The 55,265-nt window shown below is 67.5% G+C and carries 60 protein-coding genes and 4 pseudogenes (1 of these 64 cut by a window edge); 33 read left to right on the top strand and 31 right to left on the bottom strand.

The genetic code is table 11. The annotated features are described in order from the left end of the window. Positions 1-1,057, bottom strand: the 5' portion of a protein-coding gene (locus AB0I35_RS13745; RefSeq protein ID WP_357396193.1) for a form I ribulose bisphosphate carboxylase large subunit. The gene continues 386 nt to the left of window position 1, outside the view; 1,057 of the gene's 1,443 nt are visible here — the first part of the coding sequence; the start codon lies at positions 1,055-1,057; its stop codon lies beyond the left edge, outside the window. A gap of 146 nt (positions 1,058-1,203) precedes the next feature. Between AB0I35_RS13745 and AB0I35_RS13750 the strand changes: the two genes are divergently transcribed. After that, complete coding sequence (locus AB0I35_RS13750; protein WP_357396195.1) at positions 1,204-2,061, top strand: LysR family transcriptional regulator; 858 nt, start codon at positions 1,204-1,206, stop codon at positions 2,059-2,061. A 247-nt stretch (positions 2,062-2,308) separates the two neighbouring features. Next, the gene (locus tag AB0I35_RS13755) at positions 2,309-3,499 is read left to right on the top strand and encodes a hypothetical protein (protein ID WP_357396196.1); all 1,191 of its coding nucleotides are present in this window, start codon (positions 2,309-2,311) and stop codon (positions 3,497-3,499) included. A gap of 36 nt (positions 3,500-3,535) precedes the next feature. Here AB0I35_RS13755 and AB0I35_RS13760 read toward each other — a convergent pair whose 3' ends face one another. Further along, positions 3,536-4,504, bottom strand: coding sequence for a MerR family transcriptional regulator (locus AB0I35_RS13760; protein WP_357396197.1), 969 nt, complete (start codon positions 4,502-4,504; stop codon positions 3,536-3,538). A 76-nt stretch (positions 4,505-4,580) separates the two neighbouring features. Between AB0I35_RS13760 and acpM the strand changes: the two genes are divergently transcribed. Continuing rightward, positions 4,581-4,880, top strand: coding sequence for a meromycolate extension acyl carrier protein AcpM (gene acpM, locus AB0I35_RS13765; RefSeq protein WP_357396199.1), 300 nt, complete (start codon positions 4,581-4,583; stop codon positions 4,878-4,880). Positions 4,881-4,887: 7 nt separating this feature from the next. Here acpM and AB0I35_RS13770 read toward each other — a convergent pair whose 3' ends face one another. Next, positions 4,888-5,907 (bottom strand): hypothetical protein, encoded by a 1,020-nt coding sequence (locus AB0I35_RS13770; protein WP_357396200.1) that lies wholly within the window; start codon positions 5,905-5,907, stop codon positions 4,888-4,890. 204 nt (positions 5,908-6,111) lie between these two features. Between AB0I35_RS13770 and AB0I35_RS13775 the strand changes: the two genes are divergently transcribed. From AB0I35_RS13775 to nuoN, 15 genes and pseudogenes are all read left to right on the top strand, one after another. Then, a complete protein-coding gene (locus AB0I35_RS13775) occupies positions 6,112-6,513 on the top strand; it encodes a hypothetical protein (RefSeq protein ID WP_357396201.1) in 402 nt (133 codons plus the stop codon). A gap of 357 nt (positions 6,514-6,870) precedes the next feature. Further along, on the top strand, positions 6,871-7,251 hold the full coding sequence (locus tag AB0I35_RS13780; RefSeq protein WP_067638450.1) for an NADH-quinone oxidoreductase subunit A: 381 nt from the start codon (positions 6,871-6,873) through the stop codon (positions 7,249-7,251). 10 nt (positions 7,252-7,261) lie between these two features. Then, on the top strand, positions 7,262-7,816 hold the full coding sequence (locus AB0I35_RS13785; protein ID WP_067489943.1) for an NADH-quinone oxidoreductase subunit B: 555 nt from the start codon (positions 7,262-7,264) through the stop codon (positions 7,814-7,816). Continuing rightward, entirely contained in the window at positions 7,813-8,568 is a 756-nt protein-coding gene (locus AB0I35_RS13790) for an NADH-quinone oxidoreductase subunit C (protein WP_357396202.1), read from the top strand. The genes AB0I35_RS13785 and AB0I35_RS13790 overlap by 4 nt, the downstream gene beginning before the upstream one ends. Then, complete coding sequence (nuoD, locus tag AB0I35_RS13795) at positions 8,568-9,881, top strand: NADH dehydrogenase (quinone) subunit D (protein WP_067489941.1); 1,314 nt, start codon at positions 8,568-8,570, stop codon at positions 9,879-9,881. The genes AB0I35_RS13790 and nuoD overlap by 1 nt, the downstream gene beginning before the upstream one ends. Then, positions 9,878-10,627 (top strand): NADH-quinone oxidoreductase subunit NuoE, encoded by a 750-nt coding sequence (nuoE, locus tag AB0I35_RS13800; protein WP_357396204.1) that lies wholly within the window; start codon positions 9,878-9,880, stop codon positions 10,625-10,627. Before nuoD ends, nuoE begins: the two co-directional genes overlap by 4 nt. Further along, positions 10,624-11,946 carry an NADH-quinone oxidoreductase subunit NuoF gene (gene nuoF / locus AB0I35_RS13805; RefSeq protein ID WP_357396205.1) on the top strand — a complete coding sequence of 441 codons (1,323 nt, stop codon included), beginning with the start codon at positions 10,624-10,626 and terminating at the stop codon, positions 11,944-11,946. Before nuoE ends, nuoF begins: the two co-directional genes overlap by 4 nt. Further along, on the top strand, positions 11,943-14,402 hold the full coding sequence (locus AB0I35_RS13810) for an NADH-quinone oxidoreductase subunit G (protein ID WP_357396207.1): 2,460 nt from the start codon (positions 11,943-11,945) through the stop codon (positions 14,400-14,402). Before nuoF ends, AB0I35_RS13810 begins: the two co-directional genes overlap by 4 nt. Beyond that, positions 14,395-15,639, top strand: a pseudogene (nuoH, locus tag AB0I35_RS13815) (NADH-quinone oxidoreductase subunit NuoH); the annotation flags it as partial. The gene AB0I35_RS13810 and the pseudogene nuoH, both read left to right, overlap by 8 nt. Before the next feature lie 12 nt (positions 15,640-15,651). Then, positions 15,652-16,182, top strand: coding sequence for an NADH-quinone oxidoreductase subunit NuoI (gene nuoI, locus AB0I35_RS13820; protein WP_279537589.1), 531 nt, complete (start codon positions 15,652-15,654; stop codon positions 16,180-16,182). Continuing rightward, complete coding sequence (locus AB0I35_RS13825; RefSeq protein ID WP_357396209.1) at positions 16,179-16,994, top strand: NADH-quinone oxidoreductase subunit J; 816 nt, start codon at positions 16,179-16,181, stop codon at positions 16,992-16,994. Before nuoI ends, AB0I35_RS13825 begins: the two co-directional genes overlap by 4 nt. After that, a complete protein-coding gene (gene nuoK, locus AB0I35_RS13830; RefSeq protein WP_067489925.1) occupies positions 16,991-17,290 on the top strand; it encodes an NADH-quinone oxidoreductase subunit NuoK in 300 nt (99 codons plus the stop codon). Before AB0I35_RS13825 ends, nuoK begins: the two co-directional genes overlap by 4 nt. A gap of 1 nt (position 17,291) precedes the next feature. Beyond that, the gene (nuoL, locus tag AB0I35_RS13835) at positions 17,292-19,178 is read left to right on the top strand and encodes an NADH-quinone oxidoreductase subunit L (protein WP_357396210.1); all 1,887 of its coding nucleotides are present in this window, start codon (positions 17,292-17,294) and stop codon (positions 19,176-19,178) included. Further along, on the top strand, positions 19,175-20,779 hold the full coding sequence (locus AB0I35_RS13840) for an NADH-quinone oxidoreductase subunit M (protein WP_357396212.1): 1,605 nt from the start codon (positions 19,175-19,177) through the stop codon (positions 20,777-20,779). Before nuoL ends, AB0I35_RS13840 begins: the two co-directional genes overlap by 4 nt. Further along, on the top strand, positions 20,776-22,398 hold the full coding sequence (gene nuoN, locus AB0I35_RS13845) for an NADH-quinone oxidoreductase subunit NuoN (RefSeq protein WP_357396213.1): 1,623 nt from the start codon (positions 20,776-20,778) through the stop codon (positions 22,396-22,398). Before AB0I35_RS13840 ends, nuoN begins: the two co-directional genes overlap by 4 nt. A 3-nt stretch (positions 22,399-22,401) precedes the next feature. Here nuoN and AB0I35_RS13850 read toward each other — a convergent pair whose 3' ends face one another. The 7 genes and pseudogenes from AB0I35_RS13850 to AB0I35_RS13880 all read right to left on the bottom strand — a co-directional run bounded on the left by AB0I35_RS13850 (position 22,402) and on the right by AB0I35_RS13880 (position 28,837). Then, on the bottom strand, positions 22,402-22,737 hold the full coding sequence (locus tag AB0I35_RS13850; protein ID WP_357396215.1) for a YnfA family protein: 336 nt from the start codon (positions 22,735-22,737) through the stop codon (positions 22,402-22,404). Between the two features lie 82 nt (positions 22,738-22,819). After that, a complete protein-coding gene (locus AB0I35_RS13855; protein WP_357396216.1) occupies positions 22,820-23,164 on the bottom strand; it encodes a hypothetical protein in 345 nt (114 codons plus the stop codon). A 65-nt stretch (positions 23,165-23,229) separates the two neighbouring features. Then, positions 23,230-24,348, bottom strand: a complete 1,119-nt coding sequence (locus tag AB0I35_RS13860; protein ID WP_357396217.1) for a serine hydrolase domain-containing protein — start codon at positions 24,346-24,348, stop codon at positions 23,230-23,232. Positions 24,349-24,948: 600 nt separating this feature from the next. Continuing rightward, positions 24,949-25,776: an alpha/beta hydrolase gene (locus AB0I35_RS13865; protein ID WP_357396219.1), complete on the bottom strand. Its 828-nt coding sequence runs from the start codon at positions 25,774-25,776 to the stop codon at positions 24,949-24,951. Positions 25,777-25,897: 121 nt separating this feature from the next. Continuing rightward, on the bottom strand, positions 25,898-27,322 hold the full coding sequence (locus AB0I35_RS13870; protein ID WP_357396220.1) for a three-helix bundle dimerization domain-containing protein: 1,425 nt from the start codon (positions 27,320-27,322) through the stop codon (positions 25,898-25,900). A gap of 212 nt (positions 27,323-27,534) precedes the next feature. Then, positions 27,535-28,128: a DUF308 domain-containing protein gene (locus AB0I35_RS13875; RefSeq protein WP_357396221.1), complete on the bottom strand. Its 594-nt coding sequence runs from the start codon at positions 28,126-28,128 to the stop codon at positions 27,535-27,537. A 60-nt stretch (positions 28,129-28,188) separates the two neighbouring features. Beyond that, positions 28,189-28,837 (bottom strand): annotated as a pseudogene (locus AB0I35_RS13880) (lysophospholipid acyltransferase family protein). On the opposite strand from AB0I35_RS13880, the gene AB0I35_RS13885 reads away from it, so the two are divergent. Further along, positions 28,836-29,345: a TetR/AcrR family transcriptional regulator gene (locus AB0I35_RS13885; RefSeq protein ID WP_357396223.1), complete on the top strand. Its 510-nt coding sequence runs from the start codon at positions 28,836-28,838 to the stop codon at positions 29,343-29,345. The pseudogene AB0I35_RS13880 and the gene AB0I35_RS13885 sit on opposite strands and share 2 nt — an antisense overlap. 140 nt (positions 29,346-29,485) lie before the next feature. On the opposite strand, the gene AB0I35_RS13890 is transcribed toward AB0I35_RS13885, so the two are convergent. Together AB0I35_RS13890 and AB0I35_RS13895 are read right to left on the bottom strand one after the other, a co-directional pair. After that, positions 29,486-30,133 carry an enoyl-CoA hydratase-related protein gene (locus AB0I35_RS13890; protein WP_357396224.1) on the bottom strand — a complete coding sequence of 216 codons (648 nt, stop codon included), beginning with the start codon at positions 30,131-30,133 and terminating at the stop codon, positions 29,486-29,488. 11 nt (positions 30,134-30,144) lie between these two features. Next, positions 30,145-30,777, bottom strand: a complete 633-nt coding sequence (locus AB0I35_RS13895; RefSeq protein WP_357396226.1) for a TetR/AcrR family transcriptional regulator — start codon at positions 30,775-30,777, stop codon at positions 30,145-30,147. A gap of 191 nt (positions 30,778-30,968) precedes the next feature. On the opposite strand from AB0I35_RS13895, the gene AB0I35_RS13900 reads away from it, so the two are divergent. Further along, a complete protein-coding gene (locus AB0I35_RS13900; protein WP_357396227.1) occupies positions 30,969-31,562 on the top strand; it encodes a TetR/AcrR family transcriptional regulator in 594 nt (197 codons plus the stop codon). After that, a complete protein-coding gene (locus tag AB0I35_RS13905; protein WP_357396228.1) occupies positions 31,559-32,020 on the top strand; it encodes a DUF6640 family protein in 462 nt (153 codons plus the stop codon). Before AB0I35_RS13900 ends, AB0I35_RS13905 begins: the two co-directional genes overlap by 4 nt. Positions 32,021-32,024: 4 nt before the next feature. Here AB0I35_RS13905 and AB0I35_RS13910 read toward each other — a convergent pair whose 3' ends face one another. From AB0I35_RS13910 to AB0I35_RS13945, 8 genes and pseudogenes are all read right to left on the bottom strand, one after another. Beyond that, positions 32,025-32,654, bottom strand: coding sequence for a sterol carrier protein domain-containing protein (locus AB0I35_RS13910; RefSeq protein WP_357396229.1), 630 nt, complete (start codon positions 32,652-32,654; stop codon positions 32,025-32,027). A gap of 233 nt (positions 32,655-32,887) precedes the next feature. Further along, positions 32,888-33,229, bottom strand: a pseudogene (locus AB0I35_RS13915) (GNAT family N-acetyltransferase); the annotation flags it as partial. A 30-nt stretch (positions 33,230-33,259) separates the two neighbouring features. After that, positions 33,260-33,904, bottom strand: coding sequence for a 1,4-alpha-glucan branching protein (locus AB0I35_RS13920; protein ID WP_357396230.1), 645 nt, complete (start codon positions 33,902-33,904; stop codon positions 33,260-33,262). 8 nt (positions 33,905-33,912) lie between these two features. After that, complete coding sequence (locus tag AB0I35_RS13925) at positions 33,913-35,355, bottom strand: S8 family serine peptidase (RefSeq protein WP_357396231.1); 1,443 nt, start codon at positions 35,353-35,355, stop codon at positions 33,913-33,915. Between the two features lie 70 nt (positions 35,356-35,425). Continuing rightward, positions 35,426-35,701 (bottom strand): hypothetical protein, encoded by a 276-nt coding sequence (locus AB0I35_RS13930; RefSeq protein WP_357396233.1) that lies wholly within the window; start codon positions 35,699-35,701, stop codon positions 35,426-35,428. Then, positions 35,698-37,239, bottom strand: coding sequence for a radical SAM protein (locus AB0I35_RS13935; protein WP_357396527.1), 1,542 nt, complete (start codon positions 37,237-37,239; stop codon positions 35,698-35,700). The genes AB0I35_RS13930 and AB0I35_RS13935 overlap by 4 nt, the downstream gene beginning before the upstream one ends. A 5-nt stretch (positions 37,240-37,244) precedes the next feature. Next, the gene (locus tag AB0I35_RS13940) at positions 37,245-37,625 is read right to left on the bottom strand and encodes a hypothetical protein (protein ID WP_357396234.1); all 381 of its coding nucleotides are present in this window, start codon (positions 37,623-37,625) and stop codon (positions 37,245-37,247) included. After that, a complete protein-coding gene (locus tag AB0I35_RS13945) occupies positions 37,622-38,377 on the bottom strand; it encodes a prolipoprotein diacylglyceryl transferase family protein (RefSeq protein WP_357396236.1) in 756 nt (251 codons plus the stop codon). Before AB0I35_RS13945 ends, AB0I35_RS13940 begins: the two co-directional genes overlap by 4 nt. Positions 38,378-38,610: 233 nt before the next feature. Here AB0I35_RS13945 and AB0I35_RS13950 point away from each other — a divergent pair. After that, positions 38,611-39,279 (top strand): annotated as a pseudogene (locus AB0I35_RS13950) (DUF1906 domain-containing protein); the annotation flags it as partial. Positions 39,280-39,282: 3 nt separating this feature from the next. Continuing rightward, complete coding sequence (locus AB0I35_RS13955) at positions 39,283-40,335, top strand: N-acetylmuramoyl-L-alanine amidase (RefSeq protein WP_357396528.1); 1,053 nt, start codon at positions 39,283-39,285, stop codon at positions 40,333-40,335. Positions 40,336-40,358: 23 nt separating this feature from the next. On the opposite strand, the gene AB0I35_RS13960 is transcribed toward AB0I35_RS13955, so the two are convergent. Both AB0I35_RS13960 and AB0I35_RS13965 read right to left on the bottom strand, forming a co-directional pair. Continuing rightward, positions 40,359-40,544: a hypothetical protein gene (locus AB0I35_RS13960; RefSeq protein WP_357396237.1), complete on the bottom strand. Its 186-nt coding sequence runs from the start codon at positions 40,542-40,544 to the stop codon at positions 40,359-40,361. A gap of 11 nt (positions 40,545-40,555) precedes the next feature. Continuing rightward, on the bottom strand, positions 40,556-41,518 hold the full coding sequence (locus AB0I35_RS13965; RefSeq protein WP_357396239.1) for a hypothetical protein: 963 nt from the start codon (positions 41,516-41,518) through the stop codon (positions 40,556-40,558). A 516-nt stretch (positions 41,519-42,034) separates the two neighbouring features. On the opposite strand from AB0I35_RS13965, the gene AB0I35_RS13970 reads away from it, so the two are divergent. The 3 genes from AB0I35_RS13970 to AB0I35_RS13980 all read left to right on the top strand — a co-directional run bounded on the left by AB0I35_RS13970 (position 42,035) and on the right by AB0I35_RS13980 (position 44,550). Continuing rightward, complete coding sequence (locus tag AB0I35_RS13970; RefSeq protein WP_357396240.1) at positions 42,035-42,925, top strand: manganese catalase family protein; 891 nt, start codon at positions 42,035-42,037, stop codon at positions 42,923-42,925. Between the two features lie 15 nt (positions 42,926-42,940). After that, positions 42,941-43,525 (top strand): hemerythrin domain-containing protein, encoded by a 585-nt coding sequence (locus AB0I35_RS13975; RefSeq protein WP_357396241.1) that lies wholly within the window; start codon positions 42,941-42,943, stop codon positions 43,523-43,525. Between the two features lie 155 nt (positions 43,526-43,680). Then, entirely contained in the window at positions 43,681-44,550 is an 870-nt protein-coding gene (locus AB0I35_RS13980) for an alpha/beta hydrolase (RefSeq protein ID WP_357396242.1), read from the top strand. Positions 44,551-44,563: 13 nt separating this feature from the next. Here the strand turns inward: AB0I35_RS13980 and AB0I35_RS13985 are convergent, their stop codons facing one another. Then, on the bottom strand, positions 44,564-45,127 hold the full coding sequence (locus tag AB0I35_RS13985; RefSeq protein WP_357396243.1) for a hemerythrin domain-containing protein: 564 nt from the start codon (positions 45,125-45,127) through the stop codon (positions 44,564-44,566). A gap of 174 nt (positions 45,128-45,301) precedes the next feature. On the opposite strand from AB0I35_RS13985, the gene AB0I35_RS13990 reads away from it, so the two are divergent. Next, positions 45,302-45,967, top strand: a complete 666-nt coding sequence (locus AB0I35_RS13990; protein ID WP_357396244.1) for a hypothetical protein — start codon at positions 45,302-45,304, stop codon at positions 45,965-45,967. A 144-nt stretch (positions 45,968-46,111) separates the two neighbouring features. On the opposite strand, the gene AB0I35_RS13995 is transcribed toward AB0I35_RS13990, so the two are convergent. Then, a complete protein-coding gene (locus AB0I35_RS13995) occupies positions 46,112-46,726 on the bottom strand; it encodes a transglutaminase family protein (protein ID WP_357396245.1) in 615 nt (204 codons plus the stop codon). Between the two features lie 83 nt (positions 46,727-46,809). Continuing rightward, positions 46,810-47,601 carry an aldo/keto reductase gene (locus tag AB0I35_RS14000; protein WP_357396246.1) on the bottom strand — a complete coding sequence of 264 codons (792 nt, stop codon included), beginning with the start codon at positions 47,599-47,601 and terminating at the stop codon, positions 46,810-46,812. Positions 47,602-47,748: 147 nt separating this feature from the next. Between AB0I35_RS14000 and AB0I35_RS14005 the strand changes: the two genes are divergently transcribed. Beyond that, positions 47,749-47,913 carry a hypothetical protein gene (locus tag AB0I35_RS14005; protein WP_357396247.1) on the top strand — a complete coding sequence of 55 codons (165 nt, stop codon included), beginning with the start codon at positions 47,749-47,751 and terminating at the stop codon, positions 47,911-47,913. An 82-nt stretch (positions 47,914-47,995) separates the two neighbouring features. Here AB0I35_RS14005 and AB0I35_RS14010 read toward each other — a convergent pair whose 3' ends face one another. Continuing rightward, positions 47,996-48,727, bottom strand: coding sequence for a hypothetical protein (locus AB0I35_RS14010; protein WP_357396248.1), 732 nt, complete (start codon positions 48,725-48,727; stop codon positions 47,996-47,998). Positions 48,728-48,868: 141 nt separating this feature from the next. Here AB0I35_RS14010 and AB0I35_RS14015 point away from each other — a divergent pair, with 141 nt between their 5' ends. The 5 genes from AB0I35_RS14015 to AB0I35_RS14035 all read left to right on the top strand — a co-directional run bounded on the left by AB0I35_RS14015 (position 48,869) and on the right by AB0I35_RS14035 (position 51,695). Further along, positions 48,869-49,447 (top strand): dihydrofolate reductase family protein, encoded by a 579-nt coding sequence (locus AB0I35_RS14015; protein ID WP_357396249.1) that lies wholly within the window; start codon positions 48,869-48,871, stop codon positions 49,445-49,447. Between the two features lie 113 nt (positions 49,448-49,560). After that, entirely contained in the window at positions 49,561-49,821 is a 261-nt protein-coding gene (locus AB0I35_RS14020; protein WP_357396250.1) for a hypothetical protein, read from the top strand. Then, positions 49,818-50,492 carry a HemK2/MTQ2 family protein methyltransferase gene (locus AB0I35_RS14025; RefSeq protein ID WP_357396251.1) on the top strand — a complete coding sequence of 225 codons (675 nt, stop codon included), beginning with the start codon at positions 49,818-49,820 and terminating at the stop codon, positions 50,490-50,492. The genes AB0I35_RS14020 and AB0I35_RS14025 overlap by 4 nt, the downstream gene beginning before the upstream one ends. Beyond that, positions 50,449-50,688, top strand: coding sequence for a CDGSH iron-sulfur domain-containing protein (locus tag AB0I35_RS14030; protein ID WP_357396252.1), 240 nt, complete (start codon positions 50,449-50,451; stop codon positions 50,686-50,688). The genes AB0I35_RS14025 and AB0I35_RS14030 overlap by 44 nt, the downstream gene beginning before the upstream one ends. Then, positions 50,688-51,695 (top strand): iron-containing redox enzyme family protein, encoded by a 1,008-nt coding sequence (locus AB0I35_RS14035; protein WP_357396253.1) that lies wholly within the window; start codon positions 50,688-50,690, stop codon positions 51,693-51,695. The genes AB0I35_RS14030 and AB0I35_RS14035 overlap by 1 nt, the downstream gene beginning before the upstream one ends. Here the strand turns inward: AB0I35_RS14035 and AB0I35_RS14040 are convergent. From AB0I35_RS14040 to AB0I35_RS14060, 5 genes are all read right to left on the bottom strand, one after another. Continuing rightward, the gene (locus AB0I35_RS14040; RefSeq protein ID WP_357396254.1) at positions 51,661-52,098 is read right to left on the bottom strand and encodes an ATP-binding protein; all 438 of its coding nucleotides are present in this window, start codon (positions 52,096-52,098) and stop codon (positions 51,661-51,663) included. The genes AB0I35_RS14035 and AB0I35_RS14040 overlap by 35 nt on opposite strands. Before the next feature lie 74 nt (positions 52,099-52,172). Next, the gene (locus AB0I35_RS14045; RefSeq protein WP_357396255.1) at positions 52,173-52,589 is read right to left on the bottom strand and encodes an STAS domain-containing protein; all 417 of its coding nucleotides are present in this window, start codon (positions 52,587-52,589) and stop codon (positions 52,173-52,175) included. A 136-nt stretch (positions 52,590-52,725) separates the two neighbouring features. Continuing rightward, positions 52,726-53,562 (bottom strand): RNA polymerase sigma factor SigF, encoded by an 837-nt coding sequence (locus AB0I35_RS14050; RefSeq protein WP_357396256.1) that lies wholly within the window; start codon positions 53,560-53,562, stop codon positions 52,726-52,728. Positions 53,563-53,654: 92 nt separating this feature from the next. Further along, on the bottom strand, positions 53,655-54,092 hold the full coding sequence (locus AB0I35_RS14055) for an anti-sigma factor (protein ID WP_357396257.1): 438 nt from the start codon (positions 54,090-54,092) through the stop codon (positions 53,655-53,657). Between the two features lie 54 nt (positions 54,093-54,146). After that, entirely contained in the window at positions 54,147-54,845 is a 699-nt protein-coding gene (locus AB0I35_RS14060) for a PAS and ANTAR domain-containing protein (RefSeq protein ID WP_357396258.1), read from the bottom strand. Positions 54,846-55,265: the final 420 nt, after the last annotated feature.

The raw sequence follows: 55,265 nt of genomic DNA on the forward strand, positions 1-55,265 counted from the left end.
CCGGAATGTGGTTCTCGCGCAGGGTGTCGTAGAAACCGCGGGTCGTCGCTGGATCGCCTTCCAATTTGCCGACCACGGTTCCCGCGTGCAGATGATCCACCCCGATCAGCCGACACCATTTGGCCAGCACCCGGAAACTCACCCCGTGCGTCTTCTGCCGGGTGAACGTCGAATGCCCGGCCCGGTGCAGATGCAGCAGCACGCCGTTGCGCCGCGCCCACTTCGACATCGACTGCATCGCCGTATAACCCACGGTCAGGTCCATCATGATCACGACCGACCCGATTTCCTTGGCGAACTCGGCCCGCTCGTACATGTCCTCCATGGTCGCGGCGGTGACATTGAGGTAATGGCCTTTGATCTCGCCGGTTTCGACCATCGCCCGGTTCACCCCCTCCATCGCGAACAGGTACCGGTCGCGCCAGCGCATGAAAGGCTGCGAATTGATGTTCTCGTCGTCCTTGGTGAAATCGAGGCCACCCTTACACGCCTCGTAGATCACGCGCCCGTAATTGCGGGCCGACAAACCCAGCTTCGGCTTCACTGTGGCGCCGAGCAGTGGTCTGCCGTATTTGTTGAGGTATTCGCGTTCCATCACCGTGCCGTGCGGTGGACCTTGGAAGGTTTTCACATACGCCACCGGAATGCGCATGTCCTCGAGGCGCAATGCCAGCAATGGTTTGAATCCGAACACGTTGCCGATCACCGAGGAGGTGAGGTTGGTGATCGACCCTTCTTCGAAAAGGTCCAGATCGTAGGCGATATAGGCGAAATACTCGCCTTCGCGCCCCGGCACCGGGTCGACCCGGTAGCACTTGGCCTGATACTTCGAATGCGCGGTGAGCCGGTCGGTCCACACGACAGTCCAAGTGGCAGTGGAGGATTCACCCGCGACTGCGGCTGCTGCCTCGATCGGGTCGACACCGGGCTGCGGGGTCACCCGGAACACGGCGAGCACGTCGGTGTCGGCGGGCACGTAGTCGGGTGAGTAATAGCCCATCGAGGCGTAGGACTGTACACCCGGATCCCAACGATCCCGTTCGGTTTCTTCCGCCATGGTTCCTCCTGTGGAATCCGCTGTCCCGTAGCGAATTCCAGGATGGGGGGCACCGGCCGGGGAAACAATCAGAATGTTTCCGACAACGCTCAACCGAAACGTTGAGTTTGCTACCGTCGGGTATGGGCAGGGTCAGTTCGGGTCGGATGGAAACTTTCCTCGCTGTCGCCCGCCTGGGATCCATCCGCCGTGCCGCGGCACAACTCCACGTCACCGAAGCCGCCGTCTCGGCCGCCGTCACGCATGTCGAAAAGCAGCTCGGCGCCAAACTGATCGTTCGTTCAGGAAGGGGTATCGCGCTCAGCGAAGCGGGCCGGGTGTACGCCGAATACTGCCGGGGGATCCTCGGTTTGATGAAGGAGGCGCACGCCGCGGTCCGGCAGGCCGACGCCGGGCGATTACGCATCGGCGTCGTCGCCACCGCAGGCGAATCCGTGGTGCTGCGCCCGCTCGCCTCGTTTCGCCGCCGCTACCCCGATGTGGAACTGAGCCTGTCGATCCAGCCGCGCGACGTGCTGTTCCTCGAATTGCAGCACCACGAGACCGATCTCGTCATCGCCGGCCGCCCACCCCACGACGCGGGCCTGGTCATCCAGGCGCGCCGCCCCAGCACCCTGGTCGTCGTCGGCACCGACAACCCCGACCCCCGTCACACCACCTGGCTGCTGCGCGGCACCGGTTCGGGCACCCGCGAAGCCACCCTCGCCCTGCTCGACCGCCTCCAGATCGACCCGCCCACCCTCACCCTCGGCTCCCACGGCGCCGTCATCGCCGCCGCCCGCGAAGGCCTCGGCATCACACTGATCCACTCCGACGCCGTCAGCGAACACCTCCGCTCCGGCGCCCTCCACACCATCGACGTGCCCGGCACCCCCCTCGACCGCCCCTGGCACGCCGTCACCACCCCCACCCCCACCCTCACCACCCGCCTGTTCCTGGCTCACCTCATCGACCCCGCCGAAGCAGGTCCCGCCGACGCCTTCCACGCCGCCATCGGCCCCTGATCTGTGCCCGAACCGGACCACGGCGGAATAGTCGCCGGCGCGGCCGCGGGCGGCACCACGGCGCCTGTCGGCCGGTCGTAGAGTCACGGCGCCGGGACTGCTCGCGGGTGTAGAAGACACACGCCACCACAGTGAGCAGTCCCGCTCGGGCCGTCCGGCATCGGGCAATGCGTAGCGAGATATGGACTGCCGCAGGGCCCGTCGGTACGGTCGTCCCCAGGGGTGGGTTCGAACGAAGGGGTGGGACATGACAACACAAGTGAAGCTCGCGGGCGATGTGCTCGAACTACCGGGCGGGGTACGGGTGACGTTCGTCCGGACACTTCGGCTGCCCGAAACCGGCACCTACCCGCTGCCGCCGGGTCTCGGCCTGTTTCCACTGCGCCGGGTCGCCGACTACCCCGACACGGTGCCCGAGCAATGGCGCGAACGCGGCGGCGTGATGCTGCCGGTCTACCAGCGTGAGGCGATGTGGTTGCGGTTCAGCGCGCCCACCCCGGCGGCCTTGCAGGTCGCCATCGGCAAAGTATGCGCGGTGTCGGGTAAACCGTGGAGCGATCTGCTCACCGACGACCCGCAGAACTATGTCGCGTTGCCACGGCAACCGTGGCTCGACGGCATCAACTCCGGCGCGGGCACCGTCCGCCAATTCGTCGCGGTCCCGATGGGGCTCGGCGCGACCGTCGAAGGTCAGGTCACCGGCACCGAACAGTGGGGCGGGGTGCAACTGGCGGTGCACGAGCTCACCGACGCCGCGCGCGAGGACTGGGAACGACAGCAAGCGGAGATGCGGCGGCGCGCACAGGCAGCTCGCGATGGTGCCGCCCAACCGCCTTGGCAGACAGCGGGTTACGGCGGAAGCGGCGAAGCGTATTACGGCGCACCCGCTGCTGTCGGCTCACCCCCTGGCGTACCCGCGCCGACCGGTCCTGCCGTGCCCCCGTCCGCCCCTTACAGCGGGCCTGCTCCGTCCGCGGCCCCGCCACCGCTGGGCGCACCCACCGGTCCGCGTCCACGCGGCGCCGCGCCCAGCGGCCGCCCGGCCGGTCCCGCGCGACCGGCGGGCCGCGCCATGGGGATGGGCGCAGGCGGCGCCATGCGTCAGCAGATCTACGCCGACAGCCGCCCGATCACCGACTATCACCGCGAGCCCGGCGCCCGCGTCTTCATCCATCTGGCCTCCGCCGCCGAATGGCAGCAGATCACCGGTGAACCGGCCCCGCCCACCCCCGTCACCACCCAGTCCTACGCCGAGCACGGTCTGCCCTGGTTCGACTACTACGCCGCCGACGCCGACGATCTCCCATCGTCCGCGGAACTCGCCCAGGTGGAACCCACCGGCAAGTGGCTCGCCGACGAATACCCGAACCCACCGATCGCCCACGACCTGCCGGTCATCCCGCTGGGAGACAAACCTGTCCAGGACGGCAACTGGTAGCCCTGATCGTGCGGCCGTTCCTGTCGGCAGCTCCGATCAGCTGTTTTGTTGCGCGGCATCGATGGCCTTTCGGTGCCGACCACCGGAGCCCTCGTGCGATGACGCAACCAGCGCACGGTACATCCAGTGATGGGCTCGCCCCACGGTGACGCGTTCCCCGACTAGCTGTTCGGTCAGAGTCCAGTAACGAAGGATGCGGTCGTCGGTGTCGGTGGCGCCGTCGAGCAACTGCGCCCGGAAACTCGGTGAATCGTGTTCTCCTCGCGCACGGGCATGCGCGTCGACGAACTCGTCGAGTTCGGTGCCACCGCGAGGCGGTACCCCCTCGGCGACGAGGGGAACGACATCGGCCATCACGTCACCGACACGGGCGTACAACCGGCGCGGATCACCGACCAGCTCCGCGCGTCCTCGCCAGTATTGCTGCCGCACCACACTGTTGAACGCGGTGTCGGTGACGAGGCCGGTCAGCTCGGCATAGGCGACCACGTCCTCGACAGTGGGGTCGGCAGGTGGTTCAGGGATGTTCCAATACAGCCATCCCTCGATGTCACCGGGCGGTATGGGAGCGAGCGCGCGACGCCAGAACCGGACTAGACATTCATGGGCGGTCCGCCCGTCCTCGGCCGCCGCCAGCACAGCCAGCCGCTCGGCCCGCTGGTGCGGGGAAGCGGTCTCGACCGCCCGCAACGACGCCCGCCGCCAGGCCATGGCACGCAATTCGACATCCAGACGCGCGCTTTCGGCCGCCACCACCTCCGCGACCGACCGCTCACCCCGCAACACTTCGGCGATCGACCCCAATCCCACTCCGAGCGCGCGCAGTCGCCGTACCAGCAGCACCCGTTCGGTTGCTGTCGCGGCATCGAACAGTCGATGCCCGCCCACGCTGCGGTATGCCTCGAGAATCCCCTCGTCGCAATAGAACCGGATCGTGCGCACCGCGAGCCCGGTGCTGCGCGCCAGCGCCCCGATACTCATCAGCGCCTGTGTGTCGTCGCTCACAACCAGTTGAACCTCCACCCCGGTGGAGCTCCTACCGTACTGCAGGGACGTGATCATTTCGAACGAAAGGCAATTCGTGGCAACCACCCAGCAGGAGATCATCGCGGGCATCGCCGACATCATCGAGGAGGTGACCGGAATCGAAGCAGCGGAGGTGACTCCGGAGAAATCCTTCATCGAAGACCTCGAGATCGACTCCCTGTCCCTCGTGGAGATCGCCGTCCAGCTCGAGGACAAGTACGCCGTCAAGATCCCCGACGAAGACCTCTCCAGCCTGCGCACAGTCGGCGACGCCGTCACCTATGTCCAGAGAATGGAAGCCGAACAACCGCTCCTCGCCGCCGAGATGGCAGCGAAACTGCGCACTGACGGATGATCGGGACTCAGCGGACGAACTCGACCTCGGGGAAACCCGGGTCGGGCGCGTCGAGGATCGGGGTCGGCCGATTGCGGAGAAACCGGTCGAACATCGCGCTGACGTAGGTGGCGACCACAGTGTGAGCGCGCTGCGGGTCGATGGCGCCGAGCAGGGATGACAGGGCGGGCGTGTTCGCCACGTGGGCGGGAAGACCTTTCAGATCGGAAAAGGTCCAGTGCCCGGCGCCGGTCAACAGAAGTTCGCGGGTCCAGCCGGTGCGGCCTGCCGACATCAGATCTACGGAGTTGCGCCGGACTCCGGAATCGCTCCAGTCGCCGAACAGGAACAGCAGCGGACGGTCTGGCGCAACGGTGAGGTCGGGGTCGAGATCGGCAGGTTCGGCATAGCCGTCGAGGTCGACACCGGCACGGATCCGTTCGTCGGCGTACAACGTCATCGTGCCGCCGAGCGAGTGCCCGTACATCCCGACTCTGTCCAAATCCATCGCCGCCGCCACACCGTCCGGCAACTGCTCACCTCGGTCACGCTGCATCGCGGTCAGCTCGTCGAGGACGAATTCGATGTCACCGGCACGAGCTTCGGACGAAATCCTCATCACGTCGGCCGCGGGGCTGGTCGCGTTGCGGGGATCGTAGAGTTCGACATGCCCGTCGGGGAAAAACGTACCGGGGAAGGCACCATGGGTGTCGCCGACCGACACCACCACATAACCTTGGTCGGCCAATTCCTCGGCCAGCATTGAACTCGCTCCGGCCGGCAAGCTCATCGCGGGCGAATACAGCAGCACCGGCAGCGATGCCGTAGCAGCATCCGTCGGCGCACCCAGGCGGGCACGCGCGGGCGCCAACCCTGGCAGGATCCGGTCTGCTGGTGGGTAGGAATCGGCCCGCGCGGCCGGATAGTGCACGGTCACTACCAGCTCCCGTCTAGCAGACGGTTCCCAGGGGTCGTGGCGCTCGGCATCGACCAGGTGCAGCGTGGTCACGCCGATGCCGTGGATGGGAGACGGAACCGGTTCGGCCACAGTCCTTCCGGCTCCTGCAACGACGGCAACCACCGAGACGGCGAAACCCACTACACACACTCGATTGCCCACAAGCAGACGCTACGGGACGCCACTGCGGTTCCCGAGACGCCGAACATCGGGGCACACCCGGGGTCCTGGGGGGAAATGGGTTGTTCCGGCGTTCCGGCCACCAGTGATGGTGGGGCGACGTACGATCCGGTTGTGGCCGAATCAGATCGTTCCACCCCGCTGCGTGTGCTGGTCTACAGCAATGACGCCGATACCCGTCAACAGGTGATTCTCGCGCTGGGGCCACGCCCCCGGCCGGATCTACCCGAGCTCGACTACCTCGAGGTCGCGACCGCGCCGGTCGTCATCGAGCAGATGGATGCGGGTGGGATCGATCTCGCGATTCTCGACGGGGAGTCCGTGCCGGCGGGTGGCCTCGGGATCGCCAAGCAGCTCAAGGACGAGATCGAGCAGTGCCCCCCGGTTGTCGTGCTCACCGGGCGGCCCGACGATGCCTGGCTGGCCAACTGGTCGCGGGCCGAGGCCTCGGTGTCGCATCCGATCGACCCCATGCAGCTCACCCGTGCGGTCGCGGGCGTGCTCCACGCGCGCTGAGCGCAGTGTCCCGTTCCGTCGGATAGTCGACGTCACCCCCGTTCCCACAGAACCACTGGTAACCCCAGTGGTTCTGTGCTGTGTGCACCGCGCGGATTACCCCCGTTTCGCTCATGAATCACGGTACTGAATTCGATCAAACAGTCCCCTGGAAACGCGCGGCGCACCCCTGAAACCGCGATAGTCTGTGCTCTAGCTCACACGAGCGCGGGTTCTGTATAACGCTCCGCCATCGCTGCACAGCGGGCGAGGCCCCGGTTCGGCGGACAACGTTGTCGGCCCCGTCTCGCCGAAAGCTGCCGTCCGCGGCCGCGCCACACGGCACGGCCTGCTCCAGCGAGGAGGGGAAGTGCAGTCGTGAACATCGAAGTGCCCGCACTCGTACTCGGCGCCATCGCCGCGGCGTTCGCGGTGTTCTCCGTCATCATGGCGGCGCTGGTCGGCCCGAGGCGTTACAACCGGGCCAAGCTCGAACCTTACGAATGCGGCATCGAACCCACACCACACGCCGTCGCCGGTGGTCCGGGAGACGTTGGGGGACAACGCTTCCCGGTGAAGTACTACCTCACCGCGATGCTGTTCATCATCTTCGACATCGAGATCGTGTTCCTCTACCCGTGGGCCGTCCATTTCGACGCCCTCGGGTTGTTCGGGTTCGCCGCGATGGCGCTGTTCATCGTCAATGTGTCGGTCGCCTACGCCTACGAATGGCGCCGCGGCGGCCTCAGCTGGGAATGAGTGGGAAATAATGGGTCTCGAAGAGAAACTGCCCAGCGGGTTCCTGCTGAGCACCGTGGAGGATTTCGCCGGATACCTGCGTAAAGGGTCGCTGTGGCCGGCCACCTTCGGACTGGCTTGCTGCGCGATCGAGATGATGGCCACCGGCGCCGGACGATTCGACATCGCCCGCTTCGGCATGGAAGCCTTCCGCGCCTCGCCCCGCCAGGCCGATCTGATGATCGTCGCCGGCCGGGTGAGCCAGAAGATGGCACCGGTCCTGCGCCAGGTCTACGACCAGATGACCGAACCCAAATGGGTGCTGGCCATGGGTGTCTGCGCGTCCTCGGGCGGAATGTTCAACAACTACGCCATCGTGCAGGGCGTCGACCACGTGGTCCCGGTCGACATCTACCTGCCCGGCTGCCCACCCCGACCGGAAATGCTGCTCAACGCCATCCTCGCGTTGCACGCCAAGATCGCCGAGATGCCGATGGGCGTCAACCGCGAGGAAGCGATCCGCGCCGCCGAACAGGCCGCGCTCGCCAGCACCCCGACCATCCGCATGGAGGGCCTGCTGCGATGACCTTCGACTCCCCCGACAACACCGACAACACTGCGGGGCAGGGCATTCCGGAGGAAACCCCGGAAGCGCCCAAGCATCGCAAACCGGCCGATGACGAGGTGATCGGCACCCGCCACGGCATGTTCGGCGTGCACGGCACCGGCGACACATCCGGCTACGGCGGCCTGGTCACCCCGGTCGTGCTGCCCGGCGGCACGCCACCCCCGTACGGCGGCTGGTTCGACGCCTTCGTCGGCACCCTGCGCGCCGCCCTCACCCATCGCGTCATCGCCTTCGACACCGTCATCGAGAAGATCGTCGTCTTCCGCGGCGAACTCACCCTGCACGTGCGCCGCGAACACCTCGTCGACGTGGCGAGCGCCCTGCGCGACGACAGCTCGCTGCGCTTCGAACTGTGCCTCGGCGTGAGCGGCGTGCACTACCCCGACGAAATCGGGCGCGAACTGCACGCGGTGTACCACCTGATGTCGATCACCCACAGCCGCCGGGTTCGCCTCGAGGTCTCGGTCCCCGACGCCGACCCGCACATCCCGTCGCTGTTCTCGGTGTATCCGACCGTCGACTGGCACGAACGCGAAACCTACGACTTCTTCGGCATCCTCTTCGACGGGCACCCCTCGCTCACCCGCATCACCATGCCCGACGACTGGCGCGGCCACCCGCAGCGCAAGGACTACCCGCTCGGCGGGATCCCGGTGGAGTACAAGGGCGCGCGCATACCGCCGCCCGACGAGCGGAGGACCTACAGCTGATGACCGACACCGATTTCCGCCGTGACGAACCACGGGTCGTCACCGTGGCGGGCCAGGACTGGGACCAGGTCGGCGAGGTGCTCGACGGTGCCGGTGAGGAACGCATCGTCGTCAACATGGGCCCCCAGCACCCCTCCACGCACGGGGTGTTGCGCCTGATCCTCGAGATCGAGGGCGAAACCGTCACCGAGGCCCGCTGCGGCATCGGCTACCTGCACACCGGGATCGAGAAGAACCTGGAATTCCGCAACTGGACCCAGGGCGTCACCTTCGTGACCCGGATGGACTACCTGTCCCCGTTCTTCAACGAGACCGCCTACTGCCTCGGCGTGGAGAAACTGCTCGACATCACCGAGCAGATCCCCGAACGCGCCACCGTGGTCCGCGTGCTGCTGATGGAGCTCAACCGCATCTCCTCGCACCTGGTGGCCCTGGCCACCGGCGGTATGGAACTGGGGGCGCTCACCCCGATGCTGTTCGGTTTCCGCGAACGCGAACTCATCCTCGACGTCTTCGAAACCATCACCGGTCTGCGGATGAACCACGCCTTCATCCGTCCCGGCGGTCTCGCCCAGGACCTGCCCGACGACGGTGTCACCAAGGTACGCGAGCTCCTGGACATCATGCCGGGCCGGTTGCGCGATATGGAACACCTGCTCAGCGCCAACCCGATCTGGAAGAAGCGCACCCAGGACATCGGCTACCTCGACCTCACCGGCTGCATGGCCCTCGGCATCACCGGCCCCGTGCTCCGGGCCACCGGCCTGCCCCACGACCTGCGCAAATCCGATCCGTACTGCGGCTACGAGAACTACGAGTTCGACATCCCGACCACCACCGGCTGCGACTGCTACGGCCGCTACCTCATCCGCGTGGCCGAGATGCGTGAGTCGCTCAAGATCGTCGAACAGTGCCTCGACCGCCTGCGTCCCGGCCCGGTGATGATCGACGACAAGAAGATCGCCTGGCCCGCCGACCTGAAACTGGGCCCCGACGGACTCGGCAACTCCCCCGAACACATCGGCAAGATCATGGGCACCTCCATGGAATCGCTGATCCACCACTTCAAGATCGTCACCGAGGGCATCAGAGTGCCTGCCGGGCAAGTGTATTCGGCTGTCGAGTCGCCACGCGGCGAACTCGGCGTGCACATGGTCAGCGACGGCAGCACCCGCCCCTACCGGGTGCACTACCGCGACCCCTCGTTCACCAACCTGCAGGCGGTCGCCGCGATGTGCGAGGGCGGCATGGTCGCCGACGTCATCGCCTCCGTCGCCAGCATCGACCCCGTCATGGGAGGGGTAGACCGATGACCGAAAAGCCCGCGAGCCCAACGGTTCTGCTGAATCTCACCGTCCGGCCAGAGCCGTATCCGCCGCATATTCGCCAGCGTCTCGAACTCGACGCCAAGGACATCATCACCCGCTACCCGCACCCACGTTCGGCCCTGCTGCCATTGTTGCATCTGGTGCAAGCCGAGGACGGATATGTTACCGGCACCGGGATCGACTTCTGCGCCGAGCAATTAGGGCTCACCGGCGCCGAGGTCACCGCGGTCGCCACCTTCTACTCGATGTACCGGCGCACCCCCACCGGCGACTACCACGTGGGCGTGTGCACCAACACGCTGTGCGCGGTGCTCGGCGGCGACGCGATCTACGAAGCACTGCAGCAACATCTGGGTATCGGCCACGGTCAGACGACCCCCGACGGCGCCGTCACCCTCGAACACATCGAGTGCAACGCCGCCTGCGACTACGCGCCGGTGATGATGGTGAACTGGGAGTTCTTCGACAACCAGACCCCCGAGTCGGCCATCGAGATCACCGACGCGCTGCGTGCCGGTCATCAGGTGCGGCCCAGTCGTGGCGCTCCGCTGTGCACGTTCCGGGAAACCGCGCGAATCCTCGCCGGTTTCCCCGACGAACGACCGGGTGTCCTCGATGGCACTCCCGGTGAACCCACGCTGGCGGGATTGCGCATCGCCGACGGTGCGGCCTCGGCTTCTGAAACCGGTTTCCCGGCAGCGGATTCCGGTGACGGCGAGGGCGCGCGATGACAACGCTCACCCCGGTACTGAGCCGACACTGGGATCGACCGCAGTCCTGGACGCTCGACACCTATTCCAGCACCGGCGGATACGAAGGTCTGCGGGCCGCACTGCGGATGCGGCCCGACGACGTCATCCAAACGGTCAAGGACGCGGGCCTGCGCGGCCGCGGCGGCGCCGGTTTCCCCACCGGGATGAAGTGGTCGTTCATCCCGCAGGGCCCAGGCCCCGACGGTACGACCAAACCGCACTACCTCGTCGTCAACGCCGACGAATCCGAACCCGGCACCTGCAAAGACATCCCGCTCATGCTGGCCACCCCGCACACCCTGATCGAAGGGGTGGTGATCGCCGCCTACGCCATCCGGGCGAACACGGCCTTCATCTACGTGCGTGGTGAGGTGGTCCCGGTGCTGCGCCGCCTGCAGGCCGCCGTCGCCGAGGCCTACGCGGCGGGATTCCTCGGCAACGACATCCTCGGCTCGGGCTTCGACCTGGAACTGATCGTGCACGCCGGCGCGGGCGCCTACATCTGCGGCGAGGAGACCGCCCTGCTCGATTCGCTCGAAGGACGCCGCGGCCAGCCACGGCTACGGCCACCATTCCCCGCCGTCGCCGGTCTCTACGCCTGCCCGACGGTGGTCAACAATGTGGAATCCATCGCGTCGGTGCCCTCGATCCTGCGTAACGGCACCGATTGGTTCCGGTCGATGGGCAGCGAGAAATCGCCCGGCTTCACCCTGTACTCGCTCTCGGGCCACGTCGCCCGCCCCGGCCAGTACGAGGCACCGCTCGGCATCACCCTGCGCGAACTGCTCGACTACGCCGGCGGTGTACGCGCCGGGCACACCCTGAAGTTCTGGACACCCGGTGGTTCCTCGACACCGCTGTTCACCGCCGAGCACCTCGATGTCGCCCTCGACTACGAAGGTGTCGCCGCCGCCGGGTCCATGCTTGGCACCAAGGCATTACAGATCTTCGACGACACCACCTGTGTGGTGCGGGCGGTGCTGCGCTGGACCGAGTTCTACGCCCACGAGTCCTGCGGCAAATGCACACCGTGTCGCGAAGGCACCTACTGGCTTGTGCAACTGCTGCACCGGCTCGAGGCCGGTCAGGGCACCGAGGCCGACCTCGACAAGCTCGCCGACATCGCCGACAACATCAACGGCAAATCGTTCTGCGCGCTCGGTGACGGCGCGGCCAGCCCGATCTTCTCCTCGCTGAAGTACTTCCGCGAGGAATACCTCGAGCATCAACGTCGCGGCGGCTGCCCGTTCGACCCGGCCCGCGCCACGGCATGGGCCTCAGGAAAGGCGACCCGATGACAGCGATCGCACCCGGCAACAACTCCGGGGTGGTGCCCGCCGACCTGGTGAGCGTCACCATCGACGACACCACCATCCAGGTCCCCGCGGGCACCCTGGTGATCCGCGCGGCCGAGCTGATCGGCGTGCAGATCCCCCGCTTCTGCGACCACCCACTGCTCGACCCCGTCGGTGCCTGCCGCCAGTGCATCGTCGAGGTCGAAGGCCAGCGCAAACCGGTGGCCTCCTGCACGATCCCCGTCACCGACGGCATGGTGGTGCGCACCCAGCTCAGCTCCCCGGTCGCCGAGAAGGCCCAACGCGGGGTGATGGAACTGCTGCTGATCAACCACCCCCTGGATTGCCCGGTGTGCGACAAGGGCGGCGAATGCCCATTGCAGAACCAGGCCATGTCCACCGGCAGCGCCGAGTCCCGCTTCGAGGGTGCGAAACGCACCTACCCGAAGCCCATTCCGCTGTCGTCGGCGGTGCTGCTGGACCGGGAACGGTGCGTGCTGTGCGCCCGGTGCACCCGGTTCTCCCAGCAGGTGGCCGGTGACCCGTTCATCGAACTGATGGATCGCGGTGCGCTGCAACAGGTCGGCATCGCCCAGGCCGAACCGCTCGACTCGTACTTCTCCGGCAACACCGTGCAGATCTGCCCGGTCGGCGCGCTCACCGGCACCTCCTACCGGTTCCGTGCCCGCCCCTTCGACCTGGTCTCCACACCCAGTGTGTGCGAGCACTGCGCGTCGGGTTGCGCGCAACGCACCGATCACCGGCGCGGAAAAGTGTTGCGGCGCTTGGCCGGTGACGACCCACAGGTCAACGAGGAATGGAACTGCGACAAGGGCCGCTGGGCCTTCGCCTACGCCACCGAACGTGACCGCCTCACCACCCCACTGGTGCGTGGCTGGGACGGCGTGCTCGCCCCCGCCTCCTGGCCCCAGGCCCTCGCCGCCGCCGCGACCGGATTGCACGCCGCCATCGGCAACGCCGGTGTGCTGGTCGGTGGGCGCGTCACCGAGGAAGAGGCCTACGCCTACAGCAAGTTCGCGCGAATGGTGCTGTCCACCAACGACATCGACTTCCGGGCGCGTGTGCACTCCGAGGAGGAGGAACGATTCCTCGCCGCGTGCGTCGCCGGGCGGGGCATCGACGTGGACTACACCACGTTGAGCAAAGCACCCGTGGTGCTACTCGTCGGTTTCGAACCCGAAGAGGAATCACCGATCGTCTACCTGCGCCTGCGCAAGGCGGTGCGCAACCGAGGTCTGCGGGTGGTGTCGTTGGCGCCGTTCGCTTCTCGCGGGCTCGAACGACTCTCCGGTGCACTCATCCAGACCCCGCCGTGCGCCGAGGCCGAGGTCCTCGACGCCGTGCGCGGCGAAACCTCGCCGGACGCGGCCGAACTCATGAACCTGCTGCGTACCCCTGGCGCGGTCGTCATGGCGGGCGAACGGCTCGCGGGCAGCCCGGGCGCGTTGTCGTCGGTGCTCCGGTTGGCCGAGGCCACCGGCGCCTGCCTCGCCTGGGTGCCGCGCCGGGCCGGTGAACGCGGAGCGCTCGAAGCAGGCACATTGCCCAGTCTGCTGCCCGGTGGCAGGCCCGTCGTCGATCCGACCGCGCGCCAGCAGATTCGCCACCGCTGGCAGAGTGGCGAACTGCCCGCCGACCCCGGGCGCGACACCTCGGCGATCCTCGCGGGCGCGGCCCAGTTCGGCGCACTGGTGATCGGCGGCGTGGATCCCGCCGACCTGCCCGACCCCGCCGCGGCCCTGGCCGCGATCGACGCCGCCCGGTTCGTGGTGAGCCTCGAACAACGCCACAGCAGCGTCACCGAACGCGCCGACGTCGTGTTCCCCGTCGCCACCGTCGTCGAGAAGACGGGCACCTTCCGCACCTGGGAAGGTAGGCCACGCCCGTTCGCGGCCGCACCGCTCGACACCACACGCCGCGTCGCCGCACCTCTGTCGGACCTGCGCGTATTGAATTCCCTGGCCGCCGAAATGGGTGTCCCGATCGCGCTGCCCGACGCCGCCGCGGCTCGGGCCGAACTCGACGCTCTCGGGGCTTGGAGCGGTGAGCCGATCGCCGCCCCCGACTTCTCGAGCCGGACCAGGCCCACCCCCGGTCCCGGCACGGCGGTGCTGGCCGGGTGGCGGATGCTGCTCGACGCCGGTCGCCTGCAGGACGGCGAACCGAACCTCGCCGGTGTCGCGCGTCCACCGGTCGCCCGGCTCTCGGCCGCCACCGCCGCCGAGATCGAAGCCGACGAGGCCGACCACATCATCATCGCCACCGACAGGGGCGAGATCACCGTGCCGCTGATGATCGCCGACCTGCCCGACCGGGTGGTGTGGCTGCCGCTGCACTCACCTGGCTGCACGGTCGGTACCACCCTCGGTGTGACGCCCGGCGCCGTGGTGCGCCTGCGCCGCGCCGACGACAGGATGAAGGAACACCGCCATGAGTGATCGTGTGCTACTCCTCGCGGCCGACGCCGGGCCGGTCTTCGGCACCGACCCGCTGTGGCTTGTCGTGGTCAAGGCGCTGGCGGTGTTCGTCTACCTGATGCTCGTGCCGCTGGTCGCGGTGTACGCCGAACGCAAGGTCGTCGCCTGGATGCAGATGCGGGTCGGCCCCAACCGGGTCGGCCCGGGCGGCATATTCCAGTCGATCGCCGACGGCGTGAAGATGGCGCTCAAGGAAGACATCATCCCCGCCATCGTCGACAAACCGATCTACGTGCTCGCGCCGATCATCTCGGTGATCCCGGCATTCATGGCGTTCGCGGTGATTCCGTTCGGCCCGGAGGTGTCGATCTTCGGCACCCGCACCGCGCTGCAACTCACCGACATGCCCGTCGGCGTGCTCTACATCCTGGCCATCACCTCCATCGGCGTGTACGGCATCGTGCTGGCCGGCTGGTCGTCGAACTCGACGTATCCGCTGCTCGGCGGGCTGCGTTCGACCGCGCAGGTGATCTCCTACGAGATCGCGATGGCACTGACCTTCGCCACGGTGTTCCTGCTCTCGGGCACCATGGCGACCTCCGGCATCGTCACCGCCCAGGAGGGCACCTGGTATGTCTTCCTGTTGCTGCCGTCATTCCTGATCTACTGCGTGGCGATGGTCGGTGAGACCAACCGGGCACCGTTCGACCTGCCCGAAGCCGAGGGTGAGCTCGTCGGTGGTTTCCACACCGAGTACTCCTCGCTGAAGTTCGCGATGTTCATGCTCGCCGAATACGTCAACATGGCAACGGTTTCCGCGCTCGCCACCACCCTGTTCCTCGGCGGTTGGCGCGCACCGTTCCCGATCAGCCTGTGGGAGGGCGCCAACTCCGGGTGGTGGCCGGTGCTGTGGTTCACCGCCAAGGTGTGGACGTTCCTGTTCGTGTTCGTCTGGTTGCGCGGCACCCTGCCCCGCCTGCGCTACGACCAGTTCATGAACCTCGGCTGGAAGCTGCTCATCCCCACCTCGCTCGTGTGGGTCATGGTCGTGGCCGGTGCACGGGTGCTCGACATCGAGGGCATTCCCGGGCAGACACCCATCCTGGTCGGCACCGGCATCGTCGTCACCATCGGACTGATCGGCATGTTCGTGCGAGCGGGCCGCACGAAGGGGCTGCCGCCCCTGCCAGAGGAACCCGCGAGCTCGCCCGTATTCCTCGGCTTCCCGATACCGCCGATCCCCCCGCGCACCGCCGACGCCGAACCGCGGATCGGTCTGCTCGATCCCTTCGCCGGGTTCGCCGTCACCGGGGCGACCATGTTCAAGAAGCCCAACACCGAGTTCTACCCGGAACAGAAAGTGCCGACCGCGCCGCGCTATCACGGTCGCCACCAGCTCAACCGCTACGCCGACGGCCTCGAGAAGTGCATCGGCTGCGAGCTGTGCGCCTGGGCGTGCCCAGCCGACGCCATCTACGTCGAAGGCGGCGACAACACCGAGGACGAACGTTTCTCCCCCGGTGAACGCTACGGGCGCGTGTATCAGATCAACTACCTGCGCTGCATCGGCTGCGGCCTGTGCATCGAGGCCTGCCCCACCCGGGCGCTCACCATGACCAACGAGTACGAACTCACCGACGACAACCGCGCGGACCTGATCTACGAGAAGGACCGGCTGCTGGCACCGATGGAGCCCGGCATGGTCGCTCCGCCGCACGCGATGGCGCCCGGCACCGACGCCGCCGACTACTACCTCGGTCGCGTCGGACCCGCGGCGTCCGAAGAGGAGGTCCTGCGATGACCACCCTGCTGGCCGCCGACATCGCCGCCACCTCCACCGGGGAAGCCGTGCTGTTCTGGGTGCTCGCCCCTATCGCCGTGCTCGGCGCGGTCGGCATGGTGACCGCGGCCAAGGCGGTGCACTCGGCACTGTGCCTGGCCGCGACCATGATCGCGCTCGCCGTGTTCTACATCGCCCAGGACGCCCTGTTCCTCGGTGTCGTGCAGATCGTGGTGTACACGGGCGCGGTGATGATGCTGTTCCTGTTCGTGCTGATGCTCGTCGGTGTCGACTCGGCCGAATCCCTGCGCGAAACCCTGCGCGGGCAACGTATCGCCGCCGCGATCGTCGGCCTCGGATTCGGGTTCCTGCTCATCGGCGGCATCGGGTCGGCGCTGGGTGGAGACGGAACCCGCTTCGCGGGCAACGGTTTCGGTGAGCGCGATGTGATCGCCGAACTGGCCGAACTGATCTTCCTGCGCTACGTCTGGGCATTCGAACTCACCGGGGCGCTGCTCATCACCGCCACGATCGGTGCCATGGTGCTGGCACACCGCGAACATTTCACGCCGCGCCGCGGTCAGCGCGAGATGTCACGTGACCGTTTCCGCACCGGCGGTGAACGCGCCACCCCGCAGCCGACACCGGGCGTCTTCGCCCGGCACAACGCCGTCGACAGCCCGGCCCTGCTGCCCGACGGCTCCTACGCCGAACACTCGGTGAGCACCATCCTGCGCCACCGCCGCACCCGCGCCCACGAAGAAGCGCTGTTCCTGGCGGCGGGCGCGGCACGCGGCGACAACCCGACGGCCGACGAGGAAGGCAAGCGGTGAACCCCCAGAACTACCTGTTCCTGTCCGCGCTGTTGTTCACCATCGGCGCCGCCGGAGTCCTGTTGCGGCGCAACGCGATCGTGGTGTTCATGTGCGTGGAGCTCATGCTCAACGCGGTGAACCTGGCCTTCGTCACCTTCGCCCGGCTGCACAGCGACCTCGACGGTCAGGTGATCGCCTTTTTCACCATGGTCGTGGCCGCCGCCGAGGTCGTCGTCGGGCTGGCGATCATCATGACGATCTTCCGTGCCCGCCGGTCGACCTCGGTCGACGCCGCCAACCTCCTGAAGTTCTGACATGGGTACCGCAACGTTGTGGCTGCTGCCCGCGATCCCCCTCCTCGGCGCGATCGTCCTGCTGTTGCTCGGGCGCCGCGCCGACGGCTGGGGGCACTACCTCGGTACCGCCGCCGCGCTCGGTTCGTTCGTCGTCGCGTTCGTCGCGTTCGTCGCCATGCTCGGTCGCGCCGACGCCGACCGTGCCCAGCATCTGGAACTGTTCACCTGGGTGCCGGTGGCGCAGATGCAGGTCGGGTTCGGGCTGCAACTCGATCAGCTGTCGATCTGCTTCGCGCTGCTCATCACCGGCGTCGGCTCCCTGATCCACCTCTATTCGATCGGCTACATGAGCCACGATCCGGGCAGGCGCCGCTTCTTCGGCTACCTCAACCTGTTCCTGGCCGCCATGCTGGTACTCGTCCTGGCCGACAACTTCCTCGTGCTGTACCTGGGCTGGGAAGGTGTGGGTCTGGCGTCGTACCTGCTGATCGGGTTCTGGTACGAGAAGCCCTCCGCCGCAACGGCCGCCAAGAAGGCATTCGTGGTGAACCGAGTCGGTGACATGGGTCTTGCCATCGCCATGATGGTCATGTTCGCGACTTTCGGTTCCTTCGACTTCCGGACGGTGTTCGCGGCCGCACCGGGCGCGAGCGAGGGCACGCTCACCGTGATCGGGTTGATGTTGCTGCTCGCCGCGTGCGGTAAATCCGCGCAGGTGCCGCTGCAGTCCTGGCTCGGTGACGCGATGGAAGGCCCGACCCCGGTGTCGGCGCTCATCCACGCCGCCACCATGGTCACCGCCGGTGTGTACCTGATCGCGCGCGCCAACCCGATCTACGATCTGGCCCCCGGCGCGCAGGCAGCGGTGCTCGCAGTCGGCGCGGTGACGTTGCTGTTCGGCGCGATCATCGGCTGCGCCAAGGACGACATCAAGAAGGCGCTGGCCGCCTCGACGATGAGCCAGATCGGCTACATGATCCTCGCCGTCGGTCTCGGCCCCGCCGGCTACGCGTTCGCGATCATGCACCTGCTCACCCACGGCTTCTTCAAAGCCGGGTTGTTTCTCGGCGCCGGATCGGTGATGCACGCGATGAACGACGAAACCGACATGCGCCGCTACGGCGGACTTCGCACCCTGATGCCGATCACCTTCGTCACCTTCGGGCTCGGCTACCTGGCGATCATCGGCGTGCCACCTCTGTCGGGCTTCTTCTCCAAGGACAAGATCATCGAGGCCGCCTTCGACCACGGCGGCACCACCGGTGTCCTGCTCGGGGTGGTCACCCTGCTCGGCGCCGGGCTCACCGCGTTCTACATGACCCGGGTCATGCTGATGACGTTCTTCGGTGAACGCCGTTGGAAACCCGACACCCACCCGCACGAATCACCCGCGGTGATGACCGGGCCGATGATCCTGCTCGCCCTCGGATCCGTGTTCGCCGGTGGACTGTTCGTGTGGGGCTCGTCGCTGGTGCACTGGCTCGAACCCGTCGTCGGCTCGCACCACGCCGAACCCGTCGTCCCGCCCATCGTCGTCACCGGGCTCGCGTTGACGGTGGTCGCGATCGGTGTCGCCGTGGCCTACCGCAAGTACGCCGAGTCGACCGTTCCCGAGGTCGCGCCGGAGCCGGTCACCGTGCTCACTCGCGCCGCACGCAAGGACCTCTACGGTGATGCCGTCAACGAAGCGGCGTTCGAACGTCCCGGCCGCTATCTCACCCGGGCGCTGGTATTCGTCGACGCCAAGGGTGTCGACGGGATCGTCAACGGGACGGCCGCCGCCATCGGCGGGTTGTCCGCCCGAGCCCGGCGCGTGCAAACAGGTTTCGTCCGCTCGTATGCCCTGTCCATGTTCACCGGCGCGGCCCTGGTGGCCGCTGCCCTGCTCGCGGTGAGGTTCTGGTGAACTCGTTTCCCTGGCTGACGACGCTCTGGCTCGCCCCCGCGATCGGTGCCGTCGCGGTGCTCGCGGTCCCCGCCGCCCAGCGCACCCTGGCCCGCGCGCTCGCGTTCACGGTGTCGTTCGGTGTGCTCGTGCTCGCCGTCGTGCTCGCGGTGAATTTCCGGCCCGGCGGTGAGCAGTACCAATTCGTCGAATCCCACGAATGGATCCCGGCGTTCGGCGTGGGTTACACCCTCGGCCTCGACGGCATCGCCACCGCCCTGGTACTGCTCACCGCGCTGCTCGTGCCGCTGCTGATCCTGGCGGGCTGGAACGACGACAGCGGTGACGGCCGCAAGAACGCCCACCTGTACATGGCGTTGATGCTGCTGGTCGAGTCGATGGTGCTGATCTCGTTCCTCGCCCTCGATATCCTGCTGTTCTACATCTTCTTCGAAGCCATGCTGATCCCGATGTACTTCCTCATCGGTGGCTTCGGCGCCCGCACCACCGACGCCGCCGTGCGCGCGCAACGCTCGCGCGCGGCGGTGAAGTTCCTGCTGTACAACCTGTTCGGTGGGTTGATCATGCTGGCGGCGGTGATCGGGTTGTACGTGCTCACCGCCCGCGCCGGCCTCGGTCAGGGCTCGGCGGGCACCTTCGATCTGCGGGTGGTGGTCGAGGCGGCCAACAACGGCGAACTCGGCGGTAGTACGGCGGTCTTGAACGCCCTGTTCCTCGGGTTCATGTTCGCCTTCGCGGTGAAGGCTCCCCTGTGGCCGCTGCACACCTGGCTGCCCGACGCCGCCGTGTCGGCCACCCCGTCGGGCGCGGTGCTGATGATGGCGGTGGTCGACAAGGTCGGCACCTTCGGCATGTTGCGCTACTGCCTGCTGTTGTTCCCCCTGGCCTCCGACACCTTCGCTCCGCTCGTCATCACCCTCGCGGTGATCGGTGTGCTCTACGGTGCGCTGCTCGCGATCGGGCAGACCGACGTGATGCGCCTGATCGCCTACACCTCCATCTCGCACTTCGGGTTCATCATCCTCGGCATCTTCGCCATGACCTCCCAGGCGCAGTCCGGTGCCACGCTGTACATGGTGAACCACGGATTGTCCACGGCCGCATTGTTTCTCATCGCCGGATTCCTCGTCAGCCGCCGCGGCAGCCGGATGATCGCCGATTTCGGCGGCGTGCAGAAAGTGGCCCCCGTGCTGGCGGGCACGTTCTTCATCGCCGGATTGGCGACCTTGTCGTTGCCCGGACTCGCTCCGTTCGTCAGCGAATTCCTGGTTCTGGTCGGCACATTCAGCCGATACGAGGTGGCCGCGGTGGTGGCGACCGGTGCGCTGGTCCTGGCCGCGATCTACGTGCTGTGGCTCTACCAGCGACTGATGACCGGTCCGGTGCGCGCGGGCAACGAGAACCTGCGCGATCTGGTGCCGCGTGAACTCGCCGTGGTCGTTCCGCTGCTCGTCGCCCTGCTGGTGCTCGGCCTGTACCCGAAGCCGATGCTCGATCTGGTGAATCCCGCAGTGGGGCAGACCTTGTCGACCATCGGTAAACAGGATCCGGCGCCGACGGTCCCCGCTCCCGAAGCAGCCCCCACCGGCGGACACAAATGAGGACGGACTCCGTGACCATCAACGAGCTCGCGGCCCCGCTGACCGCGCCGAGCATCGAATACCACCTGCTCGCACCGATGCTGATCGTATTCGGCGTCGGCGTCGTCGGTGTGCTGGTCGAGGCGTTCGCGCCCCGCGCGTACCGGTACGGCACACACGTGGTGCTCGGCATCGCCGGTGTGGTCGCCGCGCTGGTCACCGTGGTGCTACTCGCCGGCACCGAGGCCACCGCAGTGGTCGGTGCCGTCGCGATCGACGGCGTCACCTTGTTTCTGCAGGGCACCATTCTAGTGATCGGGCTGCTCGGGTTGCTGCTGATCGCCGAACGCGGTGCGGTGCGGCGGGTGCGCAGCGGGCCGGGCACCTGGAGCCGGGCCGCCGCCGCCCTCGAACGCGGCGTCGACGCCTTCACCCCGCAGGCATCGTCGGTGCCGGGCAGCGCCAACGAGCTCGCCGCCGTGCGGGCGGGCGTCTCGACCACCGAGGTCTTCCCGCTGACCATGCTCGCCCTGGGCGGGTTGCTGCTGTTTCCCGCGTCCAACGATCTGCTCACCATGTTCGTGGCGCTCGAGGTGCTGTCGCTGCCGCTGTATCTGCTGTGCGGACTCGCCCGGCGCAGGCGGTTGCTGTCACAGGAAGCGGCACTGAAGTACTTCCTGCTCGGTGCCTTCTCCTCGGCGTTCTTCCTCTACGGTGTCGCCTTGCTCTACGGGCAGACCGGCACCGTTTCGCTGCCGGAAATCGGTGCGGCACTGGACAAGCAGGGCGACGACGCCACTCTCGCCCTGCTCGGTATCGCGATGCTCGCGGTGGGACTGCTGTTCAAGATCGGTGCCGTGCCGTTCCAGGCGTGGGTGCCCGACGTGTATCAGGGCGCACCGACCCCGATCACCGCGTTCATGGCGGCCGCGACCAAGATCGCCGCGGTCGGGGCGACCATGCGGGTGCTGATGGTGGGAACCGGTGCGCTCAGCGATGATTGGCGGCCCGTGCTCGCCGCCGTCGCGGTGGCGACGATGGTGGTCGGCGCGGTCATGGCGGTCACTCAGACCGATGTGAAGCGGATGCTCGCCTACTCCTCCATCGCGCACGCCGGGTTCCTGCTCGTCGGCATGACCGCCGCCGATTCCGCGGGCCTGGCGGCGGTGATGTTCTATCTGCTGGCCTACGGTCTCGGCACCGTCGGTGCGTTCGCGGTGGTCAGTCTGGTGCGCGACGGTTCCGGCGACGAGGCGACCGCCATGTCGCAGTGGGCCGGTCTCGGTAAGCAGTCCCCCTGGCTGGCCTCGGTTTTCGCGCTACTGCTGCTGTCGTTCGCCGGGCTTCCGTTGACCAGCGGATTCGTCAGCAAGTTCGCGGTATTCGCCGCCGCATCCGGTGCCGACTACATCTTCCTGGTCATCATCGGTGTCGTGTGCAGCGCCATCGCGGCGTTCTTCTACGTCCGCGTCATCGTGCTGATGTTCTTCACCGATCCGCCCGCCGACGCCCCGACCGCGACCTCGCCGTTCGCGACCGTCCTCGTCGTCGCCTTCACCGCGGGCGCGACCGTGCTCCTCGGCCTGTTCCCCCAGCCCGTTCTCGACCTGGCAGAACGGGCGGCCCACTTCATCCAGTAGCGATCAGTTAGGACGCGGCGCGTACATGATGATCGCGACGCCGAGCAGGCAGACGGCTGCCCCGATCACGTCCCAGCGGTCGGGGCGGAAGCCGTCCACTGCCATGCCCCACAGCAGGGATCCGGCCACGAACACCCCACCGTAGGCGGCCAGGATCCGCCCGAAATCGGCGTCGGGCTGCAGTGTGGCGACGAAACCGTAGAGGCCGAGGGCGATGACCCCGGCGCCGATCCAGGCCACGCCCTTGTGTTCGCGCACGCCCTGCCAGACCAACCAGGCGCCGCCGATCTCGGCAACGGCGGCCAGCGCGAACAGCAGGACAGAGCGCAAGACGGTCATCGGCGCGCATCCTGAATTCCGGCCGCGATCCGCGACGGTGGCGAGGTTGCGGCGAATGCGAGCCGGCCGGTCAGCGCAGAGCTCACCCGGTCGCCCCGATCGCGGCCAGGGCGCGTGCGGCGAAGGCGTCGAGTACCTCGACGTGGTTCGCCGGAACACCGACTCGCATCATCAAGCCCTCCTCTTCGACAGTGAAGTCGAAGGTGAAGAACGAGCAGCAGCGGCTCTCACGCTCGGAGAGTTCGCGCGCCACCACCTCGGCACCCGGATCGAGGAGCACTTCGAGCCGCGTCCGATCGGGACGCCTGGTTGTGCGTGCGGAGCTGCGGAACAGCCGGTCGAATTCGGCGACCCGGGTCGGTTGCTCCGCCGTGGGCAGGGTGCAGGCCGGAGACACCCAATCGCCCTGATCTGGTTGAAGCTGCATTCTTCGACGGTAACCCTGCACCTCGGTATCGGATACACCCTTCGCCGGGTGCCGCGAGTGGCGGATCAGCCGCAGAGCCCGCTGGTGATCCAGGCGCCCATGTTCGTGGCGGTCGGGGTGCCGGTGTAGGAGTAGGTGAAGGCGCGGCCCGCGGTGGTGGCCCCCGCGAGAGCGCTGAAGCCGCGGACGTTGCCGTTATGGCCGATGAAGCGTGTGCCGCACGGGAGTTGGGTGTAACCGATGCCGAGTCCGTAGGACATGCCGTTGCCTTCGCCCATGTCGACGCCGTCGAGCATGTCGCGCAATTGGGCAGGCGGAACCACCTGGCCCGACATCAGTGCGAGGTAGAAACGGTTGAGGTCGGCGCCGGTACTGACCAGGGCGCCCGAGGCCCACGGCAGAGACGGTTCCATGAGGGTTTCGTCGGTGACGTTTCCGTCGACCGTGGTGTAGCCGGACAGATGGGGTCGGCGCAGACCGGTTTCGCCGGTGGCGGGCAGATAGGTGTGTGTCAGGCCGAGCGGGATGAGGATGCGGTCGGCGAGCTCGGCGATGTATGCGCGACCGGTGACAGCCTCGATCAGCATCCCCGCCACCACGTAGTTGGTGTTGTTGTATTGGAAGCGGGTACCGGGAGCCGACTCGGCGGGTGACTGCAGGATGATCGCCATCTCCTCCTCCGGTGTGAAGGTACGACCGACGACGGCCGCCTGATGCTCCGTCAGTTCGAACGAACGCGGAACCGGCAATCCGCTGCGGTGACCGAGGAGCTGACGAACCGTGATCGCCTGCCCGTCCACGCCGTCACCACGAAGCAAACCCGGCAGGTACTTCTCCACCGGCGCGTCCAGCCCCACCCGCCCCTCGGCGACCAACTGCAACACCACCACCGCCGTGAACGTCTTGGTAATGCTGCCGACCCGCACGTAGTGCGGTCGATCATCAGGAATCGGTGCGTCCTCGGCAAGGTCGGCGACCCCGGCGCTCATCACTGCCGTCGCACCGTTGTCGGTCAGGGTGGCGACGACGCCGACAGCTCCGGACCGCACCAATCCGGCAAGGTCGGCCCGCGCCGAGTCCAGTCGTGCGGGCGCGACGGCGGGCGCCTCAGCGGAGCTCGGAGTACAGCTCGTCAGCAATAAGGCGATGGTGCAGATCGGCAGGATCAACGTACGTGTCAGCATGAGCAGACAGTAGAAAGCCCTGGTACACAGGCACATTGGACTGCGGTACTACCTACTGTCAGACTGCCGTACTCCCCGGGGAGGTGTCAGCAGGCGGTATAGACGAAGACCCTTCGCACGTCCCGGCCACCGTCGTGAACGACAACGACAACGTAGCGTCGCGGGTCGCGGTAGCAGCGATGTCGTACCCGGCGGATACGGTGGGCGGCATGAAGGGTAAGGGGACGAGATCTTCGGCGCCGACATGATTCCCGGCACCCGCCTCGCCGAAATGAGGGGGTTCTTCGACCGGCTCAGCAACCAGATGCGGAGCAGCGATCTCACCGAAGCCAGCACCGACGACGCGCTGGCCGTTCTCGCGGCCCTCGCTCACTCACGCTGCCCGAAAGTCTTCCGCCCTCGACAGGTCCCGCGATCGCACCGCCACCACCCTGAACACGCTTCGAACCCATCCGGGCATCGCCGATCCACTGACTCTGCCGGCCGTCGCACCGATACCTACACGCTCACCACGAGACCTGATCGCTCGAGCCCGAGGCAGCGTGCGGCGCAGGAGGAGACGCGGGCACCGTCAACGGGCTGCCGGGTGAGCAACCGTGCTCAGGGCTCGTCGAGCACTTCTTGCAGCCGGGCGGCGAAAGTGGCTGGTTCGTTGACGAATCCGGTGTGGTCGCCAGGGAACAGGACCGGGTCGACGCCGAGCGCCGAGGCCAGTCGGCGGGAGGTGCGGTCGCAGAGCTGGTCGGTGGAGTCGGTGCCGATACCGACGATCACGCGGGTGGGGATCGTGCGGAGCAGGGGCGGATCGGGCACCCATGCGGTGGTGTGGCGCAGTTCGTGGGTGAGCCAGTAGCGTTCGCTCGCCACTTGGCGTGGGTCGCGATCGGCGCCGAACATCTGCTCGAGGACCGGGTCGGGAATCGGAATGTCGGCTTGGGCGAAGAACTTCCGCCACGCGCCGAGTACATCGCCGTCGGTGTAGGTGGCGATGATGTCGTCGGTGCGGGCCCGCTGAGCGTCGGCGTCGGGGAGCAGTTCGCGCAGCGGGGGCTCGTGGGCGACGACCGTGGTGACCAGGTCGGGGTGGTTCTGGGCCAGGGCGAGCGCGGACACGGCGCCGCCGCTGGAACCGAACACCACCGCCGGGCCCGCGTCGAGATGGGTGACGAGCCGGGCCAGGTCGTCGGCGCGGGCCGCGACGGTGGAGTCCTGATCCGGGTCGTTCAGGGCGCTGGCGTTGTGGCCGCGCGGGTCGGTGGTGAGGACCGTGTTGGTGGTGGCGAGCTGCTCGGCCAGCGGGGCGAACGCGGCGGCGTTCATCGGTGCGCCGACGAGCACCATCAGTGGTCCCGATCCCCTGACCTCGTAGTACAAACGGGCATCAGGCACCACGAGGGTGCCGGTGGTGACGGCGGAACTGGCGGTCATGAGCCTCTCCCGGATCTCGGCCTACAGGTAGCACCCATATAGACGGTGCCCACCGCCAGAACTCATCGCTGTCCGCGAAAAGTTTTTCGCCCCGGGATATTCGCAGGTCAGCGCACCGAACTCAGTTGTAGGACTTGGCGACCCCGTCGAGTAGGTTTTCCAGCGTCTCGTACGCGGGCACGTCGACCACGTCGATCAGGTCGGCGGGAACCGGCACCTTGCGTTCGGCGGCCACGGCGGTGAACTGCGCGTTGTCACCCGTGCGGAAACCGTGTTCGGCGGCGAGACGGCGCAGTTCGGCGTTCTCGATGAGCAGTTTGCCGATACGGTCGCCGGTATCGGTGAACGGGACCAGCGTGTGGCTCGAGAGCACGGTCGGTGTCGGATAGGTGAGAACCATGTCGTCGGTGATGCGTCCCTGCCCCGCCGCCTCGACGAACTGGGCCTCGTAGATGCACACCATCGGTGTCGGGCCCATCCCGTTGGTCAGGTACTGGGTGAAGGGCCCTTCGCTGCTGTTGTCGGTGTAGCCCTGGGCGAGGAACAGTTTCGACAGCGTCGGCAGCACATGCTGTTCGGCGGTGCCGCCGCGCACGATGGTGTGATCGTTGGCCACATAGCCGGCGATGGCCATGTACATCGCGGCAGAGTTCGAGGTACGCGGGTCGGTGGTGGAGACCAAGATGTTCTTGGCCACCGGATAGGTCGTGTTGCCGGGCAGGTCGTCCCACTGCACGCCCTGGGCGGTGAGCTCGAGGTAGCGCTGCATGTCGAAGGTCGCGACGGGGCCGGGCTTGATCACGCCTGCCGCGGTGAGCAGGTCGGCGATCGGCCGGTAGGTGGCGATCGCGATCGGCGAGGAGAACGGCGTGTACCCGGCGGTCACGTTGCGCAATCGCTGAATGCGTTCGGCGGCGGGCTTGCTCGACGGAAACGCGAAATCGAAGCTGTCGAGGTTCACCTCGGTGGCGATCTGGCGCGATCCCGCGGGCTGCACCTCCACCCGGATCCCGTTGTCGGTGAGTACCTGCACGACCCGCTCGTCGGCGAAGAACGACATCTTCTCCGACCCGACGACACCGCGCACCACGGTGACCGCGCCGACCGGTGCGGCGGCGGGGCTTTCGGCGCTGCTCGGCCACAGTGTCATCCCGGTGGCCACGATCGCCACCGCCCCGACCGCACCGACCGACAGCGAAATGAGCTTCCGCCTGCTCACCGACGGCGCGGCGGGCGGGTCCTTCTCGACGGCGACCGGTTCGGTCGGCTGCTCGGTGGCGGCAGTGCGCGCGGTCGGCGCGGGTACGCGCACGGTCGGGTCGGAGTCGGCGAGTTCGTTGCGCACGATTCGTTCCACCAGGATCGGCACGAACTCACGGATCGGCTTGCCCTCGAAGCGGGTGTGCGCGGCGCCGACGGCCGAGGTCACCTGCTCGACGGGAACATTGTCCGACAGATCTTCGACCAGGCTTTCGGTCATGCGCCGCATGGCCTGCTTCTCACGTTCGACGGCATCGGCAGCTACGCCGGGGATTACGCGCGACACCACAATTCTCCTGGTCATACTTCGGGGCTGCGGACGCGGCGCGCGGCGACCTGCGCACGCCGCGGGCCACGCTACCGGCGCGCAGCACAGTTGCCCCAGCTGTGAACGGCCCGGCACGCAGAGTTCAGCACCCGCTCCGTTTCCGGCAACGTCATGTTGTCCGGATGTTCGTCCACCGCCGCGAAAAGTGCACTGCGGGTGTGGGATTGGGGTCAGCGGTCGGCGACGGCCTGTGTGTTCACCGTCGGGGCGGGCGCGGTGGCGGTGTGTGTGGCCCGCACGATACCGGCGGCGAGCAGGTCGAGCACGCCGATCACGATCAGTCCGCCGCCGGTCATCGTCGCCAGGCCGGTGACGGTCTTGAAGGTCATGGCGATGATCGTGATGCCGATCGCGAGGGTGCCGAGCCCGCAGAGCTCGGCTGTCCAGCTGTCGGCGCGATCGTCGTCCCACGCCGCGACGAGTGCGAGCACGATCCCCCGCACCGTCCACCCGAGCCCGATCCACAGTGCGAGCAGTTCGATGTTCCCACCACTGAACGCCAGCACGGCCAGCACCGACGTGAGCGCGGCACTCACCAGTACCAGCACCCGAAGCAGGAACCCGATCCGCGCCCACAGCGCCAGAAATCCCTGCAAGAGCGCGCTGATCACCAGGGCGATCCCGAAGATCAGGGCCAGGGTCGATTCGTCGCGCCCAGGCCACAGCAACATCACCACCCCGAGCACGAACGACGCCCCGCTCGCGATCACCATCGCCTGCCGGGTCCCCCCGCTGTGCTGCCCCTCCCCGTCGGTCAAGGACATGCCGCCCACCCTATGCCCGTCGAGCCCCGGTGCGGCTCAACCACCGTGGCGTGGCGCCGCCTACGGTCGTTGTGCGTACTGGTCCACATAGGGACGATGCGAACGTGCGGCGACCTCGACCATCAAATCGTCGGTCGCGGTCCTGACCTGGGCACGATCCAACGGCGAAAAGTAACGCGGCGCACCGAACACGATGCGAACCCGGCCCGGCCGCAACATCCGCCGTCCGCGGGGATTCACGAAGTCCGTCCCCGACAGCGACACCGGCACCACCGGCGCTCCGGTTCGCAACGCGACCCGGATCACGCCGGTGCGTCCGCGATAGACCCGACCGTCGGGCGACCGTGTCCCCTCAGGATGTATCCCCCACACGCCCCCGTCCGCGAGAATCCCCACGGCCGCATCGAGTGCGGCGCTCGACGCTGATCCACCGGACCGGTCGACCGCCACCTGCCCCGTCGCAGTCATCAGCCACCGTTCGATCCGTCCACGCATACCGGTGCCCGTGAAGTACTCCTGTTTGGCAATGAAGGTGATGCGTCGCGGTAGAACCAGTGCCAAGTACAGCGAATCGACCGCCGCCAGGTGATTCGCGGGCGACGATCACCGGCCCCTTCGGCGGCACATGGTGCAGCCCTTCGACTTTCGGCCTTCCCAGCACTCGGAGCACCGGTCCGAACAGTACGTACTTCAGCAACCAGAACCACATGAACATCCCCACGGCAAACCTCGGATTGCGGGCGATCGCGCGGCAAGCGGGCGTGTCGCACGGTGCGCCCCGCCGATACTTTCCGACACACGCCGCCCTGCTCAGTGCCGTAGCGGCACGCGGATTCGCCGACCTTCTGGCCTGCTTCTCCTCCTGCGTGCACGACACGCCGCGAGTGCGAATCGAACGGATGTCGACGGAGTATGTGAGTTTCGCCGTCGAACGGCCCGAGATGTTCACCCTGATGTTCCGGCACGATCTGCTCGAGGGTTCCGGGCAGAACCTCCGGCAGCAGACCGTGCCGATCTATCGGGAGTGGGCCGCCCTGGTCGACAGGTGTTGTCCCGGTGACACTTCCCGGGCGCTGGGGTTGTGGACCAGCGTGCACGGCATCGCGGTGCTCGCCGCGAGTCGGAGCCTGGAATTGATCGCGCCGGAGGCGAAACCGCGTTTACTGGTCCTCGAATCCGTGGCCCGTCACCTCGGATCGGTGTCCATCGCTACTTAGAGACGTGCATGGTGATTCTCGCGGTGACGAAGGCGTTGGCGTCGGCATCGAGGACGTCGACCGGGAGGATGAGTTCGGTGGGGTGTCGCCGCATTCGGGTATCGGGGTAAGGCCTCGGTCAGGCATCCTCGGGTCTCGTCTCAGCGGAGGGTCGCGGTGACGGCGGCGTACATGGTGGTCTTGATGGCGGCGAGAGTGGCGGGGTTCTTGCCGAGGATCGGGGTGAGCTTGGTGGCGGCTTCGGTGACGAGCTCGGCTTCGGTGGCCGTGGCATCGACCAGGCCGGCGGCGAGAGCATCCGGACCGGCGAAGCGGTGACCGGTGGTCATGGCGGTGACTGCGGCCTGCGGGCCGAGTTTGGCCTGGATGAGAGCGGCCATGCCGGAGGTGAAAGGGATGTTGATGTCGACCTCGGGGAAGCAGTAGTAGCCCCGGTCCGCACGCATGATCCGGAAGTCGTGGGCGATGGCCAGCATGGCGCCCGCACCGAAGGCGTGCCCGTTGACGGCGGCGACGGTCGGCAGCGGGAAGGTGAGGATGCGGGCGAACAGTTCCTGAACCCGGCCGACGTACCATTCGCCTCGGTCGCCGTTGGCCGTCAACCATTCCAGGTCGAGCCCATTGGAATAGAACTTGCCGCTGCCGACGGTGATCAGGCCCTGCGCTTCCCGCTCGATGGCGTCGAGCTGGGTGTTCACGCTGTCGATCCAGTCCGGGGAGAACCGGTTTTCGTTGTCGCCCAGGGTGAGCACGGCGATCTTGTCCTCGTAGTGCACCGTCGCGGTCATGGTGTTACCTCTCATTTCTTGGGGGTGGGGTCATTAAGGGGTAAGGCGAGAACGGCGCGGACGGCGGCGGCAAGCCGTTGGCGCACTGCGATTTCGGGCGCCCGTCGGCCACGCAGCAGCAGGGCGGTCGGCAGTTCGACCACGCAATCCCGGACGACGGTCACCGCTTCCCGATCGCCCCGCCCGTAGACGCTGCGCGCCAAGTCGACGAGCAGTCCGGTGAGCAGGTCGTCGAGCCGTTGTAGTTCTCCGGCGATGTCGCCGGGGATCTCGCTCGATCCGAGCAGTTCCCGCCGGGACACGGTCAACAGGAAACGCCCTGATACCGGGTGCGCCAGCAGGAATTCAGCCGGTGTATCGGCGGCTGCCACCACTGCTTCGATCGCGTGTTCCGGCGCGGAGCTGGTCGCCAGCGCCCGGTCGACAGCTCGACGTTGCAGTTCGAGGAAGCGTTGGGCGGCGCGCAGCCAGGTGCGCCCCAACAGTCCGGCGCGTGACCCGAACGCGTGATAGATCGCCCCGTTCGACACACCGGTCGCCTCCGACAGCGCCCGCACAGTGACAGCGGCGGGGCCGGAGTCGACGGCCATTGTTTCGGCGGCATCCAGCAAGTGATCGAGATCGTGTATCCGGGGGCGGGGCATGAAGCGAGAGTAACAGAGCGATCGCTCTGTAACAATCCTCGAGGCAGTAGGCTTACGTGAGCCAGCAGCCAGGTTGCAACGAGATGAATAGAGAGCGTTCACTCCGATATTTCGATATCGACGCGTCAAGAAGTTTCTGATACATTATGTCTCATAGTTGTGAAACACTTTGTATCGAAATGCGGAGTCGAATGAGACCACCCGATCCGCGCGTCGAGCGCAGCCGTAGTTCCGCTCTCGCCTCGGCGCGCGAACTGCTGGTCGAACAGGGCCTGGCAGGGCTCACTCACGGCGCGGTCGCGACCCGCAGCGGGGTCAGCCGTGCCACGCTGTACCGGCACTGGCCCGAACCGGCCGATCTCGTCCGCGATGCGGTCGCCGGGCACATCGCGGCGGTGCGGCCCGAACCGACCGGCGACCTACGCGCCGACCTGCTCGCCGCGTTGTCGGTGACGCACGCGATGCTCCACGAACCGGTGATGGAACAGGCCATGCGCATCATCATCGAAAGAGCCGGAGTCGATCCGCGTTTCGCGGAGGTCAAGGTGAGCCTGCACCGGTCCGGAACCGGAGCGCTGCGCACGATCCTGGCCGATGCCATCGCTCGCGCCGAACTACCGGCGGGACTGGACATCGATCTCGCCGTCGATCAATTGCACGGCCCGTTGTTCTTCCGTCGGCTCGTGGCCCATCGAACGTTCGATCTCGATTACGTGCGTCGTGTCGTCGACGAATTCGTGCGCTCTCACCAGACCGAAAGCCAACGCCTGCAAGGACACTCATGAAAATCCTCGGAAACGTCTCCCGCCTGCTCGCCGGGATCGTCGCGCTCGCCACCGTATTCGGGGCGCTACTCGCCGACTTCCTGATCCCGGCCGGCGCGGCGCAACACCTACGCAACGACGCCTGGCCGCCACACGCGAAGTTCCACGACGCCCAATACATCGTCATGTCGATCCTGCTCGGCGTCATCGCACTGATCCTGCTCGTGCGACGGGGTGGCGACCGCTTCCCTACGTTCGGCTCGGCCTGCGCGATCCTCGCCGTTCCATGGCTCGCGCTCCTCGGCGCGCTGCTCTTTCCCGGCACCGCCATCCAGGACCCTGAATTCGACAACCCGTCGGCCCTCGGCCTGCACCCCCAGGTACTCCTGTCGCTGATCCTGCTGGCACTCCTGCTCGCCGCCGTACTGCTCGCCGCCAGGAAAAGGCCGGGCGCGGATCGAAGTCGATTCGAGGCGTAAAGGCTCAGAAGAACCAGCCCAGTTCGGGCGCGCGCGGTGTCGTGAAGGCTTCGGTGAAAGCGGCGAGAGTGGCGGGGTTTTCGGAGTGGAGGCGGTGGGCGGTGGCGTAGGCGGTGGCTCGGTGGGCGCCGAAGTAGAGGCCCGCGAGAACGTTGATGTCACACGTCAGGGCGGGGCGGCGGGTGGTCGGGGTGCATTCGGCGTGGCCGTCGCGGATGTGGAGTGCGAAGGTGCCGCCCGCATCGCGGAAAGGGTCGTGGACCGCGATGACCGTGTCGAGGTCGTGGCGGTAGGTGCGGGCGGTGAGGGCCGCGGGGATGTCCATGAGGCGGGCCCACAGGGAATCGCCACGGTGGGTCAACTGGACGGCGCGCGGGTTCGTCAGGAGGTAGGGCAGCGGGTCGTCGTCGGCGACGCCGGCTTCGACGGTGTCGACGAGATCCATGCCGAGCAGGACCCGCCACAGGGCGATGTGGGCTTCCGTAGTGACGGCGCGCCATTCGGCGACGACGGCGGTCGATCTGCCGTCGTCGTCGCGGCGGCGATACAGGGCGTAACCGTCGGCGTGGAGCAGCACGAACAGGGAGGTGGCGTTCCCGCGATGGCGTTGCGGATCGGTGAAGACAGGTCCCATTTCGCGTCGGGACGCCGCTGGGCACCGGGCGTGCGGGCTTGCCATCGGTCGTAGACGGCACGGATGTGATCGGCCGCCTCGGCGAGGGTGCTGAGCACGACGCCGCCGGGATCCGGTGTGCCGGCGCGGAATTCCGCCTTGCGCCGATCCACGACCACCGTGTTGTCGAAGATCGCCGTCTCGTATCCGAACCGGCCGTAGATCGAGCCTTCACTTGCTGTGAAAATCGTCAGCGGCAGTCCGTCCGCCTCGGTGCGTTCGTGTTGCGCCGAATACAGGGCGCGCAGGATGCCGCGTCGCCGGTGCGTCGGCGCCACCGCCACGCCCGACACGCCGCAAGCCCGCACGCTGCGCTCCCCCGGCACCGTGACGTTCATGGTGATGTCGACGGTGTGCCCGACGATCCGATCCCCGTCGACCGCCACCAACGACCTTTCCACCGGAAAAATCCGCAGCTTGTGCTCGAGCTCGGCCTCCTCGTACCGCATCCCGAACCCGGTCTCCTGCAACAGCACGATCGCTTCCGCGTCCGCGCGAGTAGCTTCCCGTACCCGAATCGTCTGCACCGAAGTCATGCACCGCACCCTCCCACGCCGGGCCGCCGATCACACCTGATTTTCGTCCGGCGCCGTCGCGCGCGTCCGCACGCTGACTACCTCCACCACCGAGCGACGCACTCCCGCGAGCACATACGGTGCGGTGACCGCGCCCACCGCATCGGGCAGTGGGTCCACCGGGAGGCGGTGGATGCGTAACATCAGCTCCGATGACACCGGGAGGTCGGTGTGGGTGTCGGTGTCGATCGGCTGTACCGAGTTGTCCGGCACGTCGACTCGACGCACCTGCACCGCGGAGTCGACGGTGTCGCTGTAGTTCTGGGCCTGAGCGGTCGCCCGGCCGGCGAGGAGGTCGACGACGGCGTTCACCGCCACCGGATCGCGGGTGGCGTCGTAGGCCCATCGTCGGCCGAGGACACCGTGTTCCATGGTGCCGACCAAGGCTTCGTCGGCGCCGTGCAGTGGCGCACCTCGGTATGTCAGCGGGACATGGTAGAGCTGGGGGCCGGTGGCCGAGTCGTCGATCAGGAGCAGGAATTCGATGCCGACCACGCCGTCGGGATCGTCGAGCCGGAAACCGCCCGCCTTGCTCAGGCGCGGGGTGGTGCCGCGATACCACCGCCGTGTCGGCAACCATGCTTCCAGCAGCTCGAGCTTGCTCGGGGTCAGGGTGGTCTGGTGAACGATCGCCATATCGCAGGCTACATCCGAGCCGTCATCGCGCGCAGGTCCGGCAGCGAACCGATGCGCTGGGTGACCGGGCGGCCGGGGGCTGCGGCCTGGGGTGAGCCGGTCGTGCGCAGCAAGGTCCGAACCGATTCGGGGGTGGCGCGGCCGGGACCGGTGGACCGGATGCCCTGATAGGCGGCGATCGCGCCGACGACGATCGGTGACGCGCTCGAGGTGCCGCTGAATTCGTCGGTGTACCAGAGGTCTTCGTCGTCACCGCCCTGCAGGTCCCCGTAACCGGTGGTGGTGACCTCGCGCCCCCAGCCCTGCACGTCGAGGCGGGCGCCGTAGTTGGAAAAGTCCAGGCGGGAGCGCGCCGGGCCGTGGTCACGGCCGTGGAGTCCCGGCGGTGGTGCGCCGGCACCGACGATGATCGCGCCGGAATCGTTTGTACGGAACGGGTTTCGCCAATCGGCGGGGAAGTCGACCGGCCGGGTGTCGTATATCGGTGCGTCCAGGTCTTCCGCACCGTTGCCCGCCGCTTCCACGACGATCACGCCGCGCCCGACCGCGTAGCGAACGGCGGCGAAATCGTCGGGCCACCACTCGACGGCGATGTAGCCGCGCTGATCGGGGGTTGCCCGGTAGTCGAATCGGGGTCCGGGCCGGTGCAGTTCGATGAGCAGCACGTCACCGGGGTCGAGGGCGTCGGCGGCGGAACGGATGGCCGTCGCCGAACCGATCCCGAAGATCGAGATCGCCCGGATGTGCGCCTCGGGTGCGATACCGGTGATGCCGAACGGATTCAGATCGCCGCTGATCTCCCCGGCCACGGCCGTGCCGTGGTCGCGCCAGCCCCGGTCCGTCGACGCCGTTCCGCCGATGATCCCACCCTGGTTGTGGCGCAGATCCTCGTGGGTGAATCGCCACGCGCCCTCGATGTCGATGACCCGCACACCGGTGCCGAGACCACCGGGGCGGGTATGCGCCCAGGTCGCGTCGATCCCGTTCGGCGCCGCATCGAGGTACGGCTGCCTGCTGCGGAAGTCCGGAGTCACCGACGGTGCCTCCGCGGCGCGGGCGACGGTCGCGCCGGGGGCGAGCGGCGGTTCGGCGGCGGGTTTGACGTACGCAGCGGTGACGGTGTCTTCGGCGCGCAATCGGTCGGCCACCTCGGTCGAGTCGCCGACCGCACCGACGACCCGGTGATAGCCGAGGTAGGAACCGGCCTGCGCGGCCTGCGGTGTGTCGGCGAGTTTGCCCGCGAGCCTGTTGCCCGGTCCGAAGATCGGCACCAGGTGCGCGTCGCCGGGCAGCAGACTGTCGACCCGACCGCGCACCGCACTGGTCTCACGCAGGGCGGCCGGTGTCAGATCGGGCCCGGTCGGAGCGGTGACGACGATCAGTTCCGCAGGCGACGTGGCGGGCGCGGGCGTCCCCGAGTTCCGCTGCCTGCTGGATCGAGTGGAGGCCATGGCTACCAGTGAACAGGGCGTGCGCGCACACCGCCACCGTTGTGCCGCATCAGCTTTCGCGACACGCCGATCACGTGACCACGGCCACCGCTCCGGCCACCGCGATCGCACCCACATACAGCAGCACCAGGCGGGTATCGCGCAACCAGCACCGGCTGCGCCGCAGTCCGGCCCGCCACGCCCGCCAGTAACCGGCGAACGCCAGCGCCCCGAACGCGGCGACCGCCCACGGACCGAACAACCAGGTGAGTAGTGCGGCGGTCGCCACCACACACAGGGTCAGCGGGTCGTGCGGTGGACGCGCGCGTACCGCTTCCTCGTAGTAGACGCCACGCTGTGAGCTCACCGCAGCTCCATCGGCAGCAGGTTCCGCCCGGCCGGGGCCGCCACCGGCAACCGCTGGCGGGACAGTGCCGGCCAGGCCTGCACCGCGCAGAACGGGGCGCACTGGTCGGCGTCGGAACGGGTGCCGACGTGCACGCAGCACTGGGTGAGCCGTTCCTCGATCATCGTCGAGATGTCCATGAACGGTTTCACCGTCACCCTTATTATCCGCTCCCCCAACAGCTTCCGCAGCCGCGCGCGCCTGCCCGGCAACGCCGAGGAGGCCAGCGTCAACAACGTCGACATCCCCAGGTCACAGTGCTGACAGATGTTCTCCCATACCTTTCCGATCTCCGGATGCGACAGCGAGGACTGCTCCGACAACAGCCCTAGCAGCGACTCGCGCACCGCTACCCGCAGCTCGGCGGGCAGATCCGTATCGGCGATGCGGTTCGACACCAGTCCCAGTTGCGCTCTCAACCGGTCGTGGCCGATCAGTGACACCAGTGAGCGCCACTGCCCGGCGTCGTCGCGCAGCAGGTAGCCGACCGAGCAGCAGTGCGGGTGCGAGCACGGCAGTGCGGTGAGGTCGCGCCAGGTGACCTGACCACCGGTTTGTGGACCGAGCCTGCGCAGCACGCCGGTATGGGTGAGGCGGCGCATCGGGTCGATGACGCCGGAACGACCGGAACCGAACTGGGGCTGAATCGACACGCCACCGACGAACGGGGTGTCCATCGCCGTGCGCAGCACCGCCCCGATCTCGTCGTCGTTCACGTCGAGCGCCACGGTCATCACCAGGGTGGTGAACACACCCGCTTCCGAAAGACGTTGCAGTGCTTGCTGTTTACGCATCCGGAGATCGCCACCGCGATGATGGCGTGAGGCCTGAGCCGACTCGCCGTCGTACTGCAGGTACACCTCGACCCGGTCGCGATGCGCACCGACCAGGGCGAGCAGCTCGTCGTCCACGGCCAGGCGAACGCCGTTGGTATTGAGCAGGATCCGGGTGATCGGCCGGGCGGTCAGCTCGGCGAACAACCGGGGCAGCTCGGGATGCAGGGTGGGTTCGCCGCCGCTGAGCATCAGAACGTCCAGGCGCCCGTCCTCCCTGGCCAACCGCTGGTCCACGTTGGCGAGCACGTCCTCGACCGCGACGACTCCGCGCAGTTCCGGCGACGAATCGGCGAAACAGGTCGGGCAGCGCAGGTTGCAGCTGTCGATGATGTCCTCGAGCAGGATGCAGGTGTGCTGGGTCTGCATCTCGGGCAGACCGCGCAGATACGCCGCGGGCACCGGGTCGAAATTGCCCGGCACATCAGGGCGGTGGGCCTTGGTCGGCGCGGTCCACTCCTCGAGATAGGCCAGGATCTCGGGATCCTCGTCGTAGAGGGTGCGCACCATGCCGTGACGAGGACAGCCGCGTTCGAGCCACACCTGGCCGTCACGCTCGGCCAACCACCCCGACAACCGTGCGACCCCCGGTAGCGGACGGTCGTCGTGGCAGTGCGGGCAGAACGCGGTGACGTAGCGCAGGATGCGGTCGCCGCGCAGCGGCATCCCGGTCACCGCGCCATTCCGAACGTGTCGGTGTACAGGTAGGGATTGACCGCGGTGCAGAACCCGGCGGTACACACTGTCGTCAACGCCCAGCCGATCATCAGGCCGAGCCCGAAGCCCTTCCACACGGGCTTACGCAACCGGATCAGGGCCCACCCGCCGCCGAACGCCGCCCCGGCACTCACCAGGGCGGCGAGCCCGAACAGCACACGTGCGGCGGTGGCGTCGGCGGTCGAGGCGGCCAGCATCAGCACGACGAAGCCCGCCATGGCGTTGACACCGATGAACGACAGCGCACCGGCGGCCGCCATCGCAGCGACCTGGCCACCCTGCCCCGGCGGATTCGCCCCGGGCGGTGGCGGTGGTGGTGCGGGCGGATAGTTCATACCGCGACCTTTCGTCGGAGAACGCCCTCGTAGTACCCGCGCCGCCAGCCGATGCTCAGACGCACCGCGACCAGGACGAGACCAGGGAGCAGAAACCATTGCGGGCGAGTCAGATCCAGCCACACCGTGTCGTTGGCGCGGGTGAACTCGACGAGGAACCGGAAGACGGCATACGCGCCGACATAGAGCGTGAACAGCTCACCTGGCGTGGTGATGCGGTCACGTAGCCACCACAGCGTCACGAACGCCGTGAGCTGGAACAGGATTTCGTAGACGAAGCTCGGATGCATCGCCACGCCGGCCGCACAGCCGGGACATTGGGGCACGGTGCCCGGAGCGTGGATGCCCCACGGCAATCGGGTCGGGCGCCCGGGTGCCTCGGTGAGCAGGCAGCCCACGCGCCCGACAGCCATCCCGAGCGCGACAGCGGGGGCGAACAGGTCTCCGGTGCGTTCGCGGTAACCGATGATCCTTTTGGCGACGAGCACACCCACATAGGCGCCGAGCAGGCCACCGAGCACACTGCGCGCACCGAAGAGCCAGCTCTCGAGTGGATCGAGGGTTTCGGCCAGGCTCGACAACCGCATGCCGATCGCCCCACCGACGAGCGCACCGGTCACCGCGACCAGCGACTCCTCGCGCAGCGCGTCACGGCGTCGGCATTCGGCGACGAAAACCGCGGCCGCGACAGCGACGCCGAGCGCGACGAAGAACCCGTGCGTCGGGATCCCCCAGTACAGCTCTGGCACCATGGCGAAAGGTTAGCCGTCCGGTAGCGCGGCGCGGATGAGTGAAACTACGCGCGTCTGATCGGACCCGGATCTGGGTACTCCCTCGGCATCGGTGAATGAGGATGCCGCAGTGAGTGTTTCGATTAGAATCATTCCAGGGTGAGTTCCTCGGTCACCCCGTGCCGGTTGTCGGTACAAGCGTGAATCATCTCGGTAGTTCCACCATTTCCCGGAATTCCATCGGATACGCAGTCATGCAGGGGGTCATCATGTCTACCGCTGTCGATTTCGCGGCGCGGCTCATCAACCCGGCGGCGATCGCCGAAGCAGGTCATTCGGCTGTGCTCGCCTACGTGTCGCCGAGCAGACCCGGTGCGAATTTCGGGGCCAAACCGATCACCGCCGACTACGCCCGGGCTCTCGCGGCGGCGGGACTCGACATCGTGTCGATCTGGCAGTACGGCAAACCGGGTGACCCGACCCCCTCGGACTGGACCACCGGGTTCGACGGTGGCAGGCGCATGGCCGAACAGGCCCTTGCCACCCATCTGAGTCTCGGCGCACCACGCGAGGCGCCGATCTTCTTCGCCGTCGACGAGGACATCTCGCTGGCGCAGTGGAACAACACCGCCGTCGAATTCTTCCGCGGGGTCAACGCGGTGCTCGGCGTGGCGTGGACCGGGATCTACGGGCACTCGCGGGTGTGCGCGTGGGCAATCGAGGACGGGGTGGTCGGCACCCGCGGTGAATTCAGCTGGGCCTGGCAGACGCGGGCGTGGTCGGGAACCGAACGCGAACCACGCGCGGTGCTGTACCAGCGGGTGATCGACACCCCCAGCAATCCCGGGCCGCTCATCGACGGCACCCGGGTCGACGTGAACGACATTCTCGCCCCCGATTTCGGCCAGTGGAGTAAGGACCGTTCCGTGACGATTCCGCAGTTCACCGAGCTCGACCGCCTCGGCCCGTCGCACTCACCGCGCGACGGCGCCCGCATCACCAACTTCCTGCTGCACACCCAGGAAGGCAACGGCACCGCCGAATCCCTTGCCGCCTACCTCAACAACCCGTCCAACGGGGTGTCTTACCACTACACGCTGCGCGACGGCGTGGTGGCGCGGGTGGTGCCCGAGGAGCTGGCCGCGTGGTCGGTGTTGTCGGCCAATCCGTTCACGGTGAACCTGTGTTTCGCGGGGAGCCGCGTCGCCTGGTCACGCGAGCAGTGGCTGGCCATCGACGGCGACCTGCGGATCGCGGCCTACCTTGCCGTTCGCAGCGCCCACCGGCACGGGTACTCCACCCAGGTGATCGCACCCCCGTACCACGTGGCCGAGGGGATCAGCGACCACAACTACGTGACAAGGGCACTCGGTGTCGGCTCGCACACCGATGTGGGGCCCAACTTTCCCTGGGACGTCTTCGCCTCGCACGTGGCGGGTTTCGCGGGTGCGCGCCCCAACGCCATCGACGATCGAGCGGCCGCCTCGCCCTGGCTGGGTGCCCGGCGCACCGACGGCGAGATCGCCACACCGGACGGGCTCGGCCGCTTCGCCGAGTTCGAACACGGCTACGTGTACTGGCACCCGTCCACCGGCGCCCATGCCATCCCGACGGCGATCATGGCCAAGTACGCCGAATCGGGCTGGGAAGCTGGGCCGCTCGGCTACCCGATCGCCGAACACGCGCAGCTGCCCGACCCGCGCGGCACCGGACCCGCTGTGGCGCAGGCATTTCAGGGTGGCGCGATCTACCGGCGCGCCGGACAGCCCGCCTACCGGGTGCACGGCGCGATCGGTGAACGTTGGCGGGCATCGGGTTTCGAGAACGGCGAGCTCGGCTGGCCGGCGTCCGACGAGGTCGCCCACGACGACGGCCGGTATCAGGAGTTCGAGTTCGGGCGCATCTATTGGGCACCGCAGCAGATCATCGCGCTGCGGCACTCGGGGGATCCGGACACGCCGCTGGACCGGCCCGCGTAGCGCGGGCCGAAGTGTCGGCGGGGTCAGGCCAGAAGTAGGGCGAGGGTGGTGGCCGCGGCGCCGAGCAGTAGGGCCGCGACCACCACGATCGCGATGATTCTGGTGCGGGACGACGGTCCGGTGTAGGTGTCGTCGTCGTTCAACATGTCGGCGAGGTCGACGGCCGCGAACTCGCGGGTCGTCTCCAAGGGTTCGGGCTGCTCGGTCATGTGCGCTGACGCTAGTCGAGTGTGCTGATCGCCGCTGCCGATACCCCGGCCGTATCCGTGGACCGGGTGGCGGCGAGCAGTTCGTCGAGTTGACGTTCAGCGCGTTCGGCGCGGGCCAGGGTCTGTGCGCGGGCGTCGTCGAGGGCGGCGAGGCGTTCGGCGGTTTCGGCTCTGACCCGCTCGAGTGCCGCTTCCGATTCGACGCGGCGGGCCTCTGCTTCGGCGGCGGTGGTGCGTCGCAACTCCGCCAATTCGCTTCGGGTGCGATCGAGTTCGGTGCGGGTCGTCTCCCATTCCGCGCGGGCCCGACGCCACTCCTCGCGGGCCTCGTTGGCGGCTTCGACCCGTTCGGCGGCGGCGAGTTCGGCCCGCTGGGTCGCCCGGTCGGCATCGGCGGCGCGCTGCACGGCGAGGTCGCGTTCGGCATGGGCGGCGTTGATCCGGGCTTCGGCGTCGCGGCGTACCTGGGTGATCTCCGTGTCGGCGCGTTGCTCGGCGCGCGCCACCTCCCCGGCGGCTTCTTCGCGGATGCGTTCGATTGTTTCGGCGGCGTCGCGTTCGGCCTGACGCACCTGTGCTTCGGCGGCGCTGCGGGCGGCGAAGATGTCATCGGCGGCCTGCTTGGTGAGACGCTCCAGCTCGGCCAGCGCTTCGTCACGAGCGGTCTGCGCGGCGGCGATCAGCTGCTCGGCTTGCTCGGCGACACTCGCCGCGTCCTCGGCGGCCGATTCCGCGTACGCTCGCGCTTCCTCCGCCTCGCGCCGCGCCTGTTCGGCGGCAACCACTTTCACGTCCGCCTCGGCGATCCGTTGCGCGGCATCCGCCTGCACTGCCTGCACCTGCGCCTCGGCGACCGACGGGTCACCGATGGTCGCCAGTTCCGCGACCGCGGCGTTCAGCGTGGTTCCCAGTTGCTCGGCCAATCCGCGGAATTGCCCGAGCAGCTCGTCGGCTCGCAGCCGCGCGACAGTCACTGGACCTTGCGCAGCCGTCACAGTGACGGTTTCTCCCCCACCCGCCGACTCTTGTTGCTGTCGTTGCCTTTCCCGCCACGCACGCCATCGGGTGTGGTCGGGGTGGTCGCAGTATTCCGACGGTCGGCCGGGACCACCGTTGCGGGTGATGGGGCGGGCACATCCTGGGTAGTTGCAGACGCTCGACACGACTGAATCGTAGCGTTTGTTTCGTTGTCCAGTTACGTAATGCACGAAACGAATTCTGTGTCGCCCCTGGAATACTCGGTCTTCCCGCCTGCGGTGCTGACCGCCGATAAGTGAACATTATCGGCGGTCAGGGATCGAGATTCGCCTCAGTCGAGCTTTTCGGTTTCCGTTACGTTTGGTCGCACGCGACGAAACGAAAAAGCGACGTTACTGCGTGAAAACTGTGCACCCTCAATCCGGAGGCGCGGTCGGGCGCACGCGAGTTTCCGACAGTGCGGCGGGGGTAGGCGGCAGAGACCGAACCCCATCCCACGTGTGAGGAGTGCGATGTTCGTCCACAACAAGGATCTGCAGTTCGGAGTGCGGGTCGAACGCCCTGACCCGCGCTTCGCGACTCTCCTACAGGAACAGTTCGGCGGCGCCAACGGTGAACTCAAAGCCGCCATGCAGTACTTCAGTCAGGCTTTCGTGCTGCGGCGAAAGCACCCGAAGATGTACGACCTGTTCATGGACATCGCGACCGAGGAGTTCAGCCACCTCGAGATCGTCGGCTCCATGATCACGATGCTGCTCGACGGTCTCAACGACGACCTGAAACAGGCCAACGAGCACTGCGACTGGATGCCGGTCATCGCGTCGAGCGACGGTCGCGAGCAGGCCATTCACCAGGTCGCCACCGATCCGCTGTTCCTCGCGCTGCGCGGCGGCGGACCCGATGTCGGCAACTCCGCCGGCGTGCCGTGGAGCGGCGCCTACGTCAACTCCAACGGCGAGCCCTCGGTAGACCTGCGGAGCAATCTGGCAGCCGAATCGCGCGCCAAGATCGTGTACGAGTATCTCAAGCAGTTCACCGACGATCCCGGCGTTCAGGACACCCTCTCGTTCCTGATGACCCGGGAGGTAGCCCACTTCCAGCAGTTCACCGCGGCGCTCAACGACCTGCCGGTCAATTTCCCTCCCGGCGCCCAGCCCGGCGACGACCGGTTCCAGAACCTGGCGTTCAACATGTCCAACGGCGACGCCAGTGCGCGCGGACCGTGGAACGAGGGCAGGGGTCCGTGGCCGGAGGGCGTGGAGTGGCAGTACGTGCAGGATCCGGTTCACGACTGGCTCGGCACCGACAAGCGTGAGAACCGCGGGGCCACCGCCAATCCCGACGGCAGCCCCGCCGTCGCGGGGAGCAAACCGTTCACCCATGAACAGCACAGTCCGGCCTGATCCGAGGAGCTGCTCATGGACGTGTTGTCGTTTCTGCGCGCGGATCACGAAAGCGTGCTCGGAATGATCGAATCGCTCGAGCGCGGCCGCGGCAACAGCGCGGTCGAACTCGAAGCGCGTGGCCGTCTGGCCACCAGTCTGGTCATCGCCTCCTCGCGGCACGAAGCGGTGGAAGAGCAATTCTTCTGGCCAGAAGTCCGACGGGTCGTGCCCGACGGGGACGAACTCGCCGACCGTGCGATCGGGCAGGAGGACGCGGCCAAGCACCTGCTGCAGCAGATCGAGAATTCCGAACCCGGCGAGCCCGCATTCGAGCAGGCACTGACCGAGGTGATGAGCGCGATCCGCGAGCATATCGAGTTCGAGCAGAGCCAGGTGTGGCCCCTGTTCGAGAATGCCGAATCCGCGCAGGTCAGGGATTCGCTGGGAAAGAAGATGGAGCAGGCCGAGCGGGCCGCGCCGACACGGCCACACCCCAACACACCGTCGGGCTCCGTGGTCCAGAAGACCGCGGGCTTGGCGGCGGCGGTGCTGGACAAGGTGCGGGATGCGGTCACCGGCCGCAAGGACGATCAACCGCCTCGGCCACCCCGGCCGTGACGTCGGCCGACATCCGATAACCAGTACACCCCCGGCGCCGTCTCGCCCATCCGTCGGTCCCCCGATGGCGTCGGGGGCACTACAACTTTCGAGGACCGCTTCGAAGATTCCGGTCGGGCCGATGAGTTCTCGTCTTACGGCACGTCAATACGGACATGACCACACACAAGCTCGATACCCCTGGCGCCACGCTCACCTACGACGTGCACGGTCCGCTCCCCACTGCTGATGGGCGGCCGCCGCTGCTGATGACCGGTCTTCCGATGGATGCCGGCGGGTTCGCCGCGCTGGCCGCATACTTCCCCGATCGCACGGTTGTCACCTACGACCCGCGTGGGCTCGGGCGCAGCGTCCGTTCCGACGGTGAGGTCGACAATGTCCCCGCCGTGCACGCCGAGGACGTACACGCTGTCATCGAGGCCCTCGGCGCGGGCCCGGTCGAGCTCTTCGCCAGCAGCGGTGGTGCCATCGTCGCGTTGGCACTGGTGACCGCCCACCCCGAGGACGTGACCACCCTGGTCGCGCACGAACCGCCGCTGCTGACCGTTCTTCCCGATGCCGCGGCCGCCGAACGCGCGGCCGACGGGTACCGCGCCGCGTACGCGGCCGGAGGGTTCGGTGCGGGCATGGCGACCTTCATCGCGATGACCTCCTGGCAGGGCGAGTTCACCGACGACTACTTCGCCGCACCCGCAGCCGATCCCGCGATGTTCGGCCTGCCGGTCGAGGACGACGGTGCCCGCGACCACCCGTTGCTGTCGGAGCGCTCCCGCCCGGTCCTGGCCTACCGGCCGGATATCGCCGCGCTCACCGCGGCACCGACCCGCATCGTCATCGGCTACGGCGAGGAATCTCGTGGCACGGTCACCGAACGCACCTCGACGGCGCTGGCCGAGCGACTCGGTGTGCAGCCGGTTGTCTTCCCCAGCCATCACGGTGGTTTCACCGGTCCCGAGTCCGGTTACCCGGGTCAGCCGGAGGCTTTCGCCAGCATTCTCCGGGAAGTCATCGACCCGCTCGGCTGAGCGACGACCTCACTCACCGCATCGGGCCGATACCCAACGACCCCTTCGACCAGGTCGCCGACTGTTCCTCCACCGCCTCCACATAACCTTCGGGATCCTTGTCGACGGGGCGCACGCCCGCGTAATGGCGCGCCTCGTACGCGGCGAATTCGACGGCGAGCCGGTGACGTTCGCCGAGGCCGGCGAGGCGGCGGAAATCGGTGAGTCCCTCGCGTTCCTCCTCGGCCATATGATCGCCGTTCGCGGTGTTCGCGGCCGCCACGGCGGCGAACCACTCGGGCGATCCGACCTTGTGCCGCGCCACCTCCCCCACCGCATCGCGGATGTCGTTGTGGTCACCGATCGCGTCGAGCGTTTCGTCCTCCACCCGGCGGGTGCGGCGTGCGGAAATTCCGACCCGCAGCAGTTCCGGGTAGAAGATCTCCTCCTCTGCCTGGGCATGGAGTTCGAGAAAGGCCGCGAGCCGTTCCCAGATCGCCGTGAGAACGTCGACGTCCTTCGGGTCTATCTGCTCGAGAATCGCGAACAACCGCCGTTGCTCGCGATGGTCGTCGAGGATCAATTCGGTGATATCCACGCATTCCTCCTGGCTCGAATCAGGCAGTCATCGCAGGTCACTGGGCTATCGAACGCGAAGGCGGTCAAGCACCGCCGCTGCCGCCAACAATAGCCAGGTTGCCTGCGTTCGGTGTCGGATAGCGTGGCAGCGGCCGTCCGGCGCGGACGTGCGCGATTTCTGGAGAGCTGTGCTGTGGTGTCCTTCGCCTTGCTCGTGGTCGCGGGTATCGAATTGTTGTGTGTCGGATTGCTGTGGATGCGTGCTGCGCGACGGATGCGCGTGCTCGTGCTGGGCGTGGTCGGTGTCGGAATCGCTTATGATTCGGCCGTTTTCGGACTCGGTGCGCTGCTCGGTGAAGGAGCGGTGCTGCACGGGCTGAGTGTCGGCCGGTTCATCGGTCACGCGCTGCTCACGCCGCTGCTGGTGTGGTGGGCCGTCGACCGCGTGGATGCCGGGGTCTTGTGGCGACGTGCCGCGCTTGTGCTCACCGGAGTACTGGTGGCGTGGGGTGTGTTCGGTGAGTTGGCGCATGTGCGGCTCGTGCCACGGGCATTCGCCGACACCCTGCGCTACGGCTCGCAACATCCGGCGATACCGATCCCCGCGCTCGTGGTCTCCGCCGTGCTGTTCGCCGCAACGGTGTCGTTGTGGCGCAACGAACGGTTGCGTTTCCCCCTGATCGGCATCGTCTTGCTGGTCGTGGCTTCCGGCGCGGCCACGGCATGTCCCCCGCTGGGGAACGTCGGCGAGGCGATCATGATCGCGGCACTGACCGGAGCCGAGGTGGTCTTGGTAGGCAGGGCGGGTGCCGACAGTCGGGCACTCGGCGGGCCCGCGCCGATTCGGACCCGACAGTGACGTGCCGCGGGCAGTGGCCGCCTTCGCCGCGCAGGCCGAGGTCGGTGGTCGGAACCGCCGAACCGCGATCGCCGAAGCGGCTGCTCGGTGGCGGCCTTCTTGCACTGAACGCATTGATGCGCGCAGTGCGAGCCGCCACCGGGATCAGCGGAAGGGCTGGTCTTCCAAGGAGGTCGGCAGGGCGACGGTGAGGATCGACTCCTGCTTCGCGTCGCCCAGGGTCTTCACCACGGATGCCGCGGGACTGACGAACACCTGCGGGTAGTCGATCTCGCCGAGCGTGGGGTCGACGGGCCAGGCCAGTCGTTCCTCGGTGAGGGAGAACTCGGCGGTGATGCCCTCCTTGTTGCCCCGCGGGTCCTGACGGTGCCAACCACCCTCGAGGTAGACGGCGACCAGGCCGTGGAGGACGTGGCCGTCGTCGTCCGCGAGCTTTTGATAGCACAGCCCGGTGGGGACGCCCGCGCTGCGCAGGATGGCGGTGAGGAGGTGGGCTTTCGCGTAGCAGAGGCCGACTCGTTCGCGGGCCACCTCCCCGGCGGTCAGGGTCACCCGCGGATCCTGGACGTCGTAGGAGTGGTCGACTTCGTCGCGGACCCAGTCGAAGGCCGCGCGGGCGAAGTCGACGTCGTCGGGGGCATTTCGTCGCAGGTCACGAGCGATGGCGGTCACCGCGTCATCGTCGAGTTGGATGATGGAGTCGCCGTCGAGGTAGGCCTGCGGGTTCTGCGCCTCAGGCACCCAGGATCGTTGTGTCACAGCGGAAATCTACTGCCCGCCGTTGTCTGTCGGCACCTCCATTGCGCGGCGGCGGGGATGGCGGTCGAGGCCGAGCGTGGTAGTCATCGACGCCGCAGGGTGGCGTCGAGGATCGACGGCGGCGTGTCGTACTTCTCCTCGGCCGCGAGATCGACTCCTGGAAAAACGATTTCGTCGATCTCGTCGAGGACATCGGCCGACAGGACGGTATCGGCGGCAGCGAGCTGCGAACGCAGATGCTCCATGGTTCGCGGGCCGATGATCGCGCTGGTCACCGCCCGGTGGGCGGTGACGAAACCGAGCGCCAGTTGAATCATCGTCAACCCGGCCTGGTCGGCGACCTTCGCCAGCCGCTCGACAGCCTCGAGTTTGGCCCGATTGGCGAGCACACCGAGGCCGTATTCCTCGGTCACCGGAAGCACATGGGATTCGATGCCGCGTTGCAGGATCGAATAACAGGGTTGCTCGGTGACGTAGCGGCTCAGGTGATGCTCGCGGGCCGACCATTGCGCCTGCACGATGCGGTAGGCGGGGAAGGTCGAGGAGCCGAAATAGCGGATCTTCCCGGCCCGCTGCAGGTCGGTGAGCGCCGAGAGCGTCTCCTCGTCACTGGTGTTCGGATCCCAGCGGTGGATCTGGTAGAGGTCCACGTGATCGACGTCGAGGCGGCGCAGGCTGTCTTCCAGCGCGGTCACCAGCCAGCGGCGTGAACTTCCCCGACGGTTGGGGTCCTCGCCCATCGGCAGGTAGGCCTTGGTCGCGACGACCAGGTCGTCGCGGCGACCGGCGATGGCCTTACCGACCATTTCCTCGGATCGGCCGTCGCTGTAGGCGTCGGCGGTGTCGATCAGGTTGAACAGTGTTCCGGTTTTCAAGCGATCCGATGGAGGGAACGCCACGTAGCAGGCAGGGACACCGGAACGGCGAAGACTCCGCGCAAGCGCGCCGATGCCGAGCGGAACGAAAGAACCCTCCTCGACGCGGCCGCCGCGACCTTCGTCGCCTCCGGCGTCGACGCCCCGGTGCGCGAGACCGCCACCGCGGCCGGTGCGATCCGCACCGACATCGACCCCTATCTGTTGCTGCGCGGCATCGGCAATGTGTGTATCGGCGCGGAAAGCGACCGACGCTACGACGCGCGGCGCGTCGTCGAGCTCATCGTCGCCGGACTACGACTGCCCCGGTGAACCCGTTTGCCGGGCAGCCGCGAGACACGGCAAAGGCCGTGTGGGGCGCCAGATCCGGCGCCCCACACGGCCTTCGAAACAGCTAGCGCGACAACGCGACTCGGTGCGCCTCGCCCATCAGGGTGGCCAGTTCGGCGCTCTCGGCCTCGGTGAGGACTGCGAAGAACGGGGAAACCAGTTCGTCGGTGAGTTTCTCGGCCGCCGCCCAGCGCTGCCGCATGTCGTCGGTGATCGGTTCGAACGGTTCGGTCCAGCCGAGCCGCTGCGCGTGGGTGGGACCGTCGGCGATCGGGGAACCGGCGATGAGGACGGCCTGCAGCGGGGTGAGTCCCTGGGCGAGGACGGCGACCAGGTGCAGGCCACCCCGCAGTTCACGCAGGACGTGGGTGAGCTGCAGGACCGCCGCGCGGCTGTCGTCGGGCAGGGGCATGGCCCGCCAGCCCGCGAACAGGGGAACGGCGGTGGGTTCGGCCGCGTCGGCTACTTTGCCGAGCAGTTCGGCGAGGCGTTCGGATCGGTCGAAGCCGGCGAGTTTGCGTCGGCCGAATTCGTGGCAGGCGGCGAGATAGCCGGTGGCCGCTTCGGCGGCGGGCAGGGGGACGGATTTCCATGCGGCACGGATACATTCGGGTTCGAAGAAGCCGAACGCGCCGACCACGACATCGGCGTCGACCTCCCCGAGTACCCCGCCGCGGCCACGTGTATAGGGGCCGTGGAATCCGGGCACCCCGACGTCGGTCCCGAACTGGCGCGCCTCGCGCGACATCATGAACGCCCCACCGAGTTCGAGGACCTGCTGCTTGACTGCCGACATGATCTGACACCTTCCGCTGTTTCTGCGATCACAGCAGACTTTAGTTTACAATAGTCAGCAAGGGAAGGGGTTTCGCGCGATGAGTTCGGTGTCCGGCTGCCGTCTGCACTGATAAAGCCGACGCGACCCGAGGAGCCCACCGTGAGCGCCACCTATACCTACGACGTCTTCTCCACCCTGGACGGCTTCGCCTCCACCAGCGGCGACTGGGGCGGATACTGGGGCAAGCAGGGCCCCGAACTGCTCGATCACCGCCTCGACCTCTACCGCGACGAGCAACGGATGATCTTCGGCGCCAACACCTATCGCGAGTTCACCGAGCTGGTGGCCGGGGCCACGGAGAACCCGGAGATCTTCGACCCGTGGGTCGTCCGGATGATGAACATGCCGCTGACCGTGGTGTCGAGCACGCTGCGCGAACCTCTCGACTGGCACGACGCGACCGTCGTCGCGGGCGACGCGGTCGATATCGTCGCCCGGCTCAAAGCCGAATCCGACATCCCACTGCGCTCGCACGGCAGCCTCTCGCTGAACCGGACGCTGATGGCAGCGGGCTTGGTCGACCGGGTGCAGGTGACGGTGTTCCCGGTCATCACCGGCAAGACCGGGCAGGCACCCATCTTCCAGAACGCCGCCGACTTCGACCTCGAACTGCTCGAGAGCCGCACCCTCGACGGCAACACCCAGGAACTCGTCTACGCGCCGACGCCGCACTCCTGAGCGGTTCGAGTTCGACAGGGTGTGAGCAGGCACTCACCGGTTGCTGATTGGTTCCCTGCCGACGGGGCATTCCGCCCTCAGGACTGTGTTGTCCCTGCGAAAGGATGCGCTCGATGAACCAGCTAGACCGCGATTTCCCGGATGAATCACGCACGATCAGGCCGCACGCGGGCGAATCTATCGAGGACACGAGGAACTGGCCCGGCCTGATCTTGATCGGGGTCGGGTTGGCGTTGCTCGGCATCACCCTCACCGCCGCCGGGTACGGCTTCGGCGGATGGGCGATCATCGGCGGCGTGGCGTGCGTGGCGTGCCTGCTCGCGGGGACTGCGCTGGTCGTGGCCGAGCACCGGCGAGTGAAGGCGCAGAAATGATGATTCTGCGGGCGCCGGGTGTGTACCGACCCCAGGCCGATACATGGATGCTCGCCGATGCGCTGCGTGCGGTTCCCCACCTGCGCAACGGTCGTGTTCTCGAACTCTGCGCGGGCACCGGCGTCGTCACGCTGGCCGCGGCGAAAGCGGGGGCCGCGAGCGTCACGGCCGTCGATCTGTCGCGACGGGCGCTGGCCTCGACCTGGCTGAACTGCCGTTTGCGTGGGGTGGCCGTACAGTTGCTGCACGGCGACTTCTCGACGGCGGCGCGATTGCCGCGTTTCGACGTGGTGCTGGCGAACCCGCCGTACGTGCCCGCCGAACGCGAGGTGGGACGCGGCCGGGCGCTCGCCTGGGACGCGGGCCCCACCGGACGCAGCGTGCTCGACCGGCTGTGTGCGACCCTGCCCGATCTGCTCACCGACAACGGAGTCGGCCTGATCGTGCACTCGGCGATCAGCGACCCCGACCGCAGCCTGGACCAGTTGCGGGCGGGCGGTGCCGAGGCGCAGGTGGTAGCGGTGGACAAGGTGCCCTTCGGGCCGGTGTTGCGGTCGCGGGCGCGGCGGTTGGCGGCGCGTGGGCTGATCACGAAGGACCAGCGTGACGAGGAATTGGTGGTGATCCGTGTCGAACGAAACTGCTGCCCCGCCGTCGGGGAACCCGCCTGATCGCAGGCGGGTCGTCCTCACCGACGGCCCGGCCCTGATCGAAGGCCCGGTCGACCTGGTGACCCGTGAGGGAACGGTGCTGCACTGTGACCGTTTCCAGGTCGCGCTGTGCCTGTGCAAGCGCTCGGCCACCTACCCGCTGTGCGATACCAGCCACCGGCGCCGCCGCCGGCGTACCAACGAAAGCAGCACCTGATGACCAGCACTGTCACCCTCGGGCGCGCCCTGCCCGCCCCCCGGGGCGAACTGTCGGCCGCCCTGGTCGAAACCCTCACGCACGCACCGGGTTCGGCTGTTCCCACCGACCCCGGCAGCGATCCCTACGGTGAGGACGCCGCCCTGGCGTTGCACACTTGCTACGAACTGCACTATCAGGGCTTCGCCGGAGTAGACGAGGACTGGGAGTGGGATCCGCGACTGTTGGGCCTGCGCCGAGGGCTCGAACAGCGCTTTCTCGCCGCCATGCGGGCCGATGTGCCCGGCGGTGACGATGTCGATGCCGAGCTCGACCGGTTGCTCGAGCCGTCGGCGCCCGGCGGGATCGCGGCCTATCTCGCCGAGCAGGGCACTCCCGGGCAGTTGCGTGAGTACTTCGTGCACCGCTCGATCTACCACCACATCGAGGCCGACCCCTACGCCTGGGTGATCCCCCGCCTGCGTGGGCAGGCGAAAGCCGCGCTGGTCGCCGTCGAATTCGACGAATACGGTAGCGGCCACGGCGACCGTGTGCACGCGCGCCTCTACGCGGATCTGCTCGCGGGCGCCGGTCTGGAACCCGGCTATCTGCACTATCTCGACGAGGTGCCCGCTCCCATGCTGGTGTTGGTGAACATGATGTCGCTGTTCGGTCTGCACCGTGGTCTGCGCGCCGCGTCGGTCGGCCATTTCGCGGCCAACGAGATCACTTCCTCACCGGCGTCGGCTCGCCTGGCGGAGCTGGCCCGCACCCTGCTCCCCCACCCCGCGTGTATCGGCTTCTACACCGAGCACGTCGAAGCCGACGCCGTGCACGAACAGGTGATGCGGCGCGACGTCATCGCCGAATTGCTGCGCACCGAACCCGACTCGGCCGCGAACATCGTTTTCGGGATCCAGGCCACCGACCTGCTCGAGGACCGGTTCGCCGATCAGGTGCTCGACTGCTGGCGCGCCGGGCGTAGTTCACTGCTCAGCGAACTGCCGGCACCCGCCGCACCCGGGTGAAGGTGATCGTCACCGGGAACCCGTCGAGCTCACCGCGATCACGGTCCGAACCGGTGGCCAAATGATCGGTGATGCTGTGCAGCACGTTCCAGCCGAAGGCGGTCTCGTCGACCGGGTCGGGCTCCACGCACAGTGCCTGCACAGCGATCCGCAGGCGGAAACCGTCGGCGGTGACATCGCAGTGCAGGCGGGTGTCGGGCACGGCGGCGAGGATCAGGCTGGTCGCCGCCTCGTCGACCGCGACCCGGATATCGGCGATTTCGTCGGGCGTGAACCCGGCCAGGTGGGCCGCGGTCTCGGCGACCGCCCGCACCATGACCAGTTGTCCGAGGTCGGCGTCGATCCGCAGGTGGGTCGAGGTCGCGTGGGTCGAATCCGCGACGGTCCGCTCGCTCGAAGCCACGACGTAGCCTCCTCACCGATGTCGGGTGGTTCCGGGTGGGTCGATCCCACTGCGCCTACCCGCCTGTCGGCCGGTCAAACATCTACGGGGTGTTCGGAGGCGTCGTCGACGCAGCTGTAGTGACGGAACAGGGGCCGCACCCCTGCCAGCTCCAGGGCGCGTTCCACCTCCAGGCTGCCGATGAGCAGCCGCAGCTCGACCCCGTGTTGCCAGGCGTTGGCTTTGGCAGGGCCGAGCAAGGCGGCCAGCCGGATACTGAGGAAATCGGTGCTGCGCAGGTCGAGCACCACCACCTGGGCTCCCGAACGCACCGCACGGCCGAGCAGGGCACAGAATTGCGGCTGCCTCGCAGCGTCCAGTTCGCTTCCCGCCCGCAGCACCCAGCAGCCTTGTCTGCCGGGATCGACGCGGAGCAGGGCTTCGTCGTGCGCCGCGGAGCCGCGGTACCAACGCAACCTGCTCGAGCGTCGCGGGTCCGTGACGACAGACATAGAACCTCCTGGACGACAGGGGATTCCGGATTTTCATGCCACCACGCAGCCGACGTTCCGGATGTGGATAGCACGAATACCGGGGTCGGCTGGAAGTCTCAACCTAAGGCAATTCTGGCACGCGCGGCCGCTGCTGTCACGGCACAGGTGTCGGCTCCGTGAGCGCCTGCTCGCGCAACGAGGTCAGGGTCCGCGACAGGATGCGCGAGACCTGCATCTGGGAGACGCCGAGGTGTTCGGCGATCTGGTTCTGGGTCTTGCACTCGAAGAACCGCATGATGAGCACGTCGCGTTCTTCCTCGGGCAGGGCAGCGATCAGCGGGCGCACCGCCATCGCGTCCTCGGTGAGCTCGTAGCAGTGTTCCTCGGCGCCGAGGGTCTCGGTGATCGGCTGCGAGGAGTTGTCGCGGTCGTCCTGGGTGACCCCGTCGATGGAGTTGGTCTGGTAGCCGTTGCCCGCGACCAGCGCGCGCGTGACCTCGACCAACTCGACCTCGAGCTCGTCGGCGAGTTCGCGGGCGTTGGGCACGCGGCCGAGGCGCTGCGAGAGTTCTTCGGTGGCCGGGCCGATCCGCAGCTGGATCTCCTTGAGCCTGCGCGGGACGCGAACGGCCCAGGTGTGGTCGCGGAAATGCCTGCGAACCTCGCCCATGATGGTGGGGATCGCGAAGGAGAGGAACGAGGAGCCGCGGCTGACGTCATAGCGGTCGACCGCGAGCACGAGCCCTACGCGGGCGGTCTGTTCGAGGTCGTCGAAGAGTTCACCGCGCCCGGCGAATTTCCGGGCGATGTGGTCGGCCAAGGGAAGGCACAGCCTGATCACCTCTTCGCGGAGGGGTTCACGCTGGGGGTCGTTCGGGGAAAGTGCCTGCAGCTTCTCGAACCACGGTTCGATGTTGTCGTAGCTGTCACCTTTTGAGTGGGAGCGTCGGACGATCGAGTCGTTGGCTGTTGTCGCTTGAGCAGTCGTCATCACATGTGCCTCCGATTCCGTGGGGTCGGATGCTTCTGGATTACCCGATCTGTATGCGATTTAAGCCTACGCTTTCGGTCCCGGTGTTCGCATCACCCACCGTTCGGCCCGTGCGACCGTCGGATCCAGCCGAATTCGACGGTCGTCGGATAGCCGTTGCGGGCCGCGTCGAACGGGCCGTATTCGGTGCGCAGCGCGTCGGTGAGGGTCGCGACGACATGCCAGCCGAAGGCGTCCTCGTCGATCGCTTCGTCGCTGCGCGCCACGGTCGAGACCCGTGCTCCGAGTGCCCCGCCGCCACCGGTGAACGCGCAATCGATCAGGGCCTCCGGTGTTGCGGCGAGGACGAGGGCGGTCACCACCTCGTCGAGCGCCAGCAGCAGATCAGTGACCTCGTCGAGCGCGAAACCGCCTACCAGCAAGACTGTTTCGGCCAGCGCGTGGACCATGGTGAGCTGCTCGAGCTCCGCCGGTACCTGAAACCCGACCGTTGTCGACCGGGGCGCGGTCTCGCGATCCTCTGCTCGCATGCCGCCTCCCTGTGTTGCCTGTCGTGGTCGCAGGTTACCCGACCGTGACGTCGTCTAGTCCGTGCCCTTCTCGTGCTGTTCGGCCCGTTCGTGAACGGTGAGCAGCAGATGATCGAAGCGGGTGCGCAGAACGCCGGACACCTCGGTGAGCGAACCGAGTTCGGCGACCAGGCGCCCGGCCAGCGCACGGAGCTTGGTGTTGGTTTCCTGTGAGCGCCAGGTGAGCACGTCGAACGCCTGCTCGGCGCTGATTCCGTAGACGAGCATCACCGCGCCCTTCGCCTGTTCGATCACGGCGCGCGACGCGTAGAGGCTCGGCAATTCGTCGTCGAGGGTTTCCTTGCGGCGCCGCTCGAGAGTATCGGTGACATCGATGTAATGGCCGGTGGTGCCGATGACGCTTCCGTGGTCGTCGACCATCTGATCGGCCACGACGATCACGTCGTGGACGACGCCGTTGGTGTCGATGATGCGGTGGGTACTGCAGAACGGTTCACCCTCGGTGACCGACTTCTCGATCATCGTGGCGACGTGGGCGCGGTCGTCGGGGTGCTTGTGCGACAACAACAGTGCGGTCGTGGGGTGGACGGTGCCCGGCTCGTATCCGTGGATGCGGGCGACCTCGTCGGACCATTCCCAACGCTGGTCGGCGAACCAGAACCTGAATCCGCCCGCGTCCTGCGCCCTGCCCCCGCCGAGCACGCGCCGCAGTGACTGCGCGCCGCCGGTCGAAAGACCCTCACTGTGCTTCATCCCTGAAGTATCTCGCGACCGGGACACGTGCACGCGCCCAGTGCCCGATCGTGTCCGCTCGCCCGGCGCGGCGCTCAACACGACGCCGCCGCGCCCGGTTCGGGAAGTGGTTCGCCCGGTGTGGGGATCGGGGGAAACGGGTCGGGTACATCCGGGGGTGGTTGTCCTGGGCCCGGTCCAGGTGGTGGGTCGCCGGGCAGCGGATGGCCGGGTTCCGGTGGCGGTGGTGGCCGTCCGGGATCCGGCGGGGGCGCGGGATCGGGGGTGGGCGCAATCGGGTCTCGCGGTTCGGGAATGGGTGGGCTGGTCGACATCGGGGTGGTCATCGCAGCCTCCTCACGGGGTCGGAAACGCGGGTCGTCGGGCGGATACCCCCCGTCGGGGCAGCTACACACCGTCGTTTCGGGTGCGACCGATCGG

Origin of the sequence: Nocardia sp. NPDC050378 (assembly GCF_040655675.1) — a bacterium.
Lineage (GTDB): Bacteria > Actinomycetota > Actinomycetes > Mycobacteriales > Mycobacteriaceae > Nocardia > Nocardia coubleae.

Coding starts and splice junctions, on each gene's coding strand:
- AB0I35_RS13810 (WP_357396207.1), top strand. CDS start 11,943: ATGACAGCGATCGCACCCGGCAACAACTCCGGGGTGGTGCCCGCCGAC.
- AB0I35_RS13925 (WP_357396231.1), bottom strand. CDS start 35,355: ATGGCCTCCACTCGATCCAGCAGGCAGCGGAACTCGGGGACGCCCGCG.
- nuoE (WP_357396204.1), top strand. CDS start 9,878: ATGACCGAAAAGCCCGCGAGCCCAACGGTTCTGCTGAATCTCACCGTC.
- AB0I35_RS13750 (WP_357396195.1), top strand. CDS start 1,204: ATGGAAACTTTCCTCGCTGTCGCCCGCCTGGGATCCATCCGCCGTGCC.
- AB0I35_RS13970 (WP_357396240.1), top strand. CDS start 42,035: ATGTTCGTCCACAACAAGGATCTGCAGTTCGGAGTGCGGGTCGAACGC.
- AB0I35_RS13825 (WP_357396209.1), top strand. CDS start 16,179: ATGACCACCCTGCTGGCCGCCGACATCGCCGCCACCTCCACCGGGGAA.
- AB0I35_RS13785 (WP_067489943.1), top strand. CDS start 7,262: ATGGGTCTCGAAGAGAAACTGCCCAGCGGGTTCCTGCTGAGCACCGTG.
- AB0I35_RS14010 (WP_357396248.1), bottom strand. CDS start 48,727: ATGTCGGCAGTCAAGCAGCAGGTCCTCGAACTCGGTGGGGCGTTCATG.
- AB0I35_RS13980 (WP_357396242.1), top strand. CDS start 43,681: ATGACCACACACAAGCTCGATACCCCTGGCGCCACGCTCACCTACGAC.
- AB0I35_RS13920 (WP_357396230.1), bottom strand. CDS start 33,904: ATGGCGATCGTTCACCAGACCACCCTGACCCCGAGCAAGCTCGAGCTG.
- AB0I35_RS14055 (WP_357396257.1), bottom strand. CDS start 54,092: ATGCGAGCAGAGGATCGCGAGACCGCGCCCCGGTCGACAACGGTCGGG.
- AB0I35_RS13855 (WP_357396216.1), bottom strand. CDS start 23,164: ATGCAGCTTCAACCAGATCAGGGCGATTGGGTGTCTCCGGCCTGCACC.
- AB0I35_RS13975 (WP_357396241.1), top strand. CDS start 42,941: ATGGACGTGTTGTCGTTTCTGCGCGCGGATCACGAAAGCGTGCTCGGA.
- AB0I35_RS13755 (WP_357396196.1), top strand. CDS start 2,309: ATGACAACACAAGTGAAGCTCGCGGGCGATGTGCTCGAACTACCGGGC.
- AB0I35_RS13885 (WP_357396223.1), top strand. CDS start 28,836: ATGAACATCCCCACGGCAAACCTCGGATTGCGGGCGATCGCGCGGCAA.
- AB0I35_RS13910 (WP_357396229.1), bottom strand. CDS start 32,654: ATGGGACCTGTCTTCACCGATCCGCAACGCCATCGCGGGAACGCCACC.
- AB0I35_RS14050 (WP_357396256.1), bottom strand. CDS start 53,562: ATGACGACTGCTCAAGCGACAACAGCCAACGACTCGATCGTCCGACGC.
- nuoD (WP_067489941.1), top strand. CDS start 8,568: ATGACCGACACCGATTTCCGCCGTGACGAACCACGGGTCGTCACCGTG.
- AB0I35_RS14020 (WP_357396250.1), top strand. CDS start 49,561: ATGAACCAGCTAGACCGCGATTTCCCGGATGAATCACGCACGATCAGG.
- AB0I35_RS13895 (WP_357396226.1), bottom strand. CDS start 30,777: ATGCCCCGCCCCCGGATACACGATCTCGATCACTTGCTGGATGCCGCC.
- AB0I35_RS13865 (WP_357396219.1), bottom strand. CDS start 25,776: ATGACCGCCAGTTCCGCCGTCACCACCGGCACCCTCGTGGTGCCTGAT.
- AB0I35_RS13905 (WP_357396228.1), top strand. CDS start 31,559: ATGAAAATCCTCGGAAACGTCTCCCGCCTGCTCGCCGGGATCGTCGCG.
- AB0I35_RS14035 (WP_357396253.1), top strand. CDS start 50,688: ATGACCAGCACTGTCACCCTCGGGCGCGCCCTGCCCGCCCCCCGGGGC.
- AB0I35_RS13850 (WP_357396215.1), bottom strand. CDS start 22,737: ATGACCGTCTTGCGCTCTGTCCTGCTGTTCGCGCTGGCCGCCGTTGCC.
- AB0I35_RS13790 (WP_357396202.1), top strand. CDS start 7,813: ATGACCTTCGACTCCCCCGACAACACCGACAACACTGCGGGGCAGGGC.
- AB0I35_RS13945 (WP_357396236.1), bottom strand. CDS start 38,377: ATGGTGCCAGAGCTGTACTGGGGGATCCCGACGCACGGGTTCTTCGTC.
- AB0I35_RS13875 (WP_357396221.1), bottom strand. CDS start 28,128: ATGTCCTTGACCGACGGGGAGGGGCAGCACAGCGGGGGGACCCGGCAG.
- AB0I35_RS13890 (WP_357396224.1), bottom strand. CDS start 30,133: ATGACCGCGACGGTGCACTACGAGGACAAGATCGCCGTGCTCACCCTG.
- AB0I35_RS14025 (WP_357396251.1), top strand. CDS start 49,818: ATGATGATTCTGCGGGCGCCGGGTGTGTACCGACCCCAGGCCGATACA.
- nuoL (WP_357396210.1), top strand. CDS start 17,292: ATGGGTACCGCAACGTTGTGGCTGCTGCCCGCGATCCCCCTCCTCGGC.
- AB0I35_RS14045 (WP_357396255.1), bottom strand. CDS start 52,589: ATGTCTGTCGTCACGGACCCGCGACGCTCGAGCAGGTTGCGTTGGTAC.
- AB0I35_RS13940 (WP_357396234.1), bottom strand. CDS start 37,625: ATGAACTATCCGCCCGCACCACCACCGCCACCGCCCGGGGCGAATCCG.
- AB0I35_RS13900 (WP_357396227.1), top strand. CDS start 30,969: ATGAGACCACCCGATCCGCGCGTCGAGCGCAGCCGTAGTTCCGCTCTC.
- AB0I35_RS13935 (WP_357396527.1), bottom strand. CDS start 37,239: ATGCCGCTGCGCGGCGACCGCATCCTGCGCTACGTCACCGCGTTCTGC.
- AB0I35_RS13960 (WP_357396237.1), bottom strand. CDS start 40,544: ATGACCGAGCAGCCCGAACCCTTGGAGACGACCCGCGAGTTCGCGGCC.
- nuoN (WP_357396213.1), top strand. CDS start 20,776: ATGAGGACGGACTCCGTGACCATCAACGAGCTCGCGGCCCCGCTGACC.
- AB0I35_RS13860 (WP_357396217.1), bottom strand. CDS start 24,348: ATGCTGACACGTACGTTGATCCTGCCGATCTGCACCATCGCCTTATTG.
- nuoF (WP_357396205.1), top strand. CDS start 10,624: ATGACAACGCTCACCCCGGTACTGAGCCGACACTGGGATCGACCGCAG.
- AB0I35_RS14060 (WP_357396258.1), bottom strand. CDS start 54,845: ATGAAGCACAGTGAGGGTCTTTCGACCGGCGGCGCGCAGTCACTGCGG.